This window comes from Meiothermus sp. Pnk-1 (genome assembly GCF_003226535.1).
Lineage (GTDB): Bacteria > Deinococcota > Deinococci > Deinococcales > Thermaceae > Allomeiothermus.
The window spans coordinates 501,725-547,669 of the sequence record NZ_QKOB01000001.1 but is presented as its reverse complement, the minus strand read 5'-3'; the positions used below and the strand labels follow the sequence as shown (position 1 = coordinate 547,669).

Here is a 45,945-nt window from a genome sequence, read left to right as displayed (position 1 = left end):
CCCTACCCCGCCTACCGGCGGCGAAGGAAGCGTCTCGGGACGGCGTACCGCCGTACACCTAGGGGACGATCCCCTATCGGGACCGGCAGGGCCGGTACACCCGGGGTAGATTCCCTTCGGGACAGCCTATGGCTGTACACCCAGAGGTAGATTCCCTATCGGGACGGAGCAAGCTCCGTACACCCGGGGGACCGATCCCCTTCGTATGACGTATGACGTATGACGTATGACGTTCAACATGGGACGTACCCCTAGCAGGGAAAGGTTGGGGTGAGGTTGGTATACCTCGTAGCGCGCCTTGCGCCGTGGGTCGCTACACGACCTTACCGGGATTGAGCAGGTTCTGTGGGTCGAATAGCTGTTTGATCCGCCGCATCCATTCGAGGGTCCCGCCGTGCTCGGCCAGGAGGTATTTTTTCTTGCGCAGGCCCACCCCGTGCTCCCCCGAGCAGCTACCTCCCAGGTCTAGGGCATGTTCTACCAGCCTGGCAGCGAAGGCTTCGGCTTTGGGGTAGAGGGTTTCGTCGGTGGCGATGAGGGTGTGGAAGTTTCCATCGCCCACGTGCCCCACGATGCTCCCGCCGAGGCCCATCTCCTGTAGGGTGGCCCTGGCGAAGCGCACCAGCTCCGGCATTTTCGAAATCGGCACTATGGTATCGGTAATCATGAACCGATGTCCGGGGTACTGGGCCACCAGCGCCCAGTACAGCTGGTGCCGCGCCTCCCACTGGAGGGTGCGCTCCTCTGGGGTGAGGGCAGCGTCTACCCGCAGGGCTCCGGCTTCTCGCATCAAGGCCAGGGCGCTTGTGGACTCGGCCTCGAGCGCCTCTCGGGTAGAGGAGTGGAACTCCACGAAGAGCCCCGGCCTCTCGGGGTAATCGCGCCCCAGATAGCGGTTCACCGCCTGTAGCCCCAGCTCGTCCACCAGCTCCAGCCGGGCCAGCGGGAGCCCCGAGCCCATCAGCTGATAAGCCGCGTCGGCGGCGGCCTCGAGGCTTTCGAAAAAGACCCGCAGGGTGTGGATATGCTCGGGGAGGGGGTGAAGCTTCAGGGTGAGGCGGGTGATGACCCCTAAAGTGCCCTCGGAGCCGATGAAGAGATCTTTTAAATCGTACCCGGCACTGGTTTTGCGCACCGCCCGGCCCAGCTCTAGGGTCTCCCCATCCGCCAGGACGACCTCCAGGGCCAGCACGTTCTGCCGCATCCCACCGTAGCGCACGGTGGTGGTCCCGGAGGCGTTGGTGGCGGCCATCCCGCCCAGCGAGGCGTTCGCCCCAGGATCTACCGGGAAGAATAGGCCGGTCCCCTTGAGGGCAGCGTTCAGCTGCTCGCGGGTCACCCCGGGCTCTACCACGGCTAGAAAATCCTCCGGGTGGACCTCGAGGATGCGGTTCATCCGGGAGAGGTCGAGGCTTACACACGCTCCTAAGGGGAGGGTGTGTCCCTCGAGGCTGGTCCCGGCGCCAAAGGGGATTACCGGGGTGTCGGTTTCCCGGGCCCAGGCCAGAGTTTGCCGGACGTCCTCTACACTCTCGGCGTACACCACGGCCACCGGGGGGCGGCGCAGCGGGTAGCCCTCGTCTTTCCCATGGGTCTCGAGGTCGGCTAAGGCGGTGCTGACCTTCTGACCCAACCGCGCTTTCAAGCTTTGGAGCATGCCCTAAGCATAGCGCAGCGATTGACACAAAAAGGGCTCGAGTGTCAGCCTGCCTAGGCGAGCTTTGCCGTCCTGGACGTGACTTATCCCACTTGACCTCTCCCGCGGATGTGCTACAAAAAGGCATGGAACGCGTCAAACGCGAAGTCTGGCAAGACGTAGAGGTGCACCTCGAGCTCTCCCTCGAGTTCGACCCCGAGGCGTTCCAGAAGCACTACCCCGGTCTGGCGTTGGTGATGGCCGAGTTGCTGATCGGGCCGCCCCGGGTGTGGCGCGACCCTGCGGAGCTGCTCCCCTACGCGGGCCTCAAGAGCTTGGGGGCCAAGCTGCCCCGCTTGCGGCTCAACTTCCTCGAGACGCGAAGGCTCGCTCAGGCCCTCGATAGGTGGTTCACCGCGCTCGAGTTCGAGATTGTGGGCCAGAGGGTGCTGGCGGTACCACCCCCCGGCCCTATTCAGCTTCCCCAGGGCTGGCGGGCCAAAAGCGGGGTTTGGCTGTGCCACCAACCGTTGGCGAGCTAGGGGAGCAGAATCTAGTGGTCCGGTAACTTGTATGTCGTACGCAAAACGCCAGACGCTAAACGCTTTTTTCCCTACCCCGCCTACCGGCGGCGAAGGAGACGCTTCTTTCGCCGAGCGAAGCGAGACGCTTGTTTCGGCGCAAGCCGTGGGGTGACGCTTCTTTCGCCGAGCGGAGTGAGACGCTTGTTTCGGCGTAAGCCGTGGGGTGGCGTCTCGGGACGGGCGGTGCCCGTACACCCTTGGCGTATAGCGTACGACGCCAGTAAAGCCCAATGCCCCAAAGATCAAGTTGCCAGAGCGCTAGTTCCTGGCTCCTATGCCTGGCCCGCAGGTTGGACGGTGGTATTTGAACTGGTTGAGCTCACCGTCCGCGCGGTGGGCCATGGGGATACCGATATCGGTGTGGTTGGAGACCTCTTGCCGTAAGTTTCCCCCTGGCTTGCCGTAGGCATCGGTATAGAAGACGGTAGGGCCAGAACCGTTGTACCAGTAGGTGGGGCCATGGTAGGCTTCGCGGTCACAGCCTTTGGGGTCGGCGGCTTGGGGGAAGACGTCCTTGGTAAGTACGAGCCTCGAGCGGTCTGCCGGGTCCATCACCGTGATGGGGTCGAAAACCGCAGTAGAGGCGATGGCTACCGCCTTCCCCACATCCAGCGAAAACGTCCAAATCTCATATAGCGAACCCACGTCGCAACCCGTACCGGGCAGCGTGACTACGGTGCGGCCGATGTCGTTGTTCGGATCGCCGTCGTTGAGACGCTCGTCCCGCTCGCAGATCGAACCGGCCAGCTTAGTATCGGCCATGCCCTGCAAATGCACCCGGTGCCCATCTTCGGCCACCAGGTCGAAGATCAGCGAGTGGTGCTGTCGGGTGAAACGGCCCACCCCGCCGGTGCCCATGTGGGCCACGATCCGCGAACTGGCAAGGGCTACCCGTCCCTCGTCGTTGACGGCCCCCTTATTCACCACGAAGACCTTGAACCCTTCATGGGGCTCGTCTACCCCAGCCTGGCGGTTGATATAGCCGAAAGGAGGAAGGGTGGGATTGGCCAGGCTGGTGCGGGGGTCATCGCCATGTTCGTGGCCGAAGGCACAGCCGTACTCAGGGTCTATTGGCGGGTGCCAGGTGCGGTAGAACTGGCCATCCGGGCCCTGCACCTGGTAGCGGTCGTGCACCCACTGCGGGCAGGTCTGTCCGGCGACTGGAACCGGCCCGCTCGGAACCTTGCCGGCGTGCTGGCAACCGACCAAAGTCAAAACCGCCAGCGCATAGAGGGAGGGGCGTTTCATGGGGTGTCCTCGATCTATGGATACCCCGAAAAGAAGGGTCAAAAAAGCTGGTCTGACCCCAGAGCTGCGTGAAGTTAAGGGTGCATTAACCCCTCGCGCTCGGTGTAGGCTGGTTGGGCTATGGCGCGCAAATGGTGGCAAGATGCGGTAATCTACCAAATTTACCCGCGCAGTTTTCAGGACTCCAACGGGGACGGCATCGGCGACCTGGAGGGTATCCGCTCGAGGCTCGGTTACCTCCAGGACCTGGGGGTGGACGCGATCTGGCTCTCCCCCTTCTACAAGTCGCCGATGAAGGACTTTGGCTACGACGTCGCAGATTACTGCGACGTGGACCCCATCTTCGGCACGCTGGCGGACTTCGACCGCCTGCTGGAAGAAGCCCACAAGCGAAGGATCAAGCTGATCATCGACTTCGTGCCCAACCACACCTCCGACCAGCACCCCTGGTTTGTGGAGTCGCGCTCTGGGCGGGATAACCCCAAGCGCGACTGGTACGTCTGGCGCGACCCGGCACCCGACGGTGGGCCGCCCAACAACTGGATGTCCTTCTTTGGCGGCCCGGCCTGGACCTTTGACGCCAAAACCGGACAGTACTACCTGCACCAGTTCCTCCCCGAGCAACCCGACCTCAACTGGAGGAACCCCGAGGTGCGCGCCGCCATGTACGAGGTGATGCGCTTTTGGCTGCGCCGGGGGGTAGACGGCTTCCGGGTGGACGTGATGTGGCTGCTGGCGGAAGATGCCCTCTTCCGCGACGAACCGGAAAACCCCCACTGGCAACCGGGGATGTGGGACCGGGGGCGGCACCTCCACATCTACACCGAGGACCAACCCGAGACCCGCGGGATCGTGCAGGAGATGCGCCAAGTCCTGGACGAGTTCGAGGGCGACCGCATGATGGTGGGCGAGATCTACCTTCCCTACGAGCAGCTCATCCCCTACTACGGCACCCCCGAGCGGCCCGGCTGCCACCTCCCCTTCAACTTCCACCTGATCACCCGGGGGCTATCCAACTGGACGGCGGAAAACCTCCGGCAGATCGTGGAGGAGTACCAGGCCCGCCTGCCCGCTTGGGCCACGCCCAACTGGGTACTGGGCAACCACGACCAGCACCGCCTGGCCAGCCGTATTGGCCACGCCCAAGCCCGGGTGGCCGCGATGATGCTCTTTACCCTTCCAGGCTCCCCCACCTGGTACTACGGCGACGAGATCGGCATGGTGGATGGGGAGATTCCCCCGGAAAAAGTACAAGACCCTGCCGCGCTGCGCCAGCGTGGCCTCGCGGGCGATCAAGGTTTGGACCCCGGGCGCGACCCGGAGCGCACCCCCATGCAGTGGACCCCCTTCGCCTACGCCGGGTTCTCGACGGTGGAACCCTGGTTGCCGGTGAACCCCGACTATCCCGAGCGCAACGTGGAAACCCAAGACGCCGACCCCGAGTCCATGCTGACCTTGGTGCGCACCCTGTTGGTGGTACGCCGAGAGACCCCCGGCTTTTTGGAAGCCCCCTACGAAAGCTACAAGGCCCCCGAAGGGGTCTTCGCCTACCTGCGGGGACGGGTGGGGTTGGTGGCCCTCAACTTCACCGCCGAACCCAAGACGCTGGCGGTGCCGCCAGGGGAGATCCTGCTCTCGACTCACTTGGATAGGTACGGAGCCGTGCATAGCCCCCTCGAGCTTCGCCCCAACGAGGGCGTGATCCTCCGGCTGCAATAACCCAGCTCGCGCTGAACTTGCGCCTATCTTTTACGATCATGATCCGAGTGCTTTTCGTCTGTTCCGGCAATATCTGCCGCAGCCCGATGGCCGAGGGCATCTTTCGGCGGATGCTCCGCGAGCGCGGCCTGGAAGCCGAGTTTGAGGTGGACTCGGCGGGTACCGGCGCCTGGCACGTAGGCGAGGAAGCCGACCCGCGCGCCAAGGAAGTGCTGCGGCGGCACGGGGCCGACTTCCCCCACACCGCCCGCCAGCTCCAGCGCGAGGATGATGGCTACGACTATCTCTTTGCTATGGACAAGGGCCACCTCGAGCACCTGTACCGGATGTTTCCCCGCTCGCGCCACAAAATCCGGCTGCTGCTGGAGGGCCGCGAGGTCCCCGACCCCTACTACGGCGGCCTCGAGGGCTTCGAGGAGGTGTACCAGATGCTGGAAGGGGCTATCCAGGATTTTCTCGAGGGGCTGGGGAAGGGCTCGAGCCCCTAGCCACGGCTTTACTTCCGCACCACCGCCGCGTCGGCAGGATATTTCTTGAGCCCTTTGGCGCTGAGGTCGGAGCGTTTGAAGTCTTTGACGCTCAGGTTCGCCAGCGGCTTACCCCCCGCATCTTTGACGGTCAGGCTGAGCGGCCGGGGATCGGACTTGAGGATCAGGATTTCCATGGTGCTAAACCCCTGCCCCGCCGTCTTAGGAGCCCCGCTGAGCCTCCAGGCTGGCCCTTGCGGGGTATTCTCCTCGCCCACGAGCCTCAACGCCACCCGATCAGAGATCTTGTCGAAGTCGCCCAACTGGGTGATGTTGTCGTTGAGCCCGGCCAGCTTGGCGGTGGCGCGGTTTTGAATGATGAGCTGGTTGGTGAGGAAGAGGTAGTTCCAGACCTCTTTTTCGGAGATCAGCACCCAGTTGCCCTCCAGGGCACTCGGTTTTTTGAACTCGAGGCGGGTCAGGCGGTCGCTTCCGGGGAGCACCTGCACCCGGATTTCCGCCTCCTGCACCGCGCCGGTGTCGCTCTGGATGGTGCCCACCAGGGTGGCTTCCCAGGGCGACTTGTTGAGGTTGGCGGATACCTGCTTGATGATCTCGTCGGCGGATTGGGCCAGACCGATCTGGAGGGCGGCCACGCAGAGGGCGAGTAGAGGGATGGTTTTCTTGGTTGCGATCATGGTTTCACCTCGTATACGGCAAGTCCAGCCTGTACCGCAGCCACAGCACCAGGCTGCCGTCGTAGGCTGCGTCCAGCCGGAAGTTGGCGTACTCCGCTCCGAGCTTGCCCACCCAGGGGTAGGCCAGGCCGAGGCGCAGCTTGAGGGTGTTCTCCTCGTCCAGTGGGGTGGTGAGGGTGGCCTCGAGTTCGTTCGTGTATCCCGCGCGCAGGAGGGCCTCGAGCAGCGCTCCCTCTTCCCCCAGTTCGCCGCGCCAGCCGAGCAGGCCGTACAGGCCGGCCTTGTACCCCAGCCCCACGGTGAGGGTGCCCGTATCCCTTAGGGCATAGGTGGCCTCGGCGGTGAGCAGAGGGGCGCTATAAGACAGCGATAGCCCCGCGGTGTGGGTGGAGGAGAGGCGGTAGCGGACGGCGACCCGGCCGTTGAACCCCGCCGAAAGGGGCGAGATTGGGTCGCGCTCGCCGACCCAGAGGTTGGCGGGGGCGGTGCTGGCGTACAGGAGGCGCACCTCCCCGGCGATCTGCGCCACCCCGCCGTCGGCGAAGGCTTCCAAGCCCCAGCCGGCAAAGCCCAGGCTGGCCCTGGCCCCGTACCGGATCCGCCCCACCGCGCTCAGGTCCAAAGCGCTCTCCACCGATACGCCAAAGGTGTCCCGCTGGGCCCGCAGCTCGAAGGCAGCGTCTCCGACAGGGTAGCCGAGCTCCACGGTGGGCGTGAGGTATTCCGGGGTGAGCCGCCCGTAGAGCCCCAAGCTGAGCGACTGGGCCTGGCCTGGACCGAGTAGAACAGCGGCGAGCAGCAGGTACGGGATGAGCCTTTGACCGATGGCAAGCGGGCGTTGACCTCGAGCCATAACCCTCCTCCTAGGCCTTCGCCCCCTGCGCGGCGCGCCTCGAGCCCACCCACAATAGCGCCAGGCCGAAGCACAGCCAGAGCGAAAGCACCGTCCAGGCCTGCCCTCCCCCCTCCCCGTTGAAAAACGCCACCGAACGGATCAGGGTCCCAAACGCCCCCAGGGGCAGCCCCTGGCCGATGGCCCCCCAAGGCTCGGGGAGCAACTGCGGGGCGCTGTTGATGGCCGAGAAGGGGTTGGATAGCCAGAGCAGGGTGGCGAGCCCCAGGCCGAAGCCCGGCGTCCCCATCGTTGCGCCGAGCCCGGCCACGAAGGCCGCTATCGCCCCGACGGTCAGGCCGGCGACGAGGGCGTTGAGCCCATAGCTGCCCGCAAGCGTGCCGAAGGCGTACTGCCAGATTGCCGCCAGGCTTGCCCCCGTCGTCAACATGACCAACCCCAGCCCCACGATACGCTGGCCCAGACGCCCAAGCCCGCGCACCAGCAGCAAGGCGGTGATGGCCCCCGAGAGGATCAGGGGTAGGACGCCGGTGGCCAGCCCGGCTTGGCGGGGATCGCTCGAGGTGGCGGGCACCACGTCGTTGACCTTGGGGCTGGAGAACCCTGCTGCCGAGAGCAGCGCGCCCAGCGAGTTCCCGATGCCGGTGAGGAGCTGGGCAACCGCGGGGCTCGCGGCCGAGGCGGTGAGGAGGGTGAAATCGCTCGGGGTGGCGGGGTCGATCAGCAGCGCGCCGTAGATCTCGCGCCTTTGGATGGCGGCGCGCGCCTCAAGCTCGCTTTTGTAAAAGCGGGGTTCGAACCCTCCCTCCTGGATTTGCTCCAGGAGGCGCGGGAGGCGGGCCTCCAGCGTCGGGGTGGTCACAAACCCCACCGGCAAGCGGTGCGGCTTGGTGTTGACCGCGGGCCAGGCGAAGATGTACAGCATGGTCGAGGCCAGCAGGGGGAGGAGCAGGCTCGAGCCGAGGACGATATGGGTGGGGGATCGCGGCATGGGATCTCCTGTAAAGCGAACGTTCATTCACTTGATCTGAGCTTACTCTGTGGGGCGATGGGAGTCAAGAGTGAACGTTCATTTTTGTGATACCTTGGGGACATGCCCAGGGTCTCCGAGGAGCATCGAATCGAACGCAAAGACCAAATTCTGCAAGCTGCCGCGCGCTGCTTTGCCCGGGAGGGGTTCCACGCCACCAGCATGGCGGAGGTCATCGCCGAGAGTGGGCTCTCCGCAGGGAGCGTCTACCGCTACTACAAGAGCAAGGACGAATTGATCGCGGCCATCGTGGAGCGCTACATGTCCTCTCGAATTGCCGACTTCATGCAGATCAACCAGAGCTCGGCGGACCTGGCGGAGGCGGTAGCTTCCGCGATCCAGTCGCTTTCGGCGCGCATAGATGACCACGGCGACCCCTTCTCCCGGATGTTGCCGCAAATTTTGTCGGAGGTCGTGCGCAACCCCAGGGCCCGCGAGCAAGCCCAAAGGGCCTATGGGGCCTTGTTGGACTTCTTCGCGGAGGTCGTCCGGCGAGCCCAGGCCACGGGGAATATGCGGGCCGATCTCGACCCGGTGGGGGTCTCGCGGGTGATGCTGAGCCTGGGCCAAGGGTTTATCCTGCTAAAGATGATCCTGCAAGAGCAGGTCCAGCCCGAGCTCTATGCCGAAACCGTGCGCCGCCTGTTCTCCTCTTCCACGTAACCCTGCTCTTTTGCCCATCGGCCCCCCCGCGTGCGCGTAAAACTACGCTCGAGCCATGGCTGCCTCTCTCCAAGACCTGCTCAGACGCGCCGGATTACCCGATTACCCCCTTACACCCTTGAGCGGGGGAATGATCGGGCAAGTGGTACGCGCCGGACCTTATGTGGTCAAAACCCACCCCCATCCGCCCCAGGGCCTGTTCCAGGCCGAGGCCCGCGGCCTCTGCGCGCTGAGGCAAGCGGGGATACGGGTTCCCCAAGTGTACTGGGCCTCCCCCGAGGGGCTGGTGCTGGAATACCTCGAGCCCGGCGAACCCGACTGGGAAAGTCTGGCCCGGATGCTCTGCGCCCTGCACCGAACCCGCGCGCCCGCCTACGGCTGGGACGACCCGGTGTTTCTGGGGAGCTTTGCGCTGCCTACGGGCACCGGCGAGGACTGGAACCGCTTCTGGGCCGAGCGGCGGATGCGGCCTTGGCTCGAGGTGACCTGGAGCAAGCTGGGAAACCTGGGGCCGCGCATCGAGAACACCCTCTCCTCTCCCCTCCCCAGCGAGGGCCCCACCCTGCTCCATGGGGACCTGTGGTACGGGAACGTCTACTTCGCCCAGGGCGGTCCGGCCCTCCTAGACCCCTCGGTATGGTGGGGCGAGCGGGCCGTAGACCTGGCCATGATGGAGCTATTCGGCGGGTTTCCGGGGGAATTTTGGCGCTGCTACCGAGCGCTCTACCCGATTCCCCCCGAGATCCGGCGGGCCATCCCGGCGTACCAGCTTTACTACCTGCTGGCCCACGTCCACTTCTTCGGGACGAGCTATCTGGGGGCGGTGGAGCGAGCGCTCGAGCAGGTAGAGCAATAAGCAGCATGGCGAGCGCTCCTCCGGGCTACTCCAGATAACCCAATCCTCCCCGGCAAGCGTCCTATTCTGATCCTCGTGGAAGGCAACTTCAGCCTGCTGGGGCCGATCGACCTCTTGCAACTCCTGAGCCAGAGCAAGCAAAGCGGAGGGTTTTATGTACCGCGCGGGGAGATCTATCTGGATAAGGGTCGCCCGGTACACGCCAGCTACCGCGGGGTAGAGGGGGCCGAGGGGCTTTACCGGATCCTGAGCTTGCGCGAGGGGCCGTTTCGCTTCTCGCCCGGGGACCAAGCTCCCCGGCACACCCTTACGGAAGCGCTGGAGCACTACCTGCTCCAGGCCATCCGCCAGCTCGACGAACGGATCGAAGTGGGGGTCTTTGACCGGGTAACCCTAAGGGTGAACAACCTCCCCTCCCAGCTTACCCTGCTCCCTAATGAACTCGCCGTCTTGAGCCAGCTCAACAGCCCGCTCTCCCCGCTCGAGCTCTCCGCCCGCAGCAAGTTCGGGCTCGAGGCCGTCACCGCCCTGCTCGGCCACCTGGCCCGGCTGGGGCTGATCAAGGTGCAACACCGCCTGGCCCACACCGCCCAGCTCCGCACCGCCCTCGCCGAAGGGAGAGGCACGATGGCCCGGCTGGACCCGCTGGTGATCCGCGCCTGGATACATCAGTACGGCCACTTCGAGGCAGTGGAGGTGCAAGCAGGCGAGCGCCAGGTGCGGATAATGATCGAAGCCCAACCCGGAGCAGGCGCACGGATGCTGTTCACCGCCGAGGGGCTGGTGTTTCACAACCTGCGGGCCGAGCAGGAGGTTCTGGTGTGGCCTGCGTTGTGATACGGGTATGCTGGGAATATGCGCCTATCCGCTGAAGTCGAAACCGCCCTGCGCAAGGGCCAACCGGTGGTGGCTTTAGAGTCTACCGTCATCACCCACGGGCTGCCGCGCCCTTTGAACCTGCACACCGCGCGAAGGCTCGAGGCCGCCGTCCGCGAGGAGGGGGCCATCCCCGCGACCATCGCCGTGCTGGGAGGCGAGGTGGTGGTGGGCCTGGCTTCCGAGGAGCTCGAGCAGCTAGCCCTCGACGACAAAGCCGACAAGGCCAGCCTGTGGAACCTGGCGGCCCTGGCCGCGCAGGGAAGAAACGCCGGGACCACCGTCGCCACCACCACTTTCCTGGCCCACCGGGCGGGGATCGCGGTGTTCGCCACGGGGGGAATCGGCGGGGTTCACCCCGACCCCTACGACGAATCCGCCGACCTTACCGAGCTTGCGCGCACCCCCATCGTGGTGGTGTGCTCGGGGGCCAAGAGCATCTTGAACCTCGCCGCCACCCTGGAGCGGCTCGAGTCCTACGGGGTAACCCTGCTCGGCTACCGCACCGACAGATTCCCGGCCTTTCACACCCCCCAGAGCCCCTTTAGCGTCCCTGCCAGGGCTGAAAGCCCCCAAGAAGTAGCCCGGATCTATATGCGTACCAAGGAATTAGGGCTCCCTTCCGCAACCCTGGTGACCAACCCGGTAAGCCAGGGGCTCCCCTTCGAACAGGTGCAGGCCTGGGTCGAGCAGGCCAACCAGGAAGCGGCCCGCCACGGCATCCAAGGCAAGGGCCTGACCCCTTACCTGCTGCGGCGGATCTCCGAGCTTTCCGGTGGTCAGACCGACCAGGTCAACCTGCGCCTGCTCGAGGAGAACGCGCGGTTGGCCTCCCGCATCGCCGGGGCTTTAGCCCAGCCTTGGGCGCCCAATCCCTGACCCTCAGCGGCCCAAAGTGCCATAGAATGGCAAAACAATGTGCGAAACCGGACGGAGGCTCAAGGAAGCCCGCGAAGCCCAGGGAAAAAGCCTGGCCGAGATGGCCCAGCAACTCGCGGTGCGAAAAGCCATCCTCGAGGCGCTCGAGGAATGCCGCTACGAAGAACTCCCCGAGGCCGCATTATCCCGCGGGTATCTTCGCCGCTACGCGCAGGTCCTGGGCCTAGACCCAGAGCCCTTGCTGGCCGAGTTCCCGGCCAAGACTGGCCCCCATTCGGGCAATTTCACCGCGGATACGCCCCCCCCGCGCAAAGGGCTCCCGGTCTGGTTTTGGACCTTGTTGGTGCTGATCTTGGTAGGGGTTGGGGTAGCGGTTTGGCGGCTGTTCGCCTCCCCAAACAAACCCGCTGCCGTAGAGGTCGCCCCACCTCCACCCCCGACCGCCCCCCAACGGGTCACCTTGCGGGTCACTACCCAACCTCCTGGGGCCAGGGTATACCTGGATGGCTTCCTGCTGGGGCAGTCTCCGGTGCAGGCCCCCGGCATCGAGGTAGGGGATCGGGTGCTGCGGGTGGAAGCTCCTGGGTTCAAGCCCTACCAAACCACCTTACACCTCACCGAGAACAAGACCCTCTCGGTGACCCTCGAGGCAGCGCCGCCGGTTTCCCGCCCCAGTACAACCCTAGCGAACCCCCAACCCACCCCGCCAACCAACCCCCAAAGCGTGGTGCTGCGGCTCGAGGGCAGGAGCTGGATCCGGGTCACCACCCCCGGCGGACAGAAACTCTACGAGGGCATCCCGGCGCAGGGCACCGTCCTCAGCTATGATCAGCCGGTGGTGGTGCGGGCGGGGAACCCCGCCGCGGTGCGGGTAGCGGTGGGGGGGCAGGACCAAGGGGTGATGGGCCAGCCGGGGCAGCCTGTCACCCGCCGTTACCCAACCACCCCCTAACCTCGAGGGCCCTCCCCTGGAAATCCAGTAAAATCGAGGAAGTGTTGACCAACGACGTCCAACGTGGGCTTTTGGCAGGGCTTCTAGCCGCCTCGATCTGGGGCGGCATGTACGTGGTCTCCAAGGTAGTGCTGGAGGTGATCCCCCCCATCACCCTGGTCGCGGTCCGGATGGGGGTGGCCTTCGTGTGCATGGTGCTGTGGTTGCGCCTGTTAGGCCGTGACTGGCGGCTTCCCCGCAAGCTCTGGGCCCCCGTCGCCGCGATGGGCCTAGTCGGCTATGCGCTCTCCATCACCGCGCAGTTCATCGGAACCGGCTTAGCCGGGGCCGCCCTGGGCTCGCTCATCACCACGGCCTCCCCGCTGGTGACGGTAGCGCTCTCAGCCTTGCTCAGGATCGAGCGCGTTCCGGTGCGGGCTTGGGTCGGTCTGGGGATCGCCCTGCTGGGGGTCTGGGTCCTCTCGGGGAGCGGAAACACCAACTTGGCAGGGGTGTTCTGGCTCATCGTGGCTGCTCTCACCTGGGGCATCTTAGGACTCATCGGCGGTCAGACCGTCCGCCAGCACGACCCCGCGCTGGTCTCGGCCTGGGCGAGCCTGATAGGAGGGGTCGCGCTGGCGGTTTTGGTCCCGGGCGAACTGGCCAGGATGCCCATCGGAGAGATCCATCTAGGCACGGTGGCAGGCGTTCTGTACTTAGGGGTGGTCTCCACCGCGGTGGCCTTCACCCTTTGGGTGTACGCGGTGGCCAAAGCCGGTTCGGTGCTCTCAGGTATAGCCTTTTTCGCCCAGCCGGTGGTGGGGGGATTGCTGGGCTGGGCCCTGTTAGGGGAATCGCTGGGGCTGAGCTTTCTGCTCGGAGCCGTCTTGCTCTTCGTCGGGGCCTTGATAGCCCGGCCCAGTTGACCCGCTGGCCAAGCCGCGAACCCATCAGCGCTCTACCCAAGCGTCCTGCGGCGGGCCAAAGCCCCTACCTGGACTGGCAGCGCGGGGTTCAAACCACCAAGACCGCTTCCTGCTATACTCGGGGAGTTGCCGGTTCGCCAAGAGCGAACCCCGCTGCTTTGCCCTTTTGGGCAAACACGTTTTGAGGGAGCGTATGGCCGGTAAGGTTGGTTTTGTCAGTCTGGGCTGTCCCAAAGCCCTGGTGGATTCCGAGCAGATCCTCTCTCGCCTGCGGGCCGAGGGGTACGAGACTTCCCCTACCTATGAAGACGCCGAGGTGGTGGTGGTGAACACCTGCGGCTTCATCACCCCGGCGGTGGAGGAGTCGCTCTCGGCCATCGGCGAGGCGCTGGCGGAAAACGGCAAGGTGATCGTCACCGGCTGCTTGGGGGCCCGTCCCGAGGTGATCAAGGCGGCCCACCCCGAGGTGCTCGAGGTCACCGGCCCCGGCCAGGTGGACAAGGTGCTCGAGGCCGTCCACCGGATCATCCCCCCCGACACCAGCCCCTTCACGACCCTGATTCCCCCCCAGGTCAAGCTCACCCCACGCCACTACGCCTACCTCAAGATCGCCGAGGGCTGTAACCACAAGTGCAGCTTCTGCATCATCCCCAAGCTACGGGGCTTACAGGTATCACGCGAGGCGGGGGAGATCCTCTCCGAGGCCACCCGGCTGGTCTCGACGGGGACCAAGGAGCTGCTCGTCATCGCGCAGGACACCTCGGCCTACGGGGTGGATATCCGCCACCGCGCATCCGAGTTCCAGGGGCGGCAGGTGCGGGCCCATCTGGTAGACCTGGTGAACGAACTGGCCGAACTGGGGGCCTGGGTGCGGCTGCACTACGTCTACCCCTACCCCCACGTCAAGCAGCTCGTCCCCCTGATGGCCCAGGGGAAGATCCTCCCCTACCTGGACGTCCCCTTGCAGCACGCCTCGCCCAGGATCCTCCGGGCCATGCGCCGCCCCGGAGGAGCAGAGAGCCACCTCAAAACGATCCAAGAATGGCGCGAGATCGCCCCCGACCTGGCTATCCGCTCGAGCTTCATCGTGGGGTTCCCCGGCGAAACCGAGGAAGATTTCACGTTGTTGCTGGAATTCCTCGCCGAGGCCAAGCTCGACCGGGTGGGCTGCTTCACCTACTCCGAGGTAGAGGGGGCCGACGCCAACGCCCTGGCGGGGCGGGTCCCCGAAGAGGTCAAAGAGGAGCGCAGAGCCCGCCTCATGGAGCTGCAACAAAGCCTCAGCCTGGAGAAAAACCGGGCTAAGGTGGGCCAAACCCTCGAGGTCATCGTGGACGACTACGGAGAAGAGCCCGGGGTGGTGGTGGGGCGCAGCAAGTACGACGCCCCCGGCATTGACGGCCTGGTCTACGCCGAGACCGACGGCACGGTGAAGATCGGAGACCTCATCCGGGTTCACATCACCAGGGCCGAGGCCTACGACCTTTACGGCAAGGCGGTGGGCAATCTGGCCTGGGAGCCCCGGGTTCCCCGGTGGGGAATGGCAAATACCCCAATCCGGTTGTAAGCTGAGGGCGTTCTGATGGGGTATCTTACGCCGTACGCCGCACGTCGCACGCCGAAGGAAGGCCGGTGGTCTGAGGGTCTTAGCGGTCCCGGGCCTTGTTTGGACGTCGGACGGTGGGCGTACGACGCACAGCGGAGCTAAGCCTATGCACATCGTCATCGCAGGTGGCGGAGAAATCGGCGGACAGATCGCCAAGGCCCTGACCCCAAAGCACGACATCGTGGTCATCGACAAGGACCCCGATCTGCGCGAGCGGCTCGAGCAGCACGACGTACAATTTCTGGAAGGCTCGGCCACCGATCCCGATACCTTGCGCGAGGCCAAGATGGATCTGGCCGACGCGTTCATCGCCGCCACCAACTGGGACGAGGTAAACCTCCTGGCCTGCCTGCTGGCCAAGGGGTTGGGGGCCAAAGAGGTGATCTGCTTTGTGGGGAAATCCTCCTACATGGACATCCTCACCGACCCCCGCACGGTAGAGATCCTAGGCACCCGGATTGACCGGGTGCTCTGGCCGCAGCGCTCGCTGGCCAAGGAGATCGTCGAGGTGATCATGGTGCCGGGAGCGGTGGACGTAGAGACCCTGGCGGGCGGGCGGCTGCGCTTTCTCGAGTACCGGGTGGAGGAGAAAAGCCCCTACGCCCGGCGACACCTCAAGATCATCGACTGGCCCGAGGAGACCTTCATGGCGGGGGTATTGCGCGAAGGAAGGCTCATCGCCGCCCGCGACCCCGGCTTTGAGGAGCTCGAGCTGCAACCTGGCGATCGCATCCTCTTCACCAGTACCCCTATGGGCTTCACCGCCTTGCAAGCCTGCTTCGCCCCCAAAAGCCGGGTGCGGCAGGTGATGATCGTAGGTGGGGGAAACGTGGGCTACATGGTGGCCCAGGAGCTCTCCCGATACCGGGTACAGATCGTGGTGGTAGACCACAACGAAGAGCGCTGTGCCTGGCTGGCCGAGGAGCTCCCTGGGGCTTTGGTATTACAGGGTGACGGCACCGACACCGACCTCCTAGAGTCGGAGGGCCTCGACAACACCGATGTGCTGGTCGCGGTCACCGACAACGACGAAAAAAACCTGCTGGTCTCGCTCTTCGCCAAACAGGCCGGGGTGGCCAAGGTGATCACCCGGGTGGGCCGGGCCGAGAACCGCAAGCTCTTTGAGCGGGTGGGGATAGACATCCCCCTCACCCCCCGCCAGGCCGCGGTGCGCGAGGTGGTGGACTGGCTCGACTCGGAGAACGTAGACCACCTGTCGTTAATGGAGGAAAACATCGAGCTTTTGGAGATCGAGCTGCCCTCTACCTTCCGTGAACGCGCCCTGGGGAGCCTGGAGCTGCCCGCCGGTTCCACGGTAGTGGCGGTGGAGCGGGGCAAGAAAGTCTCCCTCCCGGATTACAACCAAATGGTCGCCGCCGGCGACACCCTGCTGGTCCTCTCCGAACGTCGGGTGGCCGACGACGTGCTGGCTCGAGTGCGCTAAGGCTATGGCTCTTCGCTCTCAACCTCGACCTACCGGCTGGCCGTTCCCCGTCGCCACCTATATAACAGGGATCGTCTTTATAGGCCTAGGGGTGGTGATGATCCTCCTGGGCATTCTCGATGCGTTGTACCGGGAAGACGCCACGGGTTTCTTGGGGGGGGGATTGTTGGGGGTTACCCTGGGGTGGCTCCTGCGCCGCCTGGGCAGCGCTCACACCGATCCCCGGAGGGCTGAAGCCTTGTTCACGGTGGCTCTGCTATGGATCTTGGTTCCGGCTTTGGGGGCCATCCCGTTCTGGATCTCTGGGAACTTAGCCCCCCTAGACGCCCTATTTGAGTCCGTATCGGGTTTTACCACCACCGGAGCCACCGTCCTCACCGACTTCAGCCGCTGGGGTTACGGGCTTTTTCTGTGGCGAAGCCTTATCCAGTGGTTTGGCGGCATCGGGATTTTGCTGATTTTCATCGTGGTGCTACCCCAGCTCGCGGTGGCCGGACGGCAGCTTTTCTTCACCGAGATCACCGGGGTTCAAAAGGAGAAGATCACGCCCAAACTGCGCCAGACCGCGGCGATGATCCTGCGCATCTATGTGGTGCTGACCCTGGTATGTTTCGGCGTATACATGGCCACCGGGCAACCCTTCTTTGAGGCCCTCTGTAACGCGCTCTCCACGGTCCCGGCAGGGGGGTTGAGCCCGAGCGCGAAAAGCTTTGCTGCCTATTCCCCTGTTTCCCAGTGGGCGGGCACACTGTTTATGTTCCTGGCCGGGATCGGCTTTTTGCTCCAATACCGGCTTTTCTTCGGGCGAGAGGTGCAGACCCTGCTGCGCGACGCGGAGTTCCGGGCTTACATGGCAATCATCGGGGTGAGCGGGGTGACGCTCGCGGGGTATTTCTTCTTCTCAGGAAGCTACGGCCTCGAGCCTGCCTTGCGCCACGCTTTTTTTCAAGTGACCTCCATCGTCACCACCACCGGCTTTGCCTCGACGGATTTCGGGCAATGGGCGTTGCCCGCGCAGATGCTCCTGATCATTTTGATGTTCGTCGGAGGAACCTCCGGCTCCGCCGCGGGGGGCATCAAGGTGATCCGCTGGTTGATCGCCTGGGCGCTGGTGAAACGGGAACTCCAGCGCTCGCTGCATCCCCAGGCGGTGCTCCCGCTGCGGGTAGGAAACAAGGTGGTGAGCGAGGAAGTGCTGCGCTCGGTAGCCGCTTTCATCACCCTGTACATCCTGCTCTTCGCCGTGGGGATGGGAGTCATCGGAATCACCGAGAACAACTTCTTCTACGGCTTCACCGCCTCGGCGGCCTTCATCGGCAACACCGGCCCGGCTTACGGCGAGTTCGGCCCCTTCGGGCACTATGGCAACCTGCACCCGGCCTCCAAGGTCGTGGCAATCGTCCAGATGTGGGCGGGGCGCATCGAACTCATCCCCCTAATGATCCTCTTGTTCCCCACCTTCTGGCGCAGGCTCAGGGGCTAGATGCAAGGCGCGTTTGTGTCCCCCCGCGGTTAGCGCTAAGCTATCTCCCATGTCGGAATATGTCCTCGTTGAATCCTTCCGCTTAGACCACACCAAGGTCCGCGCCCCCTACGTCCGCCTGGCCGGGGTAAAGATGACCCCCAAGGGCGACCGCATCGAGAAGTACGATTTGCGCCTAGGCCAACCCAATCAGGAAATCCTCCCACCCCAGGCCATCCACACCCTCGAGCACCTCCTGGCCGGGTACTTGCGCAGCCACATTGACGGAGTGATAGACCTCTCGCCCATGGGCTGCCGCACCGGGTTCTATGCGGTGATGCTGGGCGAGATCGGCCCCGAACGGATGCTGGAGGCCTTCCGCGCCAGCTTAGAAGACGTGGTGGCCTTCGAGGGAGAGGTTCCCGGAGCGAGCGCACTCGAGTGCGGCAACTACCGCGACCACGACCTGGCGTCTGCCAAAGATTGGGCCCGGCGGGTGCTGGAGAAGGGGCTGATCGTGCAGGAGACCGTCCAGATCGAGCCGCGGTAGAGGCTTTGGCCCCCTACTGGAACCAGATCCCCCCGTTGGAGCTCTCCAGGCGCAGCCGGGCCGGACTCGACCCAGCCCGTAGGGCGCTAAAGCTCTGACGCTGAAGCTGTACGCTGGCCCCCGGAAGCTCGAGGTGCACGCTGCCGTTGGAGGTGTAACCCTCCGCCTCCAAGCCTCCGGGGGCCAACAGCCGCCTCACCTTGATCGCGCCGTTGCTGGTCACGACCTTGCTCTGGGAACCAGGAGGGAGGGTAAGGTCCTCGAGCACCACCGCCCCGTTTGAGGTGCGGGCTTCCACCGCACCCTCTACCTGGCGGACCTCGATGGCTCCGTTCGAGGTCTTGGCCGAGACCGGCCCCCGGGCTTCCCTAACGGTGATGCGGCCATTGGAGGTGTGAAGCTTCAGTTCGGCCGCCCCGCTGCCCCTCACGGCGATGGCCCCGTTCGAGCTATGTAGGATTAGGCTCAAGCTTTCAGGCAAGGCCAGCTCGAAACTGGCGCAGCAGCCCACGCAAAGGGGGGTACGCTTGCGCGCTTCGAGAAAAAGGGTGTCGCCGCGACGCTCGAGGGTGAGGTGCACCTCCCCTTTACGGCGAAGCGTCAGGTGAGGCGGCTCGGCTCCTAGCTGCACGATAATCGCGCCGTTGAAGGTACGGGCCTCGAGCTGGCGAACCCCGGCCAGGTCCAATTCATGCTCTTCCAGCACCACCGGCTCGGCGCCGATGCCCAAAAGCCCCAACAGATCAGGGTTATGCGCTGAGGCCATATCCCTTATCCCTCTAGCCGGGCCGCCAGGGCGCTGAGCCAACCTGCGGCGCGGTTGCGCCACAGGCAGAGCTCCCAGTGGTTTTGCAGGGCTTCCCGCCGGAGCGCAAGGCTCCTGGACTGGCTGTAGACCTCGAGTTGCAGCCAATTCGAACCGTACATTCCACCACCTCCTTACCAGGAAGTGTAAAGCAACACTTTATATTTTGTCAATTACAGCTTTCTAATTTCTAAATAAGAGCGCTCACCGAGCGGTTGGTGTGGATGTGGCGGATGGCCTGCGCAAGAAGCCCAGCCGTGGAGAGAATGGTGTAGCCCAGGCCAGGATTGAGGGGTATGGTGTCGGTAAAAACCACCTGGCGGATGGCCGGGTGGGCCAGATTTTCCCGCGCGGGGCCGACCAGCACTGCATGGGTTGCCATCACAATGGCTTCGGGGAGAGCCCCGGCAGCCAAGAGGGCTTCTACCCCCCGGCGGATAGTGCCCCCCGTGGAAACGATGTCGTCGATGAGGATCGGACGCTTCCCAGCTACATCCCCGATCACGTAGGTGACCTGGGTCTCGCGCGGCCCGGTGCGGCGCTTGGCCAGAAGGGCCAGAGGTAGGCCCAACTTTTCCGAAAGGCGGCGGGCCTCTTCGGCCCGTCCGGCGTCAGGAGAGACCACCACAGCGTTTTCGGTAAGTTGATGGTTCAACAGATGTTGGGCAAACAACCGCACCGCCGAGAGGGCGTCCACGGGGATGTTGAAGAACCCCTGGATCTGCGGGGCGTGCAAGTCCACCGCGATCACCCGATCCACCCCCACCCGCTCGATCAGATCGGCCACCAGCTTAGCCGTGATGGGCTCGCGGCCCTGGGTCTGCTTGTCCTGACGGGCATAACCAAAGTAAGGGATGACCGCGTTGATGCGGGCCGCGCTGCTGCGGCGCATAGCGTCGGCCATCAGCAACAACTCCATCAGGTTGTCGTTGACCGGAGGGGCCGAGGGCTGGATCAGGTAGACATCCGCCCCGCGCACGCTCTCGTGGATGCGCACCCGCACCTCGCCATCGGGGAAACGTTCGACCAAGGCCTCCCCCAACTGCAAGCCCAAGGTGCGCGCGATAGCTTCGGCCAAGGGCCGGTTAGCGTTGCCGGCGAACAGCTTGACCTCGAGGCCGCTATTTTCCCCGTTGGTGGGGCGCTCGTCCTCGAGGGAAAGGTATGGGTTGCCCCCGGATGCCCCAGCCTGTGCGACGCACTCTACCTGCGTTGCAGGGGTAACCCCCAGCCCGGTCATCGCCATACGCACACCCCCGATAGAGCGATTATACCTGCCCAGCCCCTCCACCCGATACACCGCCATGCAAAAAGTGCGCCAACACTTCGCCGAGCCGACGAGAGGCCGCCTCCAAAAACTCCTGGAAGTTGACCGTGGCCTCGTCACCTGCCCCGTCGGAGATGGTGCGCAGCAGCGCCATGGGAACCCCTAGCCGGCCCGCGGTCCATAAGGCAGCAGCGCCTTCCATCTCTACGGCGTCCGCAGCGAAGACTTCGCGCAACCGCTGGGCCTCGTTAGGATCTGCCAAAAAGCGATCCCCGCTGGCCACCCGGCCCCAGTGCACCGGCAGGTGCAGGGCTAAAGCCGCCCGGTAAAGTTCGGTAGAGAGCTCGGCATCGGCCCTCACAAACCGCTCCCCGCTGGCGAGTTCGCCCGGTTTTCGCCCGAAGGCGGTGATGTCTACGTCCCATTGCACCGCGTCGTGCGCGACCAGCACATCCAAGGCCTGCAACTTGGGGTTCAAAGCCCCAGCCACTCCGGCCCAGATGGCCATCCTCGGCTCGAAACGAGCCTGGGCGTAGGCGACGGCGGAGGCCGCGGCGACTTTGCCCACCCCCGCCTCGATCAGCACCACCTCGTGATCCGCGAAGATCCCGCGGTGGGTAGGTTTAGGGCCTTTCATGGCCTGCTCGAGCCCCAACGTTTCCCACAACGCCCGAGCCTCCGTACCTTCGGCGGCGAAGAGGGCCACCACGGTTCGGGTCGAGGGCGGGGCTTCTTTCACACCAGCTACCGCTTCGCTCACCCCGATAGTTTAGCGGGTTTCGCTGTAAAAAACGTGGAAGGGGGGCGTCCTTTCTGCGGCCTGGGACATAAGTCAGGTTCCTTCCCGCCAGGAGTTCAGGTAGCTTTCCTGGGCCGGGGTGAGGGTGTCGATCCGCACCCCCATGGCCTCGAGCTTGAGCCGGGCGACCTCCCGATCGATGGCCTCGGGAACGGGGTGAACCCCCACTTCGAGCCTCCCCCGCTCTTTGAGCATGTACTCCACCGATAGAGCCTGGTTGGCGAAGGACATGTCCATCACCGCGCTGGGGTGGCCCTCGGCGGCGGCCAGGTTGACCAGGCGGCCCTCGGCCAACAGGTTGAGCCGTCGCCCGCCCTCCACGGTGTACTGCTCGACGAAGGGGCGGCCCACGCGCTTCTCGCGGGCAGCGGCCTCGAGCGCGGGGATGTTGATCTCGACGTTGAAGTGGCCCGCGTTGCAGAGGATGGCCCCGTCCTTCATCAGCGCGAAGTGCTGTGCGTCGAGCACGTTGATGTTGCCGGTGACGGTGATGAAGATATCGCCGATGCGGGCGGCTTCGAGCATGGGCATGACCGTGTAGCCGTCCATGGTGGCCTCGAGGGCCTTGAGCGGGTCGACCTCGGTCACCACCACCTGCGCCCCCATGCCCCGCGCGCGTGAAGCCACACCCCGCCCACACCAGCCGTAACCCGCCACCACCACGGTCTTGCCCGCCAGCAGCACGTTGGTGGCCCGGAGGATGGCGTCCAGGGTGCTCTGGCCGGTGCCGTAGCGGTTGTCGAACATGTGCTTGGTCTGGGCGTCGTTGACCGCGATGACCGGGTAGGAAAGCACCCCATCCTTGGCCATGGCCCGCAGCCGGATCACGCCGGTGGTGGTCTCTTCGGTGCCGCCGAAGATTCCCGGCAGTAGGTCGCGGCGCTCCTTGTGGATGAGGCTCACCAGGTCGCACCCGTCGTCCATGGTGAAGTGGGGCCCGTGGGCCAGGGTGGCCTCGAGGTGGGCGTAATAGGTCTGGGTGTCCTCGCCCTTGATGGCGTAGACCGGGATCCCGTCGTGAACCACCAGCGAAGCCGCCACCTCGTCCTGGGTCGAGAGCGGGTTGGAGGCGCACAGGGCCACTTGGGCCCCACCTGCCTTCAGGGCGCGCATCAGGTTGGCGGTCTCGCTGGTGACGTGCAAGCAAGCAGCGATCCGCACCCCCTGCAAGGGCTTCTCCCGCACGAAGCGCTCTGTAATCTGGCGCAGTACCGGCATGTCTTGGGCCGCCCAGTTGATTCGGTCTTGGCCCAAGTCCGCTAAGGCTATATCCTTCACGTCGTAATCCTTGGCCGCCATGCCTCCTCCTTGAGGGGTTTGCTCTTTAGTCTAGAGTTTACGGGGGGCGCGCCCCGGTAGGATCGGCGGCCTCCCCAGGAAGGCCAAAGAAAGCGCTTCCGGGAACCTCACCGCTACCACCGGCCAGTCGCGACAAGCCCCCGGGAGGAGACGGACAGTACACCCGCGTCAGCGAGGTTGTACTCAGGCTTTTCCTGCCGAGCCAAAGAGCTCCATCCGGGCCTTGACGATCTGCTTCATCTCCTCCCGGGCCGGGCCCAAGAATTTGCGCGGGTCAAACTCCTTGGGGTTGTCCTTGAGGATCTGCCGTATCTTGGCGACAAAACCCAAGCGCAAATCGGTGTCGGTGTTGATCTTGGCGATCCCCGCTTGGATCCCTTTTTGGATATCCTCGGGGTGGATGCCCGCCGCCTCGCCGATCTCCCCCCCCGCAGCCCGGAAGGCTTCCACCAGCGACTGCGGCACACTGCTGGCGCCGTGCATCACCAGGGGGTTGGGGATAGCCGCCGCAATCGCCTTGATACGCGGGTGATCGATGAAGGGGCGGCCCTTACCCTTGTAGGCCCCGTGGCTGGTGCCGATGGCCACGGCCAGGTAGTCGGCGCCGGTAGCCTCCATGAACATCTTGGCCTCCTCGGGGTTGGTGAGGAAGGCCTCCTCGGCGCTCACGGCCACGTGCTCTTCCACCCCGCCCAGCCGCCCGATCTCGGCCTCCACGCTCACCCCGACCGCATGGGCGGCTTCCACCACCCGCCGGGTCTCGCGGATGTTGGTCTCGGTGTCTTCGTGGGACTTGTCGATCATCACCGAGGTAAAGCCCAGCTGAATAGCCCGCAGACAGGACTCGTAAGAGGAACCGTGGTCGAGGTGGATGCACACTGGCACCCGGGCATCGCGCCCCAGCTCCCGCACCAAGGTGGCGAGGGCCTTGCCGCCATACTTGATGGCCCCCTCGGAAAGCGCTAGCAGCACCGGGCTTTTGGCCTCCTCAGCCGCTTCCAATACCGCCTGGACAAACTCCATGTTGTTGACGTTGAAAGCCCCGACGCCGTAGCCCTCCTTGCGGGCTTTGGACAAGATCTCCATTCCGGTCACTAGCATGACTGTAGCTTAACGCAAAACGCGACTTACGTCGTACGCTATACGCAATACGCAAAACGCCAGACGCTAAACGCTTTTTTGCGACTTAGGTCATACGTCGTACGTCTTACGCTACATGCGGGGGTAAATTCCCTATCGGGACCGGCAGGGCCGGTACACCCAAGGGACGATCCCCTGTCGGGATGGCGTACCGCCGTACACCCGGGGTAGATTCCCTTCGGGACGGAGCAAGCTCCGTACACCCGGGGGACGATCCCCTATCGGGACGGCGTGCCGCCGTACACCTAGGGGACCGATCCCCTTCGTGCGACGCAGGACGTGAGGTCAACCCATCAAGCCGCCAGCTCAAAACCCCCGCCCGGTAGATTTCGTCAGCAGCAGCTTGAGCTCGTGCGGGCTGGTGGCGGCAGCTTCGGCGTCCTCGAGGCTGATCAAGCCCTGGGTATACAGTTCCACCAGGTGCTGGTCGAAGGTGCGCATCCCGCGGACGTTGTCCTCCTGCATGGCGTCTTTGATCTGGGGAGTCTTCTCTTCGTCCTTGAGCAGATCGCGGATAAAGGGGGTAGCCAGGAGGATCTCCAGGGCCAGCACCCGTCCCTGGCCATCGGCGCGGGGCAGCAGGCGCTGGGAGAGGATGCCCAGCAGAGATTCGGCCAGCAAGATCCGGATCTGCTGGTGCTCGTGCAGGGGGAAGAAGTCGATGATGCGGTTGATGGTGCGCATGGAGTCGAGGGTGTGGAGGGTGCTGAAAACCAGGTGGCCGGTCTGGGCGGCCATCATGGCCGCCTCCACCGTTTCGCGGTCGCGCATCTCTCCGATCAGGATCACATCCGGGTCTTGCCGCATGGCGTAGCGCAGGCCACTGGCAAAGCTATCGGTATCCACCCCCACCTCGCGCTGCACCACCAGGCTTTTCTTGTGCTTGTGCAAGAACTCGATGGGGTCTTCGATAGTGATGATGTTTTTGGCGAAATGCAGGTTGATATAGTCGATCATCGCCGCCAGGGTGGTGGACTTGCCCGACCCCGTGGGGCCGGTGACCAAGACCAGCCCCCGCTCCTTGGAGGCGAGCCCCTGTACCACCTCGCTAGGCAGGCCCAACGCTTCAAAGCTGGGGATCGCGTCTGAGACTACCCGCATCACCAGGCCGTAGCTGCCCCGCTGCATCATCAGGTTGCAGCGGAAGCGGGCGATACCGGGGATGGTGTAGGCGAAATCCATCTCTTTGCGGTACTCGAGCTCCTCGGCCTGCGCCGGGGTGAGCAGGGCCCGCACGATGCCCTCGATCTCCTTGGGGGTGAGCACTTTCTGCCCGAAGGGCTTGAGCTTCCCGTCAATTCGCACCGTGGGCGGTGCCCCGGCCTGGAGGTGGATGTCGGAAGCGCGCGAGTTGACCATGGCCTTGAACATCTCCACGATGGGGGTGGGGGTCGCGAGGCTGCTCATACAGGTCTCCGGTGCGTTCGGGCAGGTCACCCTGAGCGGGGCCCCCGATGAACCGCGTACCCCCTCAGGATAGCCGAGAAGTTTAAATAACCTGGTTTGCAAACCTAACCTGGAACCCCCAAGGCCTGCAGCAGGGTCTGGGCGTACTCCAATGCGCCCTCGAGGGCCGAGGGATCCACGTGCTGCGGGGTGTCGCTGCTCCAGTGCCAGTGCGGGGGCAGCCCGTCTTGCAAGCGGATCAGGGTCAAGCAGGAATAACCTCCGGCGGCGAAGGGCCGGGTGTCAAAGTAGGCCAGGCGATAGGCGACCGCCCTGGCCCCAGGGGTTCGCCGGGCCTGCTCCACCAGCGCCCCCACGTAGGGCCGATAAGCAAGCATCCCCTCCCCGGCGGCGTAACACAGCTCTCCCTTCCCTAGGTTGTCGAAGTTGAGCACCAGGGCGTCCTGAGGGATCAGGCCGCTGCGGGCCAGGTGCATAGCCCCTTTGGCCCCCACCTCCTCGGAACCGGTGAGCGCCAGGAGGATTTGCCAGCCCGAAGGCGCGCGCGCTAGGCGCTCGAAGAGCTCCACCGCTACCGCTACCCCGCTGGCATTGTCGTTGGCCCCGTTCACGTAGGGGGCGGTGAGCTCGCGGTGGATGAGCACAGCGGCCTGCGCCAGAAAGTACAGCCCCACTAGCCGGCCTCCCCCCGGAGCAGCCAAGCTTAAAAGCGGCGTGCCCAGGGCCAACGCCGCGTTGAACAAGAAGTTTTGCCGGAAGCCCCTGACCCGGCGCGGATGGTAGAGGAAAAAAGTCTTGGCGGTGTCGTAGTGGGCCATCAGCACCAGAGTCCGAGGGCCAAAGCCGGCCCTGACAAGCAGGTTCTGCGAAGCGTAGCGGTCGAAAAAGCGGCTCCAGAAGGGTCCCTGGCCACTGAAGTAAGCCCAAAAGCCATAGCTTCCCAAAAGCCCCAGGGGCCACCAAGCGAGCAAGCCGCCGAGGGCCAGGAGGAAGCTGATGAGGATGAGTTCAGGGCCATAGCTGCGCGGGGCTTTGAAGGGTTGGGCCTCGACCTTGTGGCCCCGGCCCTCGAGGTAAGCCTCGAGGACCTCCGCCGCCCGAGCCTCGAGCGCCGTCGCGCTCCCCCGGTGAGGCAGGTCGGTCAGCGCCTGGAAGAGCTGTCGCACCCCTTAAGCTTATCCGATCGGGCTGGCGCGCTATCCTTGCTAGCCATCGGGTATAGTTGTAGAGCGATGGGCAAAAAACGCCGAGAGGAAAAACTGCGCCGCATGGCCGCCGAGAAGGCCAGAATCCGCAGCTGGCGCGAGGCGCTGCGCTTTTTCCCGGGGCTGTTCCTGCGGACTTTTACGGTGGTGCTGGGGCTAGGGATCGCCATGACCCTGCTGTCTTTGTTGGGGCTGGGTTTTTTCACCAACTTCTGGGTGCAGGGGGCGGTGTACGTGGGGGGATATATCCTGTTGCAACGCTGGATCATGGGGCCGCTCCACCCCTCTGCGCGGCTCGAGCAGGCCCTCCGGCAACCCCGCCGGAGGAAATCGGGCTAGATTCGCTTTGCATCGGCCCAGAAGCCCTCGAGGTCATAGAATTCTCGGGCTTCGGGGCTCATGAGGTGCACCAACACCTCGTCGTAATCGAGCAAAATCCAGCGGGGACTGGGGCCTTCCACGTGGCGCGGGCGGATGCCCTGCTCCTCGAGGCTCTCCCGCACCGCCCGCTCGAGCGCCTCCAGGTGGGGGCGGCTGGTCCCGCTGGCGACCACGAAGTAGTCCAGCGTCTCCGAGGCCCCGCGCAGGTCGAGGGCCACCACGTTCTCGGCTTTTTTGTCGTCCAGGACTTGACGAATCCGACTGATGAGGGTCTGGGCTTCTACGGGTTTGACCATCTGGTTTGAGTGTAGCACACCCCCGCCCGGGCTAGGGGGGCGGCGGATCCAACACCGCCACCGCGTCGTACCCTTCCACCACGGGCCGGAAGCGACCGATGAGCGGCAGGTGCAGGAGGTCGCTGTAGTAGCGACCCAGTTCCAGGACTTGGCGGCTGCGGGGGCTGGCCAAAGCCGAGGAGGAGATGTATACGCCCGGCTCGAGCCCCAGATTCTCCTCGCGCAGCTCGGGCTCGGGCAGGGCCATCTGGGCGAAGCCCTCGAGCCACTGCCCCCCTTTACCCCCCTGATTCACCAGCAGCACCCGCCCCTCGGGAACGGCGGTAGCCTCACCCTGGGCTAACCCCAAAAATCCCTGTACGAAGCTCGCGCGCTGGGCTGGGTCGGAGAGCAGGTAGTTGCCCTCTTCGTAGGTGGGCAAACTGGCCACCCGCAGGGTGAGGCCGCGGGCGTAGGGCAGAAAGGCCAGGGCTTCTGGCAAGTTCAGATCGGTCTCGATTTGGTGCCAGACCTCCTGGGCCACCTCCGGCAGACGCAACCAGTAACGCGGGCTCTGGGCCTTCTGGGCCACCTGGGAGAGCACCCCCTTGATCCGGTCCAGGCGGGTGTAGTCGCCGCTGGCGTCGTGGCGGAAGCGCATGTACTTGACCGCGTCCTTGCCATCCATCTTGACCCACCCGGCGGGAAAGTCGATGAAGAGCCCGGCAGCCCGGTCGGTGTAGCGCATCGGCTCGGGAAGGTTCACCTCGATGCCATCCACGGCGTCTACCAGTTTCGCCACGCTATCGAAGGTGAGGATCAAGTAGTGCTCCACCGGCACCCCCAGCAACTCCTCCACCGCCCGGCGCAAACCGTCAGCGCCCATACGTCCGTAAATGGCGTTGACCTTGCCGCTCACCCCCTGGTAGGTCACCAGCAGGTCGCGTGGGATCGCCAGGATCTCGGCTTGCCCTCCTCGCAAGTGAACGTACAGGATGGTGTCGGTGCGCTTCCCTGGCCCGCAGGCGGTGTGGTAGCCACAGTACTCGGTGTCGCGGGCCGCCACCACCAGGCTCATCTCGGGTAACGGGCCAACCCGGTAAGCGGCGCTCTCTCCCGAGCGCAGCTCGCTCTTGGAGGGAGTCAAAGCCAGCACCCCAGCCAAGGCCAGCAGGGCCAGGCCAAGCAGGAGCAAGGAGATCCGAGGACGCATAATCACCAAACGCTACACCGAACGAACCGAGGCCGGGCAGAGGAGTCAGCCCAACCCATAGCCGCAGAGGCGGGAGCAGCTTACACCGAATTCAAGAAGCTGCCAAGCGCGGTGAGCGCGGCCCCCTCACCCGGCTCCCTGCACCAATTTCTTGTGCGCCGAAAAGGTGCGGGGGTGGGGAGGGATGCCCTTGCCCTCGAGGTAGCGCAACTTGGTCTCCACCGCCTCACGGTAGGCCCCCAGCAGGTCACCGGCCAGCGCCCGCTCGCGAATCTCGGCGTTGACCCCCCGGCCCGGCTCGGAAACGTCGGCCACGTACACCGCCATGGCTACCGGATAGGTGGGGTCTACCCCGTAGACGTGCCCCTCGATGGCCTCGAGCACCTCCGGATCGCTCACCCCCCACCCCTCGGCCAGACGCCGCCCGGCGCGCCCGTGCAGGCTCTTGGGGTGCTCGCGCTCGAGCGGGATCTCCGGCGGGGCCAGCTCGAACAGACGTTCGGGGGGCAGGTCGCGGGCCGCGTCGTGGAGAATACCGGCCAAATAAGCCCGGTCGCCATCCAGCCCGTTGGCCTCCGCGATCTGGCGGGCCAGCTCGGCCACCCTGAGGATGTGGGCAAAGCGCTCGGGTTTGACCAGGGCCTTAACCCGTTCGATCAGGGGCTCTACCCCCAGGGAGGAATCCGGTGCCTCGCTTGCGGTCTCACGAGGCGGCTGGGTCGGTTTCAGCCCCTCTTCTCGTAGCCTCGGGGTTTGCGGTGCGGTTTTCCGACGTTGAATCAACTTCTCTCCCCTCCTGGTCCATCTCGCTTATCGGTAAAACCCGTGTTTGGCCAGGTACTCTTCGACCTCCAACGGCACCAGATAGCGGATGCTGCGTCCGGCCCGCAGCCGTTCGCGCACCATCGTACTGGAAACCTCATAATCGAGGATATCCAATAACCGAACGTGGGCTTGGAAAAAAGGATGGATGGAAAAGGGATAGCCGGGTCGGGTTACCGCCACCAGCTGGGCCAGCTCGGGCAGGGCCTCGGCCTCGTGCCAGCCGTCCATATCGCGATAGGCATCGGCCCCGGTGATAAAGAAGAGTTCCGCCTGAGGATAGAGCCGACGGGCCTGGCGCAGGGTGTCCACGGTATAGCTGAAGCCGGGGCGGTCCAGCTCGAGCCGACTGGCCTCAAAACGGGGATCGTAGGCTGTCGCCAGCACTACCATCTCGTGGCGGGCCTCGGGTGGGGCCACCGGGGTTTTGTGCGGGGGACGGGCCGCGGTCACGAAGAGCACTTTATCTAAATCCAGCGCCTCCGCCGCCTCGGAGGCAGCCATCAGGTGGCCCAGATGAACAGGGTCGAAGCTGCCACCGAAGATGGCGACGCGCGCAGCCCCGGAGGCCCGGAGCCGCCCCTTGGGGTAAAACGTTTGGCCTTCAGCCGACATCTAGACCTCAGGAATGTATTCGAACTCGAGGCCCGCCAAGCGCACGGTGTCGCCAGCCCGCACGCCTTTGGACTTAAGGGCGGACTCGACCCCATAGCGCTTGAAGAGGTCTTGCAGGTAGCTCGAGGCCTCCATCAAATCGCCCTTGAGGCGCCTGAGGTGGCGCTCCACCTGGGGAGCCTGCACCTCGTAGACCCCTTCCTCGACCTCGCGCACATGAACCCCCTGGGGCTCCTCGAGGGGCGGCGCGGGGGTGGCTAGGGCTGGCCGGGGGGCTGCCGCCACCAGCGCAAAAAGGGCCTCCACCAGGCCCTCCAGCCCTCTCCGCTCGAGCACCGAGATGGCTAGCACCGGCAGACCGCTTCGGGAAAGCTCGCCCTCGAGCCGGCGCACCTCTTCTTCCTCCAGCAAGTCCACCTTGTTGAGGGCGATGAGGGCAGGCCGGCCGAGAAGGGCGGGGTCGTAGCTTTGCAGTTCGGCCCGCAGGGTTTGGAAGGTAGCGGCGGGCTGCTCACTGGCGTCCAGCACATACAGCAGAACCCGGGTACGGGCGATGTGCCGCAGGAACTCGAGCCCTAACCCCTTACCCTCGCTCGCTCCCTCGATGATGCCGGGGATGTCGGCCAGGGTAAAGCGCTCCAGGCCGCGCTCCACCACCCCCAGGTTGGGGGATAGGGTGGTGAAAGGGTAATTGGCGATCTTGGGCTGGGCGCGGGTCAACGCCGCCAGCAGGCTGGACTTCCCGGCATTGGGGTAGCCGACCAGCCCCGCGTCGGCCAGGAGCATCAGCTCAAGCCGCAGCCGCCTTTTCTCTCCGGGCTCCCCGGCCTCGGCGAAGCGCGGGGCCTGGCGGGTGGGGGTGACGAAGCGAGCGTTGCCCCAACCCCCTCGCCCGCCCTCCGCGGCTACCAGGGTCTGGCCCTCTTCGGTCAGGTCCGCCAAAAGCGCCCCGGTCTCGGCATCGAAGACCCGGGTTCCCCGGGGGACCTCGATCACCAGGTCACGCCCAGCCTTGCCAAACATGCCCTTACCCGAGCCGTGCTGGCCGTCCTCAGCCTTGTAGGTGCGTTTGGAGAGGTTAGAGAGCGAGTCCACCTGGCCCAAGGCCCGCAGGACCACCGATCCCCCCTGGCCCCCGTCGCCCCCGTCGGGGCCGCCCTTGGCGATGTACTTCTCGCGCCAAAAGCTGATCGCCCCGTCACCGCCCCTACCGGCAGCCACGGTGATCTCGAGGACATCCCGAAACATCATCCAACAAAAATCCCGCCCGGAGTACCCGGGAGACCCCAGGAGAGACCGGACGGGGGAAGGCTAGGCTTCGCCAGCGCCACCGAGCGGCTTAACCGAGACATACCGGCCCAGGCGGCCCTTGTCGTGGAACTCGACCACCCCATCTACCAAGGCAAAGAGGGTGTGATCGCGGCCCATGCCCACGCCCGCCCCGGGGTTGAACTTGGTGCCCCGCTGGCGCACCAGCACATTCCCAGCCCGCACCACCTGACCGCCGTAGCGCTTGACCCCCAGGCGCTTGGCTTGGGAGTCACGTCCGTTCTTGGTTGAACCCAGACCCTTCTTGTGTGCCATATAAACCTCGCTGATAGCGTACAGCTAGTAGCTAATAGCGGCCATCGGCTATCAGCCTCCGGCTTTACGCCCGGATCTCCTTGACCACGATGTCGGTATAGGGTTGGCGGTGACCCCGGTTGCGCCGGTAATGTATCTTGGCCTTGAACTTAGCCACCCGTACCTTTTTGCCCTTACCGTGCCCCACCACCTCGGCCACCACCTTGGCCCCGGCGACGAAAGGGGCACCTATCGTCACTTGCTCACCGCCGAGCATCAGCGCGTCGAACTCCACGGTCGTCCCGGGCTCGGCCTCGAGCTTCTCCACCCGAAGCTTAGCCCCGGGTTCGGCGCGGTATTGTTTCCCACCCGTCTTGATGATCGCGAACATGAAAATCCCCCGTCACGCTTCGCCGGTAGGGCGCGCGGGCCCCACAAACCCGGACGAAGCTCGGCCTCAGGGCTTTCCGTAAGGCCGTGCCAACTGCCGAGTATAGCCGGACTCGAGCCGAACTGCAAGTCGTGCCACCTGGCGATACAGCATCGCCCCCTCCGGTGCTTTAGCATGAAAACATGAGCGTGCTAACCCGCGATCACGGCAGCCTCCGCATCCTGACCCTCAATGACCCCCAGCGGCGCAACCCCCTCTCGCCCGAGATGGTCTCGGGGCTTCTGAAAGCCCTCGAGGCCGCCGAGCAGGAGCCCTCGGTGCGGGCGCTGGTGCTGACCGGGGCCGGGTCGGCTTTTAGTGCGGGGGCCGACCTCGAGTTCCTCAAAACCGTCACCACCGCGGGAGCCGAGGCCAACTACGCCCACTCAAGGGAACTCATGCGCCTTTTCCACCGTGTATACACCTTCCCTAAACCCACCATAGCCGCCATCCAGGGTCCGGCGGTGGCGGGCGGGGCCGGCTTAGCGACCGCTTGCGACCTGGCGGTGATGAGCGAGGAGGCCCGCATCGGCTACACCGAGGTCAAGATCGGCTTCGTGGCGGCTTTGGTAGGGGTCATCCTGGTGCGAAACGTGGGAGAAAAACACGCCAAGGAGCTGCTGCTGACCGGAAAACTCGTCTCGGCGGGAGAGGCCTACCGGATGGGCCTGGTGAACCGGGTCGTACCTCAGGAACAAGTCCTGGACGAGGCCCTGGAGCTAGCCAGGGAGGTCATCGCAGGCGCGCCCACCTCGCTCGCGCTCACCAAAGAACTCCTTCACGCCCTGCCGGGGATGGGGCTCGAGGACGGCTTCCGGCTGGCGACCATGGCCAACGCCTGGGTGCGCGAGACCGGTGACCTGGCTGAAGGAATCGCGGCTTTCTTCGAAAAGCGAGCGCCGAAGTTTGGGGGATAGCCCTATGCCCCAAGCGCTCGCGAGAGCCAAGGTTTGGCCAGTCCGCTCAGCATCTGAACACCGGGCCAAACACTACCGGAGGTGCGTATGGTCCAGGGGTTGGATCATGTTCAGCTAGCCATGCCGCACGGCGAAGAGACCCAGGCCCGGGCGTTTTATGGAGAATTGCTCGAGCTAACAGAGATCCCCAAACCGCAAAAACTCCTCCACCGAGGAGGTGTCTGGTTCAGACTCGCGGATAACCGGGAGCTTCACTTAGGGATCGAAGAGCTTTTCCAACCAGCCAAAAAAGCCCACCCCGCCTTCGTGGTGACGGAGATTCGAAGGCTAGCCCGACGCCTGGAGAAGGCCGGATACCCGGTGCAGTGGGATGAAATGATCCCGGGTCGCAGAAGGTTTTACACCACCGACCCGTTCGGGAATCGGCTGGAGTTCTTGGAGTTTATCCCTTAGCCAAATAGCTCGCGGGCGGCAGCCAGCCCCTGCTCGCGCCGGTAGCAAAACCTACCCCTCTTCCCTGCCTGCGCGCGCCGGGCGACGCAGGTGGGGGAAATAAGGGGTCTGGTAAGCCGTATCCGTACCCGCCAAACGCAGATCCCCAATCTCGGAGGGGCACTCACCGTGCTCTTGAAACCACCGCCAAGAAGCGCTCGACTTTCTGGCCATCTTTGAGCCCGGGGCCTTCCTCCACCCCACTCGATACATCCACCGCATACGGCCGTAAAGCCAATACCGAAGGCAGATTCTCGGGGTTCAGCCCACCCGCTACGATGAGCCGGGGATGCCCTAGGAAGGGCTCGAGCCACGCAAGCGGATACCCTTGTCCGCTCCCGGGGTTGACCCCGTCTAGCATCAAAGCGTCGCAGGGATAAGCCAGGGCCTGCTCGAGCATCGCCGCATCGGCAGGTCCGCTCAGCTGGAACGCCTTGATGACCGGGTAATGCTGGCGCACCTTCTCGGCCCAGCCGGGGGGCTCAGAGCCGTGGAGTTGGGCGACTTGGAGCTTGGCCTGCGCCATGTGCTCGAGCACCACCTCCGGCGGGGCATCTTGAAACACCCCGACCCGGCAGATAAAAGGCCCCAGCTGCTCGCTGATCCGACGGACGTGCTCGGGCGGGCGGTAGCGCTTGGTACCCGGAACCAAGATAAACCCCACTGCCCAAGCCCCCAGCCGCTCGGCCAGCAGGGCGTCCTCCAGGCGGGTAATGCCGCAGATCTTGGCCTTAGTCACCTCTCCAGCTTATACGGTGCAGGCCCTGACCTGAGGGCGGGATGACAAGGATGTGGCAAACTTGGGGTACATGGTCAGCATCCTGGTGCCCACCCGAGGAAGGCCTGAGCTGTTGCGGCGAGCTTTGCGCTCCCTGCAGGCCCAAAGCTATCCCCACTGGGAAGCCCTGGTGGCCGATGACGGGGCGGGAGAGGGCATGGAGGCCGCGCTCTCGCTGGATGACCCGCGTATCCGGCCCTTTCGCAATCCTGGCCGGGGGCAGGTCGAGGCCAGAAACGCCGCCCTCGAGCAGGCCCACGGCGAAGTGGTGGCTTTGCTGGACGATGACGACTGGTGGGAAGACGAATACCACCTGCACCGCATCTTGCGGGCGCTGCGCAACGGACCCGCGCTGGTGTACCGGGGTGGGTGGCTGGTGCGCGAGCGCGAAGGAATCGAGCTCGAGCGCCACCCCTTCGACTTCGCCGCAACCCCCCAAAGCTTGCGCCAGGACAATACCTTGCTGGCCTCTGCGGTGGCCTATCCGCGCATGCTGCACGAAAAGCTGGGAAAGTTTGACCCCGAGATGGCCGATTACTGGGATTGGGACTGGTATTTGCGGGTGGTTGAGGCTGGATACCCGCTGTTACGGCTACCCGGTCGGGGTGTCGCTGTCGCCCAACATGGAGCCAACGCCTCCTACGGCGCCCGTTTGGCCGAGCGCCAGGCCCACCTTGACCGCCTGGTGCGCAAACATGGGCTGAGCGGGGTGGTGCTCAAGGACCACCGTAGCCTGCTCGAGCCCGGTTCGGCTCCGACCCTCGAGGCCCGGTAGGTGCCAGGCGGAGCTCACGATGCCCCTTGCACGCGAAACGCGGTGGATCGTTCTCGCCTATGGCAACGATCCCTAGGGGCGCTGGGCGTCGTGTTTACCTTTCCACAGAGCCCTTTGTGAACCGTCGTGGTACAGGAGGAAAGTGTTCACATCATCCTTGAGCTGGCTTTTGAGCAGCCGCAAGACCCGGCGCTTGGCCTTTGGGTCGAGCACCGGAAAGAATAGCTCGTAGCGGCGGTCCAGGTTGCGCGGCATGAGGTCGGCGCTCCCGGCCCAAACCGCCCACTTGCCCCGGTTTTTGAAAGCCGCCACCCGGGCGTGTTCGAGGTAACGCCCTACCAGGCTGCGGGCGTGGAACTTGGGGTGAAGCAGGGTGAGGGTGCTGCGCACGATCAAGTCTACCCGCGCCCCTTTCTCGGCGGCTTCCTCGAGCGCGGCCAGGATGGCGGGGTCGGTGAGGTGGTTGACCTTGAGGATGATCTGCCCCTTTTTATGGGCTTCTTTCTGGATGGCCTCGAGGAGGGCTTCGCGGATGGCCGGACCGGTTTTGATGAGGATGGGGGCCGGTGCATGGCGGGTTTCCAGCGCCCGGAAGAACGCGGCCACTTCTTTAGTTACCTTGGGATCGGCAGTAAATAGGGATAGGTCGGTGTACAGCGAGCCGTTGAGGGCGTTGTAGTTGCCGGTGCCCATGTGCACGTAAGCCTTGCGCCCCCGCTGCACCCACAGGGCCTTGGCGTGTACTTTTTTACCGGGCAGCGGCAGCACCCGTACTCCCGCCGCGCTAAAACGCAGCCCCCAGTAGAGGTTGAGCAGCTCGTCAAAGCGCGCTCTGGCCTCCAAGAGCACCGCTACGTCTTTACCCGCTTTGGCCGCTGCAATCAAGGCCTCGGCCAAGCGGTTTTCCCTTCCCAGCCTGTACAGGGTCGCGCGCAGGGCCTCCACCTTGGGATCGCTGGCGGCGGCCCAGGCAAACGCCTCTACCGCCCGGTAGTCTTGGTAAGGGTGGCAAAGGAGCAAATCCTGCGCATCGAGGGTGGGCCAGGGGTTTTTTATGAAGCGGCGGGGCTTCTCGGGGGGGCGCGAGGCGAACCGTTCCTTACCTGGCCCGGCGGCTACCAAGATGCCGACGAAGCGCAAGTCAAGCGGCGGGGCCAGGCGGAACACCTCTTCGGCGGCCAGCCCCAAAGCTTCCCGGATGGCTTCGGCCCAGTGCGGAGGGAAATCCTCCTCGACCTCGAGGTGGCTCACCTTGCCGTCTAGACGGGCTTCCAGCGCTTCAGGCAACTCGTCCCAATCCACCCGGCTGCGCTCGAGGGAGGCCAAGCGGATCACCCGTAGCTCGTACAGCTTGGCGGGATGGGGCAAGAATAAGTCGTTGCGGTGGCGCACCAGCTCCCCTAGCCGCACGAAGCTGCCCTCACGCCCGGGGATCGGCAGCAGGCGGGGGATGCTCTCGGGGAGGCGAATCAGGTTTTGCAGCAACCCCTCTCCGCTGGCGAAATATAGCGCCCGGCTGGAGAGATCAGCCAGCCCCTCGGGCTGGATGAGGTCGGTTCTGGGGGCTACTTCCTCGGCTAGGTAGGCCCCAAAATAGCGCAGCTCGGCCTTGCTGAGCTGCTCGGGAGAGAGCACCCGCATTCCCAAGGGCTCGAGTTCCTGCAAAAAGCGCCGGTAGCAATCCTCGGCGAAGTCGGCCTGGGATTTGGCCTCCGCCAATAGAGCCTTGTATCCTTCGCTGCCCCGCTCCTCCAGAAAGGCTCGAGAGATCCGGGCGGAGAAAAACTCGTCCAGGTTAGCCGCCCAGATCTCCAAAAAACGCAAGCGCTCCAGCACCGGGAAGTCGGGGCGCTCGGTTTGTAACAACACCCGCCGGTTGAACTGGAGCCAGGCGGCCTCTGGTGATATGCGCAGCGGTAGCGGTGCGGCCATTAGCTCCAAGTTTGTCAGGCATATGTCAGGGAAGTATGAGCCTGACCCCTAGGGGATGCGCTCATCCGACCGCTTGCTCTCCATGGCGAATATGATGCGCCTATGGAGCGTATTGGGATTGTGGATTTGGGCTCAGGCACCAGCCGTTTGGTGGTCTTTGCGTACGAGCCGGGTAAGCACTTTCGCCTGATAGATGAGATTCGCGAGCCGGTGAGGCTGGGCGAGGGGTTGGGGCAGGGGGGAAGGCTCTCTCCCGCGGCGATAGAGCGGGCCGTCTCCGCACTTCGCCTATACGCCGATTTCGCTCAGGCCACCGCCCTCGAGCGGCTCGAGGTTATCGCCACCTCCGCCCTGCGCGACGCGGAGAACGGCCCGGAGTTCTTACAACGTATCCGCGAGATCGGCTTGCCGGTGCGCATTCTCTCCGGCGCGGAGGAAGCCCAGTACGGGGTGCTGGCCGTGGCCAATAGCTTTGCCTTGGAGGACGCCTGGGTGATGGATTTGGGCGGGGGAAGCGCCCAGATCTCGCGCATGAAGGATCGTCGCTATGCCTTCGGCGAGGCTTATCCGCTGGGAGCGGTACGGTTGAGCGAGCGGTTCCTCCGTTCAGATCCACCCAAAAAAAGCGAGATCGAGGAGTTAGAGGACTTCGTGCGTAAGGAACTCAAGGAGATCCTCAAGGGGCTCAGGCGCGAGCGGTTGCCGTTGGTAGCGATGGGCGGGACGGTGCGCAATCTCGCCAAGCTAGCCCAGAAGCGGCGGCGCTACCCCTTGGATATCCTGCACGGTTACTGGCTTTCCCGAGACGACTTGGAAAGCTGGCTCGAGGCCCTGCTGCGCCAGTCCGTAGCCGAGCGACGGGAGGTTGAGGGGGTGCAGCCCGACCGCGCCGACGTGATCCCTGCCGGAGGGTTGGTCTACCGCACGGTGCTGCGGGAAACCGGCTTGGAGGGGGTGTGGATCAGCGGCCAGGGGGTGCGCGAAGGGTATTTTTACCGGTACTTTCTCCCCCCACCCCACCTAGTCCCAGATGTGCGGGGGTTTAGCGTACGCAACCTCTTTGCCCGTTATCCCCAGGAGATAGCCCATACCGCCCGGGTGCGCAACTTCTGCCGCCAGCTCTTCCGCGCCTTGGCTCCCCTGCACGGCTACGGCCCGGCGGAAGAGCGGCTGCTCGACGAAGCCGCTTTGCTCCACGACATCGGGATGAGCGTGGGTTACTACGACCACCACAAACACGGCGAATACTTGGTGATGGGTTCGGCCTTGCCTGGCCTTACCCACCGCGAACAGGCGTTGCTCGGCCTGCTGGTACGCTACCACCGCAAAGGCGAACCCAAGCTGGGCGGCTACAAACCGCTGATGCTTCCGGAGGATGGCAAGCGCCTGGAGCGCCTGGCCGCGCTATTGCGCTTGGCCGAGTACCTCGAGCGCTCCCGCGCCGGACGGGTGGCCGGGGTAGCGGTCACCCTCGAGGCTACGCGGGTACGGCTGGGGCTCGAGGCCGCCGAAGAGCCTTGGGTCGAGCTGGCCGAGGTGCGCAAACAGCAGGGCCTTTTTCGCAAAGCGTTCGGGCGGGAACTCGAGGTGTACTGGAAGTACTCGTAGCAACCCGGGATGTGGGAGAATCAGGAGGGGGATCTATGCAGCTTTACCTCATTCGCCACGCTATCGCCGAAGATGCCGCTCCGGAGGGCCTCGCAGACGAGGCTCGGCCCCTGAGCGAAGAGGGCGTGCGCCGCTTCCGTCAGGTGGTGAAAGGGCTAAAGAAGCTCGAGGTGCGCTTCTCCAGGCTCTACCATAGCCCCAAGCTGCGGGCCGTGCAGACCGCCGATCTGCTGATGAAGCTGGTGGATGGGGAGAGCGAGGTCATGCCGGCTCTGGCCGAACCCCCTCAAGAGAGCTTGCTCGCGGCTTTGGCAGGCTTCGGCGAGGAAGACCGGGTGGGTTTGGTCGGTCACGAGCCCTGGCTCAGCGAACTGTGCGCCTGGTTGGTGCTGGGGGATCCCCAGAAAGCTACCGCCTTCATCGTGAAAAAGGGGGGAGTAGCCCAGCTGCGAGGTGAACCAGAGCCCGGCAAGATGCAGCTATTGGCCTTGCTTCCGCCCAGCGTGCTGCGGGCGATTTGAAGCGGACTGGACTGCCCAGTATGATCGCGCCCACCCGTTGGCTGCTTCACCTGGAAAACCATCTCCCCGTGGCCCGAAAAGGCGATGATCCCGAAGGGGTACACCAGGTGCGGGTAGCAGGGCGGCGCCTGCGGGTCTGGCTCGAGCTAGGGGGGTATCGGGTGCTGCACGACGACCTGCGCTGGCTGGTGCAGAGCGCCGGGAAGGTGCGCGACTTGGAAGTGATGCTGCACAGCCCGTTGCCCAAGCCTTTGGCGGCTTGGCTAGCCAAAAAACTCCAGGCCGCTCGGGAAGCGTTCACCCCCATGCTCGACGCCTCCCGTCTGGCGGGGCTCACTCGAGCCCTGCGCAACCTCCCCCCGCTTTCCATCCTCGAGGCGGAAAAAAGGCTGGAGCGCTTCGAGCGGCGGGTGCAAAAGCGCGAGGCAGCCTGGAACGCCACCCGCTCTTTCGAAGACCTGCACGCTTTGCGCCGGGCCTTGCGGCGGCTGCGCTATGCACGAGAATACCTGGGGCAAGACGTGGAAGACCTCAAGGCTTTACAAGAGGCCCTGGGGCAGCTGAACGACGCTGAGGTAGCTTTGCGCTACCTGGAGGAGTTCGAGGCCGCGGGTGGGCGGGCAGCGCCCAGATACCGGAAGCTCCTCGAGACCCAGCGCGAGCAAGGGCTGGCGACCGCCTACGAGCTACTGGCTAAGAGATAAACTCCAGCCGGTTCTCAAGCGGGCCGGCGCGGTTCACATGGCCGCCGTACAAGCGCTCTAACCCTGGCGCTGCCACTCTCCCGACTTGCCGCCCGATTTATACAAAAGGCGCAAGTCGGTGATCTCGAGCCCCTTGCTGACCGCTTTGAGCATGTCATAGACGGTGAGCGCGGCCACCGCGCATGCGGTCAGGGCTTCCATCTCCACCCCGGTTTCGGCCTTGGTCTTGACGGTAGCGGTGATGTGCACCCTGGCCTTCTCCGGCTCGAGGGTGAGGGTGACGTCGACCATAGAGATCGGCAAGGGGTGGCACAGCGGAATCAGCTCGCCGGTCTTCTTCGCCGCCATGATTCCGGCGAACTGGGCCACCCCCAAAGGGTCGCCCTTTCCCACCCCGCCTTCTTGCAAAGCCCTTAGCGCCTCGGGCTCGAGCAAGACGCTGGCTTCAGCTTTGGCGATGCGCAAGGTGGGGGTCTTCTCGCTTACGTCCACCATGCGCGGCTTACCCTCTTGGAAGTGGGTCAATTTACCCATGAGGATAGCCTAGCGTAAAACCCCCAAGGCTAGAGGCTCCTGGCAGCGCAAAGGGGTTTCGGCGAGCCCCTATACATCCTTGCGGTCGAAGACCAGTAGCGCCAAAGCCGCAAACCCCGCCGTGTAGATCAAGAGCAGCGCCAGCCCCTGGGGAAGCACCGTATGGGTTGAGGTCAGCCCCAAAAGCCCGGCAGTTTGGGCATAGGTGGCGGGGCTGTACAGCCCCAAATAGGTGGTGAGGAGGAAAGGACGTAAAAAGATAAAAGGGCTCAGAAGTTGCATCAAAAGAATCGAGGCCACCGCTGCCAAGGCCGCCGCCGTGGTCGAAAGGAACACCACCGCGAACAACAGCGCCAGCGCCGAGATGGGCCACAGCACCAGCCCGGCCAGGGCATAAGCCCGCAGGATCTCGGCGATGGCCTGGGCGGGAGCCACCAACCCCACCCCGGCAAAACCTTCTGCCCCTAGCCCGGTCCCCCCCGCAAAGGGGCCAAAGCCGTGAATAACTCCGGCCAAAAGCGACCCCAGGAGGCCCGCTAGCAGCAGCATGTAGGGGTAGCTGAGCACCGTCACCACCTTTGCCAGCAGGATCCCCGAACGGGGGAAAGGCCGCAGCAATAGCGATTTGAGGGTGCCTTGGGCCACCTCGCTGCCGATTACCTCCGCCGCAGCCATCGCGGTGAGAAAGGGAAAGAGGAAGTTCATCCCGGCCAGCAGGGCCAAGGCCGGAACCTGCCAGCCCGAGACCAGGATCAGGCCATAGATCTGGTTGAGCCCGGCGGTGGGGGCCAAGGCCCACAGAAAGGGGAGCAAAAACGCCACCAGCAACCCCACCCGAACCGAGCGCAGCCGCGCCAGCTTGCCAAACTCCCACAAGACCACCCGGCCCAAGGGCCTAATCCCGCCGACAACAACCTTCGGTTCCAGCGCCATGGGTTCCTCTCTAAGCATTGCGCACCCGCTCCCGGTAGTAGTCGTAGAGGTCGAAGTAGTCGCGCTCGAGGGCCTGCACCTGATACCCCTCCCGCACCACCTCGGCGATAGCGGCTTGCGGAGCTCCCTCGAAGACGATCACCACGTCGCGTAAGGTTACGTTCTCAATCCCGGGGACCGTCTTGAGCAGGGCAGCCACCCGTTCGGGCTCGTTCACCCGCAGCCGGTAGCGCTCTCCCTTGGCGGTCATGGTCACCTCGTCGATAAGGCGGCCCCCGCCCAGGATGCCCACCCGATCGGCATAGCCTGAAACCTCGCGCAGGTGGTGGGTGGAGAGCAGCACCGCCGTCCCGTTCCAGGCCAGCTCGGCCAGGATCTCGTGGACCTTGTTGATCCCCAAAGGGTCGAGGCCCGAGGTGGGCTCATCCAGCACCAGCACCTTGGGCGCCGGAAGAATCGCTGCGGCCAAGCCCAGGCGCTGCCGCTGCCCCAGCGAGTACGCCCCGGTAGGTTGATCGGCCACCGCCAATAGCTCGAGCTTGGCCAGCACTTCGCGGATACGGGCCTCGGCGTTGGTGAGCCCGGAGAGAAAGGCCTGCATCTCGAGGTTTTGCCGACCGGTGAGGTGAGGGTAGAAGGCCGCCGGGGCTTCCACCACCGCGCCCAGATAGCGCCGCACCGCGTAGCCGCCGTTGTGCAGGTCGTGGCCCAGCATCAATACCCGGCCCGAGGTGGGAAAGGCCAGCCCGGTCAACAGCCGGATCAGGGTGGTCTTGCCCGAGCCGTTGGGACCGGCCAGGGCATAGACCTCGCCGGGGTTGAGCCGGAAGCTCACCGACTCGAGGACCGGTTTGCGGCCATATTTTTTGCCCACGTTCTGGGCCTCGAGGCTCGCCGGTTGGACCAAAGCAGCAGCGCCTGTCGCGGCTTCGACTGCGTTCATGGCCCACAGTATATGGCCGGTCTCGGCTTACCGCGGAACATATAAACACCGGGGTTACATTTCCTTAATGTTGCGGATCGCTACGCGGTGCGCGACCGGTTTTCTTTTGCCCCTAGGATGTGCTAGGATTTTTGGGCGTCCTCGGTCTGACGCGGCGTTCCAGCATGAACCGGGTCAGGGCCGGAAGGCAGCAGCCCTAAGTGCCTTAGGAGCGGGTGCCGTCAGGGAGCCGGGGACGCTTTTTGTTTTCCCTGCTGACCAATCTGGGGCTCGAGGCGAACAAAAACCGCCAGCCCCGGGGTTCCAGGGCTGGGCGGTATCCAGCTCGGCTAGCCGCGGCGTCCTTTTTCCAAGGCGCTCACCCGCTCGCCCAGCTTATCCACCGAGGCCTTAAGCTCGCTGACCGTTTGGATAACCTGGTTGATCACCTCTTCAAAACGCTTGGTGGGGTCAGGGCCGGGCTCGAGACCCGCTCCCTTACCAGGGCCGGGCTCGAGGCTGAACTGCTTGGGCTCTTGAATCTCGAACTTCTCGTGTTTCCCGTCTTTGATCTCGGGTTTCTCGAACTTCTCGTGCTTGTGGTCTTTGAACTCCTTGTGCTCGGGCTTCTCAAATTTCTCGTGTTTGTGATCCTTCCACTCCTTGAATTCGGGTTTTTCGAACTTCTCGAACTTGTGGTCTTTCAGGTCCTTGAACCAGGGCTTGATGGCCAGGGCGTTACCCAGCAGAGCGCTCAGATCGCGCACCCGCAACTCAGTGAGGGGCTGGTCGGGCTTGGGCAACTCCACGTTGGGCCGGTCTTCCTGCGGTACGAAGGGTTCTTTTTCTGCCATGGGCTTCTCCTTAAGCCTGGATGCCCGCCTTGAGCAGTTCGGCCAGTGCGGCACTGATGGGCTGACCAGTGTGCTGCTCGTAGTAGGCAAATCCCGGGCAGGGGTTGAACTCGAAGCAGTACCACTCATCCTGGGGGGTCTGCTTCAGGTCGATGCCAGCGAGAACGAGCCCGCTCGAGCGGGTCAGTCGCAGGCAGGCTTCGGCCACCGAATCCGGCAGGTCGGTGGGCTCCATCTCGGCGGTGTGGCCTTGCCGCCGGGCGTAGCGATAATCCACCGCCTCCGAGCGAACGCGGGTGGCAAATATTTCGTCAGCAACGGTGTGAACCCGCACGTTGTCGCCCGGCAAATAACGCTGGAACTGGGCTGCCCCGTGCCGCAACAGGTGCAGCCGCTCCAGATCGGAGGGGTTCATCTTGCGCACCACCGAACGCACCCCGCTCAAGGACTTGAAGATGACCTCCCCACCGTTGTGTTGGTAGAACTCGAGCGCGGCCTCTGGGTCGCTGGTGACCAGGGTAGGTGGGGTTTTGAGCCCAGACTCCCGCACCAATAGCGCTTGGTAGGGCTTAGAGTGGTTGGAGACCGAGGGGGCCGCGCGGTTCACCACCAAGACCGGCAGGTGTTCGAGCAGGGCCATCAGGCCAGCCTGGCTCTCGGCGATCACCGCCTCAGCCATCGCCGGGGAGAGTTCCGGCAGCGGGGCGTGCCCGTCCGAGCCTAGATAGCGCACGAAGACCCCGCTCACCTCGCTCAAATGCAGCTTCCAGTCGGGAGCTCGCACCCACCCGCCGGGCACGCCCCTGGTCCAGCGCCAGGCCACCCGGTAACCCTCGGGAAAAAGCCCCAGGTCGAGGAGCCGGTAGGGGTAGCCGAGGGCCTCGAGCCGGGCGCACACCAGCTCGGTGACCACGTCGGCCAAGCCGCCGCAGACCAAGATCATGCCCGCACCCCCTGCAAAGCAGCTACAACTCCTTGGGCCAGCTCCTCTTGTTCGGCTTCGCCGTATAGGGCGAACTCCGGGTATAAGCTGAACCCGAAGGCTCGAGGCGTATTTTCGCGACGATGCCCATCGCTGAGCTGAATTTCGACTTGCAACATCTGCACCCCCAGCAAGCCAGCCAGCCGCCGGGTAGCGTCTCCGAGGCGCTCTTTCTGTTTTGGGGTAGGTTCCACCCGACTATCTGGCCCCTCGCTCCAGAGCAATCGGTCTGCGGCCAAACTCAGGTAGAAGCTAGGGCCTTCGGGCTCCATCAAAGCTAGCGGAAAGTAGGTCATCAAGCGCTCGAGTTCGGCCCACTGCGCGGGGGTATCGATGGGGTAGCGGATGGCCGAGGTAAGGGGAACGTAGCTGAGGTTGCCTCCCCAACGCCGGGCAAACCCCCGGGCCTCAGCGGAGGAGTTGGTGACGAGGATCGGCGCGATAGGAAAGCCTGCTCGAGCCAGCCAGACCCGCTGTTCGGGCAAGGTGTGCGCGCGGTAAAAGGTCTCGGCCCGGGCCGGGTTGACTACCGGGCAGGGCAGGCTCCTGAGCCAGGCCAGCAGGGCCGCCTGGGCTTCAGCCTGCATGTAGGCGTAGTCTTTGGGGTCCCATTCGGCGGGTTGTAGGGGCACACCGGAGCCCCTCACCAACACGCCACGCAGATCCTCCTGGCTGAAGGAGTGCTGGCCCAGCCTCAGGTGGCTCAGCGAACGAGTGGTGGTCAGGTCCCAGCGCACCTGGGCTTCCCCGGCCAGCGGTTCAGGCGTGACCAGCACCTCCTCACCCATGGCCTGAAGCCGCCGGTGGACCCGCTCGATACAAGGGTCAAAGGGCGTACCGATGAGTAAATACATACTCTCCCCGTGCTTTGTGGGGGGATGGTGAATACTCACCGTCCCCTTGCACACTTATTTCTCCCGTAAGCAGAACCCTACCGCCTTGGAGCTTTGGTGGCCCACGGAGGCACTATTGACAATGGCTCGGTCCCAAACATTCACGATCATCACGTAACCGCAAGGTTGCATCCCGGTGGTGTTGAGCGACCAGGAGTCGCCGGGGGCTACGGCGGTCTGGCCGGTTCCAGCGGAGGGCACCGGCTGCCCGGCGGGGGCGGCAAAGGGGAGCGTGCCTAGGCCATAGGAGCCAAAGTACTTGTCGCGGGCCACGAAGTGGCCGGTGAGCGTCACACCCTGGGTAAAGTCCTTGCAGTTGCCACCCGAGTCGATGTTGATGTCGGCCTCGGGCCAGGTGTTGTCGAGCTGGACCCGGTGGGTCTCCTCGTCTACGATAGAGGCCTCGTTGGGAGCAGTGGCCCGCTGCAATCGGACTTCCCACAGCTCGTCCCCGGTGGTGTCCCACCAAGCCAAGCGGCTGTCAATGTCCGGGGCATAGAGGAAGAAACCATTCATAACCTCAACATTGCTGAAGGAAACCAGGGAAGGGCTCACCAGGTTCAAGGTAGTGGTGACGTTGGCCCAAGATTCCCAGGCCAGGGTGAGCGGGTTCTGCCGCCGCACCTGCACGCGGTAATACATGCCGGGGTAGGCCGGCCCGGTGATCACTACCCGGCCCGCGAACGGGCAGGGGCGACCCAGCGCGTCGGGAGCAAAGCCGTTTTCGAAGGTCGCACTGGGCAAGGTCAGGCCGCTCGAGCCGTCAATATCGGTAACCACGATCCCGCCGATGCGGTAGAGGTTGATGCCGGGCTGGCCCGGACGGATTTGCACGTGGGTATCGCGGCGATTGCCCCAGTAAGGTACGGCGTCGGGATCAGTAGTAGAGGGCGGAGTAGCCCAAGAGAGCACCGCCCGCACCCGTGAGGGCTTGGCCTTGGCGCACGGGCGACGATGGGGATTGAGGTCCACCTTGAGCAAGGCCGCGTAGTGCAGCCCCCCGGCGGGAAGGTTTTGGATGTCGTGGACGTTCACCGCCACCGTGCCCAGGTATTCCCATTCGCATGTATCTTCCCAGTCAGCCCAGAAAGCCACGTACTCGAGGCTCCCTTTGCTGCATAGATCCCCTGAGTAACCGCTAGGCCGCTTTATGGTAAAGGCGGCGACCAACCATTCACGGTGGGTATCTAGGGCTAGGCAGTCGAGTTCCTCATAGCTGACGTTGCCTTGGGTCTTGTCAAGGGCATCCACGGCTGCGGCCCAGTCTAGGCCAAGGTTTTTCCACTGCTCGAGCTTCCCAGAGATGAGTTCCGGGCCAACACCCTGGGCAGTGAGAACCGGGTGCAGCTCGCTAAAGCCGAAGCGGTGTGGCTCTACCGCGGTCTTGAGTTCCCGGGCCCCGCCCGGCATGGTGTAAAGCTTGGCCAGCTCGGCGAAGGGGGGTGGGTCAG

49 protein-coding genes and 1 other RNA gene (1 of these 50 running past the window's edge) are annotated in these 45,945 nt (G+C 64.5%); 21 read left to right on the top strand and 29 right to left on the bottom strand.

Annotation, left to right across the window (positions count from 1 at the left end; all coding sequences use genetic code 11):
* Positions 1–313: 313 nt before the first annotated feature.
* On the bottom strand, positions 314–1,657 hold the full coding sequence (locus tag DNA98_RS02810) for an FAD-binding oxidoreductase (RefSeq protein ID WP_110525344.1): 1,344 nt from the start codon (positions 1,655–1,657) through the stop codon (positions 314–316).
* Positions 1,658–1,782: 125 nt separating this feature from the next.
* On the opposite strand from DNA98_RS02810, the gene DNA98_RS02805 reads away from it, so the two are divergent.
* Entirely contained in the window at positions 1,783–2,178 is a 396-nt protein-coding gene (locus tag DNA98_RS02805) for a hypothetical protein (protein ID WP_110525448.1), read from the top strand.
* 300 nt (positions 2,179–2,478) lie between these two features.
* Here the strand turns inward: DNA98_RS02805 and DNA98_RS02800 are convergent, their stop codons facing one another.
* Positions 2,479–3,468 carry a hypothetical protein gene (locus DNA98_RS02800; RefSeq protein ID WP_110525342.1) on the bottom strand — a complete coding sequence of 330 codons (990 nt, stop codon included), beginning with the start codon at positions 3,466–3,468 and terminating at the stop codon, positions 2,479–2,481.
* Positions 3,469–3,588: 120 nt separating this feature from the next.
* On the opposite strand from DNA98_RS02800, the gene DNA98_RS02795 reads away from it, so the two are divergent.
* A complete protein-coding gene (locus DNA98_RS02795) occupies positions 3,589–5,187 on the top strand; it encodes an alpha-amylase family glycosyl hydrolase (protein WP_110525340.1) in 1,599 nt (532 codons plus the stop codon).
* Between the two features lie 38 nt (positions 5,188–5,225).
* Complete coding sequence (locus tag DNA98_RS02790; protein ID WP_110525338.1) at positions 5,226–5,675, top strand: low molecular weight protein-tyrosine-phosphatase; 450 nt, start codon at positions 5,226–5,228, stop codon at positions 5,673–5,675.
* An 8-nt stretch (positions 5,676–5,683) separates the two neighbouring features.
* Here the strand turns inward: DNA98_RS02790 and DNA98_RS02785 are convergent, their stop codons facing one another.
* Genes DNA98_RS02785 through DNA98_RS02775 form a run of 3 tightly spaced genes read right to left on the bottom strand, consistent with a single transcriptional unit; the run spans position 5,684 to position 8,196 of the window.
* Positions 5,684–6,352 (bottom strand): outer membrane lipoprotein carrier protein LolA, encoded by a 669-nt coding sequence (locus DNA98_RS02785; RefSeq protein ID WP_110525336.1) that lies wholly within the window; start codon positions 6,350–6,352, stop codon positions 5,684–5,686.
* Positions 6,353–6,356: 4 nt separating this feature from the next.
* Positions 6,357–7,205 carry a hypothetical protein gene (locus tag DNA98_RS02780; protein WP_110525334.1) on the bottom strand — a complete coding sequence of 283 codons (849 nt, stop codon included), beginning with the start codon at positions 7,203–7,205 and terminating at the stop codon, positions 6,357–6,359.
* Positions 7,206–7,215: 10 nt separating this feature from the next.
* Positions 7,216–8,196, bottom strand: a complete 981-nt coding sequence (locus DNA98_RS02775) for an ABC transporter permease (RefSeq protein ID WP_129865749.1) — start codon at positions 8,194–8,196, stop codon at positions 7,216–7,218.
* 102 nt (positions 8,197–8,298) lie between these two features.
* On the opposite strand from DNA98_RS02775, the gene DNA98_RS02770 reads away from it, so the two are divergent.
* The 10 genes from DNA98_RS02770 (at position 8,299) to DNA98_RS02725 (ending at position 18,428) form a co-directional block, all read left to right on the top strand.
* Positions 8,299–8,898: a TetR/AcrR family transcriptional regulator gene (locus DNA98_RS02770; RefSeq protein ID WP_110525330.1), complete on the top strand. Its 600-nt coding sequence runs from the start codon at positions 8,299–8,301 to the stop codon at positions 8,896–8,898.
* Positions 8,899–8,953: 55 nt separating this feature from the next.
* The gene (locus DNA98_RS02765) at positions 8,954–9,754 is read left to right on the top strand and encodes a fructosamine kinase family protein (protein WP_110525328.1); all 801 of its coding nucleotides are present in this window, start codon (positions 8,954–8,956) and stop codon (positions 9,752–9,754) included.
* Positions 9,755–9,829: 75 nt separating this feature from the next.
* Positions 9,830–10,591 (top strand): DUF4388 domain-containing protein, encoded by a 762-nt coding sequence (locus DNA98_RS02760; RefSeq protein ID WP_146237970.1) that lies wholly within the window; start codon positions 9,830–9,832, stop codon positions 10,589–10,591.
* An 18-nt stretch (positions 10,592–10,609) separates the two neighbouring features.
* Entirely contained in the window at positions 10,610–11,509 is a 900-nt protein-coding gene (locus DNA98_RS02755; RefSeq protein WP_110525324.1) for a pseudouridine-5'-phosphate glycosidase, read from the top strand.
* A gap of 37 nt (positions 11,510–11,546) precedes the next feature.
* Positions 11,547–12,461 carry a RodZ domain-containing protein gene (locus DNA98_RS02750; RefSeq protein ID WP_110525322.1) on the top strand — a complete coding sequence of 305 codons (915 nt, stop codon included), beginning with the start codon at positions 11,547–11,549 and terminating at the stop codon, positions 12,459–12,461.
* Between the two features lie 41 nt (positions 12,462–12,502).
* Positions 12,503–13,366, top strand: a complete 864-nt coding sequence (locus DNA98_RS02745) for a DMT family transporter (protein WP_233493019.1) — start codon at positions 12,503–12,505, stop codon at positions 13,364–13,366.
* Between the two features lie 193 nt (positions 13,367–13,559).
* Positions 13,560–14,933, top strand: coding sequence for a 30S ribosomal protein S12 methylthiotransferase RimO (gene rimO, locus DNA98_RS02740; protein WP_110525319.1), 1,374 nt, complete (start codon positions 13,560–13,562; stop codon positions 14,931–14,933).
* 145 nt (positions 14,934–15,078) lie between these two features.
* Positions 15,079–16,416: a Trk system potassium transporter TrkA gene (gene trkA, locus DNA98_RS02735; protein ID WP_110525317.1), complete on the top strand. Its 1,338-nt coding sequence runs from the start codon at positions 15,079–15,081 to the stop codon at positions 16,414–16,416.
* Between the two features lie 97 nt (positions 16,417–16,513).
* Positions 16,514–17,899 (top strand): TrkH family potassium uptake protein, encoded by a 1,386-nt coding sequence (locus DNA98_RS02730; protein WP_233493040.1) that lies wholly within the window; start codon positions 16,514–16,516, stop codon positions 17,897–17,899.
* A 49-nt stretch (positions 17,900–17,948) separates the two neighbouring features.
* On the top strand, positions 17,949–18,428 hold the full coding sequence (locus DNA98_RS02725) for an S-ribosylhomocysteine lyase (RefSeq protein WP_110525312.1): 480 nt from the start codon (positions 17,949–17,951) through the stop codon (positions 18,426–18,428).
* A gap of 13 nt (positions 18,429–18,441) precedes the next feature.
* On the opposite strand, the gene DNA98_RS02720 is transcribed toward DNA98_RS02725, so the two are convergent.
* The 8 genes from DNA98_RS02720 to DNA98_RS02690 all read right to left on the bottom strand — a co-directional run bounded on the left by DNA98_RS02720 (position 18,442) and on the right by DNA98_RS02690 (position 26,311).
* A complete protein-coding gene (locus DNA98_RS02720) occupies positions 18,442–19,194 on the bottom strand; it encodes a DUF4097 family beta strand repeat-containing protein (RefSeq protein ID WP_129865692.1) in 753 nt (250 codons plus the stop codon).
* Between the two features lie 5 nt (positions 19,195–19,199).
* The gene (locus tag DNA98_RS17735) at positions 19,200–19,355 is read right to left on the bottom strand and encodes a hypothetical protein (RefSeq protein WP_158531591.1); all 156 of its coding nucleotides are present in this window, start codon (positions 19,353–19,355) and stop codon (positions 19,200–19,202) included.
* Positions 19,356–19,423: 68 nt separating this feature from the next.
* Positions 19,424–20,479 (bottom strand): ribose-phosphate pyrophosphokinase, encoded by a 1,056-nt coding sequence (locus tag DNA98_RS02715; RefSeq protein ID WP_233493018.1) that lies wholly within the window; start codon positions 20,477–20,479, stop codon positions 19,424–19,426.
* A 22-nt stretch (positions 20,480–20,501) separates the two neighbouring features.
* Positions 20,502–21,209, bottom strand: coding sequence for a 5'-methylthioadenosine/adenosylhomocysteine nucleosidase (locus tag DNA98_RS02710; RefSeq protein WP_165364041.1), 708 nt, complete (start codon positions 21,207–21,209; stop codon positions 20,502–20,504).
* Between the two features lie 123 nt (positions 21,210–21,332).
* Positions 21,333–22,598, bottom strand: coding sequence for an adenosylhomocysteinase (ahcY, locus tag DNA98_RS02705; protein WP_110525308.1), 1,266 nt, complete (start codon positions 22,596–22,598; stop codon positions 21,333–21,335).
* Between the two features lie 183 nt (positions 22,599–22,781).
* On the bottom strand, positions 22,782–23,699 hold the full coding sequence (fba, locus tag DNA98_RS02700) for a class II fructose-1,6-bisphosphate aldolase (protein ID WP_110525306.1): 918 nt from the start codon (positions 23,697–23,699) through the stop codon (positions 22,782–22,784).
* Positions 23,700–24,044: 345 nt separating this feature from the next.
* A complete protein-coding gene (locus DNA98_RS02695; protein WP_110525304.1) occupies positions 24,045–25,145 on the bottom strand; it encodes a type IV pilus twitching motility protein PilT in 1,101 nt (366 codons plus the stop codon).
* Positions 25,146–25,249: 104 nt separating this feature from the next.
* A complete protein-coding gene (locus tag DNA98_RS02690; protein ID WP_110525302.1) occupies positions 25,250–26,311 on the bottom strand; it encodes a M28 family peptidase in 1,062 nt (353 codons plus the stop codon).
* Between the two features lie 66 nt (positions 26,312–26,377).
* On the opposite strand from DNA98_RS02690, the gene DNA98_RS02685 reads away from it, so the two are divergent.
* A complete protein-coding gene (locus DNA98_RS02685; protein WP_110525300.1) occupies positions 26,378–26,689 on the top strand; it encodes a hypothetical protein in 312 nt (103 codons plus the stop codon).
* On the opposite strand, the gene rsfS is transcribed toward DNA98_RS02685, so the two are convergent.
* The 7 genes from rsfS to rplU all read right to left on the bottom strand — a co-directional run bounded on the left by rsfS (position 26,686) and on the right by rplU (position 31,610).
* Complete coding sequence (gene rsfS / locus DNA98_RS02680; protein WP_110525298.1) at positions 26,686–27,027, bottom strand: ribosome silencing factor; 342 nt, start codon at positions 27,025–27,027, stop codon at positions 26,686–26,688. The two genes, DNA98_RS02685 and rsfS, sit on opposite strands and share 4 nt — an antisense overlap.
* Before the next feature lie 31 nt (positions 27,028–27,058).
* Positions 27,059–28,219 (bottom strand): LCP family protein, encoded by a 1,161-nt coding sequence (locus DNA98_RS02675; protein ID WP_110525296.1) that lies wholly within the window; start codon positions 28,217–28,219, stop codon positions 27,059–27,061.
* 126 nt (positions 28,220–28,345) lie between these two features.
* Positions 28,346–28,894, bottom strand: a complete 549-nt coding sequence (gene yqeK, locus DNA98_RS02670; protein WP_110525437.1) for a bis(5'-nucleosyl)-tetraphosphatase (symmetrical) YqeK — start codon at positions 28,892–28,894, stop codon at positions 28,346–28,348.
* A 135-nt stretch (positions 28,895–29,029) separates the two neighbouring features.
* A complete protein-coding gene (gene nadD, locus DNA98_RS02665) occupies positions 29,030–29,656 on the bottom strand; it encodes a nicotinate-nucleotide adenylyltransferase (protein WP_110525294.1) in 627 nt (208 codons plus the stop codon).
* Positions 29,657–30,904 (bottom strand): GTPase ObgE, encoded by a 1,248-nt coding sequence (obgE, locus tag DNA98_RS02660; protein ID WP_110525292.1) that lies wholly within the window; start codon positions 30,902–30,904, stop codon positions 29,657–29,659.
* Between the two features lie 63 nt (positions 30,905–30,967).
* Positions 30,968–31,240 carry a 50S ribosomal protein L27 gene (gene rpmA / locus DNA98_RS02655; protein WP_110525290.1) on the bottom strand — a complete coding sequence of 91 codons (273 nt, stop codon included), beginning with the start codon at positions 31,238–31,240 and terminating at the stop codon, positions 30,968–30,970.
* 64 nt (positions 31,241–31,304) lie between these two features.
* On the bottom strand, positions 31,305–31,610 hold the full coding sequence (rplU, locus tag DNA98_RS02650) for a 50S ribosomal protein L21 (RefSeq protein ID WP_110525288.1): 306 nt from the start codon (positions 31,608–31,610) through the stop codon (positions 31,305–31,307).
* A gap of 182 nt (positions 31,611–31,792) precedes the next feature.
* Between rplU and DNA98_RS02645 the strand changes: the two genes are divergently transcribed.
* The gene (locus DNA98_RS02645; protein ID WP_110525286.1) at positions 31,793–32,566 is read left to right on the top strand and encodes an enoyl-CoA hydratase/isomerase family protein; all 774 of its coding nucleotides are present in this window, start codon (positions 31,793–31,795) and stop codon (positions 32,564–32,566) included.
* Between the two features lie 87 nt (positions 32,567–32,653).
* A complete protein-coding gene (locus DNA98_RS02640) occupies positions 32,654–33,019 on the top strand; it encodes a VOC family protein (protein ID WP_110525284.1) in 366 nt (121 codons plus the stop codon).
* Positions 33,020–33,182: 163 nt separating this feature from the next.
* Here the strand turns inward: DNA98_RS02640 and DNA98_RS02635 are convergent, their stop codons facing one another.
* Entirely contained in the window at positions 33,183–33,797 is a 615-nt protein-coding gene (locus DNA98_RS02635; protein WP_110525283.1) for a phosphoribosylanthranilate isomerase, read from the bottom strand.
* Between the two features lie 70 nt (positions 33,798–33,867).
* Between DNA98_RS02635 and DNA98_RS02630 the strand changes: the two genes are divergently transcribed.
* Positions 33,868–34,611 (top strand): glycosyltransferase family 2 protein, encoded by a 744-nt coding sequence (locus DNA98_RS02630; RefSeq protein WP_110525281.1) that lies wholly within the window; start codon positions 33,868–33,870, stop codon positions 34,609–34,611.
* 72 nt (positions 34,612–34,683) lie between these two features.
* Here DNA98_RS02630 and DNA98_RS02625 read toward each other — a convergent pair whose 3' ends face one another.
* On the bottom strand, positions 34,684–36,543 hold the full coding sequence (locus tag DNA98_RS02625) for a polyphosphate kinase (RefSeq protein ID WP_174720035.1): 1,860 nt from the start codon (positions 36,541–36,543) through the stop codon (positions 34,684–34,686).
* 102 nt (positions 36,544–36,645) lie between these two features.
* Here DNA98_RS02625 and DNA98_RS02620 point away from each other — a divergent pair, with 102 nt between their 5' ends.
* The 3 genes from DNA98_RS02620 to DNA98_RS02610 are packed head-to-tail and all read left to right on the top strand — an operon-like array spanning position 36,646 to position 39,376.
* On the top strand, positions 36,646–38,151 hold the full coding sequence (locus DNA98_RS02620; RefSeq protein ID WP_110525279.1) for a Ppx/GppA phosphatase family protein: 1,506 nt from the start codon (positions 36,646–36,648) through the stop codon (positions 38,149–38,151).
* A gap of 35 nt (positions 38,152–38,186) precedes the next feature.
* Positions 38,187–38,672: a phosphohistidine phosphatase SixA gene (gene sixA, locus DNA98_RS02615; RefSeq protein ID WP_110525277.1), complete on the top strand. Its 486-nt coding sequence runs from the start codon at positions 38,187–38,189 to the stop codon at positions 38,670–38,672.
* A gap of 20 nt (positions 38,673–38,692) precedes the next feature.
* Positions 38,693–39,376, top strand: coding sequence for a CHAD domain-containing protein (locus DNA98_RS02610; RefSeq protein WP_110525275.1), 684 nt, complete (start codon positions 38,693–38,695; stop codon positions 39,374–39,376).
* Between the two features lie 57 nt (positions 39,377–39,433).
* Here DNA98_RS02610 and moaC read toward each other — a convergent pair whose 3' ends face one another.
* The 3 genes from moaC to DNA98_RS02595 all read right to left on the bottom strand — a co-directional run bounded on the left by moaC (position 39,434) and on the right by DNA98_RS02595 (position 41,786).
* Positions 39,434–39,910, bottom strand: a complete 477-nt coding sequence (gene moaC, locus DNA98_RS02605) for a cyclic pyranopterin monophosphate synthase MoaC (protein ID WP_110525273.1) — start codon at positions 39,908–39,910, stop codon at positions 39,434–39,436.
* 69 nt (positions 39,911–39,979) lie between these two features.
* Positions 39,980–40,801 carry an ABC transporter permease gene (locus tag DNA98_RS02600; protein WP_110525432.1) on the bottom strand — a complete coding sequence of 274 codons (822 nt, stop codon included), beginning with the start codon at positions 40,799–40,801 and terminating at the stop codon, positions 39,980–39,982.
* Between the two features lie 52 nt (positions 40,802–40,853).
* Entirely contained in the window at positions 40,854–41,786 is a 933-nt protein-coding gene (locus tag DNA98_RS02595) for an ABC transporter ATP-binding protein (protein WP_110525270.1), read from the bottom strand.
* Positions 41,787–41,924: 138 nt separating this feature from the next.
* Between DNA98_RS02595 and ffs the strand changes: the two genes are divergently transcribed.
* Positions 41,925–42,025: signal recognition particle sRNA small type (gene ffs, locus DNA98_RS02590), an RNA gene on the top strand.
* A 90-nt stretch (positions 42,026–42,115) separates the two neighbouring features.
* Here the strand turns inward: ffs and DNA98_RS02585 are convergent.
* The 4 genes in view from DNA98_RS02585 to DNA98_RS02570 are tightly spaced (at most 54 nt apart) and all read right to left on the bottom strand, a layout consistent with a single transcriptional unit that may run on beyond the window.
* Positions 42,116–42,619, bottom strand: a complete 504-nt coding sequence (locus DNA98_RS02585) for a hypothetical protein (protein WP_110525268.1) — start codon at positions 42,617–42,619, stop codon at positions 42,116–42,118.
* A gap of 10 nt (positions 42,620–42,629) precedes the next feature.
* Positions 42,630–43,562: a RimK family alpha-L-glutamate ligase gene (locus DNA98_RS02580; protein ID WP_110525266.1), complete on the bottom strand. Its 933-nt coding sequence runs from the start codon at positions 43,560–43,562 to the stop codon at positions 42,630–42,632.
* On the bottom strand, positions 43,559–44,455 hold the full coding sequence (locus tag DNA98_RS02575; protein WP_110525264.1) for a hypothetical protein: 897 nt from the start codon (positions 44,453–44,455) through the stop codon (positions 43,559–43,561). The genes DNA98_RS02580 and DNA98_RS02575 overlap by 4 nt, the downstream gene beginning before the upstream one ends.
* 54 nt (positions 44,456–44,509) lie before the next feature.
* A protein-coding gene (locus DNA98_RS02570; RefSeq protein WP_110525262.1) for a hypothetical protein crosses the window boundary here: on the bottom strand, positions 44,510–45,945 show its 3' portion. The gene runs 655 nt beyond the window's last position; the window shows 1,436 of its 2,091 coding nt (coding positions 656–2,091); its start codon lies beyond the right edge, outside the window; the stop codon is at positions 44,510–44,512.

What these genes read in the sequence shown, in the direction of transcription:
- DNA98_RS02810 (WP_110525344.1), bottom strand. Translation starts at nt 1,657, where the DNA reads ATGCTCCAAAGCTTGAAAGCGCGGTTGGGTCAGAAGGTCAGCACCGCC.
- DNA98_RS02805 (WP_110525448.1), top strand. Translation starts at nt 1,783, where the DNA reads ATGGAACGCGTCAAACGCGAAGTCTGGCAAGACGTAGAGGTGCACCTC.
- DNA98_RS02800 (WP_110525342.1), bottom strand. Translation starts at nt 3,468, where the DNA reads ATGAAACGCCCCTCCCTCTATGCGCTGGCGGTTTTGACTTTGGTCGGT.
- DNA98_RS02795 (WP_110525340.1), top strand. Translation starts at nt 3,589, where the DNA reads ATGGCGCGCAAATGGTGGCAAGATGCGGTAATCTACCAAATTTACCCG.
- DNA98_RS02790 (WP_110525338.1), top strand. Translation starts at nt 5,226, where the DNA reads ATGATCCGAGTGCTTTTCGTCTGTTCCGGCAATATCTGCCGCAGCCCG.
- DNA98_RS02785 (WP_110525336.1), bottom strand. Translation starts at nt 6,352, where the DNA reads ATGATCGCAACCAAGAAAACCATCCCTCTACTCGCCCTCTGCGTGGCC.
- DNA98_RS02780 (WP_110525334.1), bottom strand. Translation starts at nt 7,205, where the DNA reads ATGGCTCGAGGTCAACGCCCGCTTGCCATCGGTCAAAGGCTCATCCCG.
- DNA98_RS02775 (WP_129865749.1), bottom strand. Translation starts at nt 8,196, where the DNA reads ATGCCGCGATCCCCCACCCATATCGTCCTCGGCTCGAGCCTGCTCCTC.
- DNA98_RS02770 (WP_110525330.1), top strand. Translation starts at nt 8,299, where the DNA reads ATGCCCAGGGTCTCCGAGGAGCATCGAATCGAACGCAAAGACCAAATT.
- DNA98_RS02765 (WP_110525328.1), top strand. Translation starts at nt 8,954, where the DNA reads ATGGCTGCCTCTCTCCAAGACCTGCTCAGACGCGCCGGATTACCCGAT.
- DNA98_RS02755 (WP_110525324.1), top strand. Translation starts at nt 10,610, where the DNA reads ATGCGCCTATCCGCTGAAGTCGAAACCGCCCTGCGCAAGGGCCAACCG.
- DNA98_RS02750 (WP_110525322.1), top strand. Translation starts at nt 11,547, where the DNA reads ATGTGCGAAACCGGACGGAGGCTCAAGGAAGCCCGCGAAGCCCAGGGA.
- rimO (WP_110525319.1), top strand. Translation starts at nt 13,560, where the DNA reads ATGGCCGGTAAGGTTGGTTTTGTCAGTCTGGGCTGTCCCAAAGCCCTG.
- trkA (WP_110525317.1), top strand. Translation starts at nt 15,079, where the DNA reads ATGCACATCGTCATCGCAGGTGGCGGAGAAATCGGCGGACAGATCGCC.
- DNA98_RS02730 (WP_233493040.1), top strand. Translation starts at nt 16,514, where the DNA reads ATGATCCTCCTGGGCATTCTCGATGCGTTGTACCGGGAAGACGCCACG.
- DNA98_RS02725 (WP_110525312.1), top strand. Translation starts at nt 17,949, where the DNA reads ATGTCGGAATATGTCCTCGTTGAATCCTTCCGCTTAGACCACACCAAG.
- DNA98_RS02720 (WP_129865692.1), bottom strand. Translation starts at nt 19,194, where the DNA reads ATGGCCTCAGCGCATAACCCTGATCTGTTGGGGCTTTTGGGCATCGGC.
- DNA98_RS17735 (WP_158531591.1), bottom strand. Translation starts at nt 19,355, where the DNA reads ATGTACGGTTCGAATTGGCTGCAACTCGAGGTCTACAGCCAGTCCAGG.
- DNA98_RS02715 (WP_233493018.1), bottom strand. Translation starts at nt 20,479, where the DNA reads ATGGCGATGACCGGGCTGGGGGTTACCCCTGCAACGCAGGTAGAGTGC.
- ahcY (WP_110525308.1), bottom strand. Translation starts at nt 22,598, where the DNA reads ATGGCGGCCAAGGATTACGACGTGAAGGATATAGCCTTAGCGGACTTG.
- fba (WP_110525306.1), bottom strand. Translation starts at nt 23,699, where the DNA reads ATGCTAGTGACCGGAATGGAGATCTTGTCCAAAGCCCGCAAGGAGGGC.
- DNA98_RS02695 (WP_110525304.1), bottom strand. Translation starts at nt 25,145, where the DNA reads ATGAGCAGCCTCGCGACCCCCACCCCCATCGTGGAGATGTTCAAGGCC.
- DNA98_RS02685 (WP_110525300.1), top strand. Translation starts at nt 26,378, where the DNA reads ATGGGCAAAAAACGCCGAGAGGAAAAACTGCGCCGCATGGCCGCCGAG.
- rsfS (WP_110525298.1), bottom strand. Translation starts at nt 27,027, where the DNA reads ATGGTCAAACCCGTAGAAGCCCAGACCCTCATCAGTCGGATTCGTCAA.
- DNA98_RS02675 (WP_110525296.1), bottom strand. Translation starts at nt 28,219, where the DNA reads ATGCGTCCTCGGATCTCCTTGCTCCTGCTTGGCCTGGCCCTGCTGGCC.
- nadD (WP_110525294.1), bottom strand. Translation starts at nt 29,656, where the DNA reads ATGTCGGCTGAAGGCCAAACGTTTTACCCCAAGGGGCGGCTCCGGGCC.
- obgE (WP_110525292.1), bottom strand. Translation starts at nt 30,904, where the DNA reads ATGTTTCGGGATGTCCTCGAGATCACCGTGGCTGCCGGTAGGGGCGGT.
- rpmA (WP_110525290.1), bottom strand. Translation starts at nt 31,240, where the DNA reads ATGGCACACAAGAAGGGTCTGGGTTCAACCAAGAACGGACGTGACTCC.
- rplU (WP_110525288.1), bottom strand. Translation starts at nt 31,610, where the DNA reads ATGTTCGCGATCATCAAGACGGGTGGGAAACAATACCGCGCCGAACCC.
- DNA98_RS02645 (WP_110525286.1), top strand. Translation starts at nt 31,793, where the DNA reads ATGAGCGTGCTAACCCGCGATCACGGCAGCCTCCGCATCCTGACCCTC.
- DNA98_RS02640 (WP_110525284.1), top strand. Translation starts at nt 32,654, where the DNA reads ATGGTCCAGGGGTTGGATCATGTTCAGCTAGCCATGCCGCACGGCGAA.
- DNA98_RS02630 (WP_110525281.1), top strand. Translation starts at nt 33,868, where the DNA reads ATGGTCAGCATCCTGGTGCCCACCCGAGGAAGGCCTGAGCTGTTGCGG.
- DNA98_RS02625 (WP_174720035.1), bottom strand. Translation starts at nt 36,543, where the DNA reads ATGGCCGCACCGCTACCGCTGCGCATATCACCAGAGGCCGCCTGGCTC.
- DNA98_RS02620 (WP_110525279.1), top strand. Translation starts at nt 36,646, where the DNA reads ATGGAGCGTATTGGGATTGTGGATTTGGGCTCAGGCACCAGCCGTTTG.
- sixA (WP_110525277.1), top strand. Translation starts at nt 38,187, where the DNA reads ATGCAGCTTTACCTCATTCGCCACGCTATCGCCGAAGATGCCGCTCCG.
- DNA98_RS02610 (WP_110525275.1), top strand. Translation starts at nt 38,693, where the DNA reads ATGATCGCGCCCACCCGTTGGCTGCTTCACCTGGAAAACCATCTCCCC.
- moaC (WP_110525273.1), bottom strand. Translation starts at nt 39,910, where the DNA reads ATGGGTAAATTGACCCACTTCCAAGAGGGTAAGCCGCGCATGGTGGAC.
- DNA98_RS02595 (WP_110525270.1), bottom strand. Translation starts at nt 41,786, where the DNA reads ATGAACGCAGTCGAAGCCGCGACAGGCGCTGCTGCTTTGGTCCAACCG.
- DNA98_RS02585 (WP_110525268.1), bottom strand. Translation starts at nt 42,619, where the DNA reads ATGGCAGAAAAAGAACCCTTCGTACCGCAGGAAGACCGGCCCAACGTG.
- DNA98_RS02580 (WP_110525266.1), bottom strand. Translation starts at nt 43,562, where the DNA reads ATGATCTTGGTCTGCGGCGGCTTGGCCGACGTGGTCACCGAGCTGGTG.
- DNA98_RS02575 (WP_110525264.1), bottom strand. Translation starts at nt 44,455, where the DNA reads ATGTATTTACTCATCGGTACGCCCTTTGACCCTTGTATCGAGCGGGTC.